The organism is Vibrio sp. Scap24, assembly GCF_013394185.1.
GTDB classification, from domain to species: Bacteria; Pseudomonadota; Gammaproteobacteria; order Enterobacterales; family Vibrionaceae; genus Vibrio; species Vibrio pomeroyi.
Map to the genome: position 1 here is coordinate 1,038,089 of NZ_CP041333.1, position 57,671 is coordinate 1,095,759.

At 43.3% G+C, this 57,671-nt stretch carries 47 protein-coding genes (1 of these 47 cut by a window edge); 19 read left to right on the top strand and 28 right to left on the bottom strand.

Annotated features, from left to right (window positions below; all coding sequences use genetic code 11):
- Both FLM53_RS20045 and FLM53_RS20050 read left to right on the top strand, forming a co-directional pair.
- Positions 1 to 1,978, top strand: partial view of an ABC transporter permease gene (locus tag FLM53_RS20045; RefSeq protein WP_176679690.1) — the 3' portion only. It extends 461 nt beyond the left edge of the window; the window shows 1,978 of its 2,439 coding nt (coding positions 462-2,439); its start codon lies off the left edge, out of view; its stop codon occupies positions 1,976 to 1,978.
- A gap of 533 nt (positions 1,979 to 2,511) precedes the next feature.
- Positions 2,512 to 3,966 (top strand): FAD-dependent oxidoreductase, encoded by a 1,455-nt coding sequence (locus tag FLM53_RS20050; RefSeq protein WP_176679689.1) that lies wholly within the window; start codon positions 2,512 to 2,514, stop codon positions 3,964 to 3,966.
- Between the two features lie 143 nt (positions 3,967 to 4,109).
- Here FLM53_RS20050 and FLM53_RS20055 read toward each other — a convergent pair whose 3' ends face one another.
- The 3 genes from FLM53_RS20055 to FLM53_RS20065 all read right to left on the bottom strand — a co-directional run bounded on the left by FLM53_RS20055 (position 4,110) and on the right by FLM53_RS20065 (position 6,686).
- On the bottom strand, positions 4,110 to 5,060 hold the full coding sequence (locus FLM53_RS20055) for a biotin-dependent carboxyltransferase family protein (RefSeq protein ID WP_176679688.1): 951 nt from the start codon (positions 5,058 to 5,060) through the stop codon (positions 4,110 to 4,112).
- Positions 5,053 to 5,814 carry an allophanate hydrolase subunit 1 gene (locus FLM53_RS20060; RefSeq protein WP_176679687.1) on the bottom strand — a complete coding sequence of 254 codons (762 nt, stop codon included), beginning with the start codon at positions 5,812 to 5,814 and terminating at the stop codon, positions 5,053 to 5,055. Before FLM53_RS20060 ends, FLM53_RS20055 begins: the two co-directional genes overlap by 8 nt.
- 128 nt (positions 5,815 to 5,942) lie before the next feature.
- Positions 5,943 to 6,686, bottom strand: coding sequence for a 5-oxoprolinase subunit PxpA (locus FLM53_RS20065; RefSeq protein ID WP_176679686.1), 744 nt, complete (start codon positions 6,684 to 6,686; stop codon positions 5,943 to 5,945).
- 252 nt (positions 6,687 to 6,938) lie between these two features.
- Here FLM53_RS20065 and FLM53_RS20070 point away from each other — a divergent pair, with 252 nt between their 5' ends.
- The 4 genes from FLM53_RS20070 to galE all read left to right on the top strand — a co-directional run bounded on the left by FLM53_RS20070 (position 6,939) and on the right by galE (position 12,506).
- Positions 6,939 to 8,918, top strand: a complete 1,980-nt coding sequence (locus FLM53_RS20070; protein ID WP_256099327.1) for a TonB-dependent siderophore receptor — start codon at positions 6,939 to 6,941, stop codon at positions 8,916 to 8,918.
- A complete protein-coding gene (locus FLM53_RS20075) occupies positions 8,908 to 9,435 on the top strand; it encodes a YfiR family protein (RefSeq protein WP_176679684.1) in 528 nt (175 codons plus the stop codon). Before FLM53_RS20070 ends, FLM53_RS20075 begins: the two co-directional genes overlap by 11 nt.
- On the top strand, positions 9,435 to 11,411 hold the full coding sequence (locus tag FLM53_RS20080) for a diguanylate cyclase (protein ID WP_176679683.1): 1,977 nt from the start codon (positions 9,435 to 9,437) through the stop codon (positions 11,409 to 11,411). The genes FLM53_RS20075 and FLM53_RS20080 overlap by 1 nt, the downstream gene beginning before the upstream one ends.
- An 81-nt stretch (positions 11,412 to 11,492) precedes the next feature.
- A complete protein-coding gene (gene galE / locus FLM53_RS20085; RefSeq protein WP_176679682.1) occupies positions 11,493 to 12,506 on the top strand; it encodes a UDP-glucose 4-epimerase GalE in 1,014 nt (337 codons plus the stop codon).
- Between the two features lie 340 nt (positions 12,507 to 12,846).
- Here galE and FLM53_RS20090 read toward each other — a convergent pair whose 3' ends face one another.
- On the bottom strand, positions 12,847 to 14,994 hold the full coding sequence (locus tag FLM53_RS20090) for a TonB-dependent hemoglobin/transferrin/lactoferrin family receptor (protein ID WP_176679681.1): 2,148 nt from the start codon (positions 14,992 to 14,994) through the stop codon (positions 12,847 to 12,849).
- 226 nt (positions 14,995 to 15,220) lie between these two features.
- On the opposite strand from FLM53_RS20090, the gene FLM53_RS20095 reads away from it, so the two are divergent.
- A complete protein-coding gene (locus FLM53_RS20095; RefSeq protein WP_176679680.1) occupies positions 15,221 to 16,108 on the top strand; it encodes a LysR family transcriptional regulator in 888 nt (295 codons plus the stop codon).
- On the opposite strand, the gene FLM53_RS20100 is transcribed toward FLM53_RS20095, so the two are convergent.
- Positions 16,097 to 18,781: a bifunctional acetate--CoA ligase family protein/GNAT family N-acetyltransferase gene (locus FLM53_RS20100; protein WP_176679679.1), complete on the bottom strand. Its 2,685-nt coding sequence runs from the start codon at positions 18,779 to 18,781 to the stop codon at positions 16,097 to 16,099. The genes FLM53_RS20095 and FLM53_RS20100 overlap by 12 nt on opposite strands.
- Positions 18,782 to 18,997: 216 nt before the next feature.
- Between FLM53_RS20100 and FLM53_RS20105 the strand changes: the two genes are divergently transcribed.
- Positions 18,998 to 19,561: an SPOR domain-containing protein gene (locus tag FLM53_RS20105; RefSeq protein WP_017632853.1), complete on the top strand. Its 564-nt coding sequence runs from the start codon at positions 18,998 to 19,000 to the stop codon at positions 19,559 to 19,561.
- Positions 19,562 to 19,741: 180 nt separating this feature from the next.
- Positions 19,742 to 20,737: a D-alanine--D-alanine ligase gene (locus tag FLM53_RS20110; RefSeq protein ID WP_176679678.1), complete on the top strand. Its 996-nt coding sequence runs from the start codon at positions 19,742 to 19,744 to the stop codon at positions 20,735 to 20,737.
- A 152-nt stretch (positions 20,738 to 20,889) separates the two neighbouring features.
- On the opposite strand, the gene FLM53_RS20115 is transcribed toward FLM53_RS20110, so the two are convergent.
- Entirely contained in the window at positions 20,890 to 21,858 is a 969-nt protein-coding gene (locus FLM53_RS20115) for a tyrosine-type recombinase/integrase (protein ID WP_176679677.1), read from the bottom strand.
- A 100-nt stretch (positions 21,859 to 21,958) separates the two neighbouring features.
- Here FLM53_RS20115 and FLM53_RS20120 point away from each other — a divergent pair, with 100 nt between their 5' ends.
- Together FLM53_RS20120 and yciH are read left to right on the top strand one after the other, a co-directional pair.
- Positions 21,959 to 22,327, top strand: a complete 369-nt coding sequence (locus tag FLM53_RS20120; protein ID WP_102383143.1) for a DUF3319 domain-containing protein — start codon at positions 21,959 to 21,961, stop codon at positions 22,325 to 22,327.
- A 3-nt stretch (positions 22,328 to 22,330) separates the two neighbouring features.
- Positions 22,331 to 22,642 carry a stress response translation initiation inhibitor YciH gene (gene yciH / locus FLM53_RS20125; RefSeq protein ID WP_008221404.1) on the top strand — a complete coding sequence of 104 codons (312 nt, stop codon included), beginning with the start codon at positions 22,331 to 22,333 and terminating at the stop codon, positions 22,640 to 22,642.
- Between the two features lie 546 nt (positions 22,643 to 23,188).
- Here the strand turns inward: yciH and FLM53_RS20130 are convergent.
- Positions 23,189 to 23,704, bottom strand: a complete 516-nt coding sequence (locus FLM53_RS20130) for a hypothetical protein (RefSeq protein WP_256099326.1) — start codon at positions 23,702 to 23,704, stop codon at positions 23,189 to 23,191.
- Positions 23,705 to 24,146: 442 nt separating this feature from the next.
- On the opposite strand from FLM53_RS20130, the gene FLM53_RS20135 reads away from it, so the two are divergent.
- Positions 24,147 to 25,415 carry a GGDEF domain-containing protein gene (locus FLM53_RS20135; protein ID WP_176679676.1) on the top strand — a complete coding sequence of 423 codons (1,269 nt, stop codon included), beginning with the start codon at positions 24,147 to 24,149 and terminating at the stop codon, positions 25,413 to 25,415.
- A gap of 751 nt (positions 25,416 to 26,166) precedes the next feature.
- Here FLM53_RS20135 and FLM53_RS20140 read toward each other — a convergent pair.
- From FLM53_RS20140 to FLM53_RS20180, 9 genes are all read right to left on the bottom strand, one after another.
- A complete protein-coding gene (locus FLM53_RS20140; RefSeq protein ID WP_004731009.1) occupies positions 26,167 to 26,319 on the bottom strand; it encodes a YoaH family protein in 153 nt (50 codons plus the stop codon).
- A gap of 41 nt (positions 26,320 to 26,360) precedes the next feature.
- Positions 26,361 to 27,509 (bottom strand): conjugal transfer protein TraF, encoded by a 1,149-nt coding sequence (locus FLM53_RS20145; RefSeq protein WP_176679675.1) that lies wholly within the window; start codon positions 27,507 to 27,509, stop codon positions 26,361 to 26,363.
- Positions 27,510 to 27,559: 50 nt separating this feature from the next.
- Complete coding sequence (locus tag FLM53_RS20150) at positions 27,560 to 28,447, bottom strand: DUF2861 family protein (protein WP_176679674.1); 888 nt, start codon at positions 28,445 to 28,447, stop codon at positions 27,560 to 27,562.
- Positions 28,447 to 29,106 carry a response regulator transcription factor VxrB gene (gene vxrB, locus FLM53_RS20155; RefSeq protein ID WP_017632827.1) on the bottom strand — a complete coding sequence of 220 codons (660 nt, stop codon included), beginning with the start codon at positions 29,104 to 29,106 and terminating at the stop codon, positions 28,447 to 28,449. The genes FLM53_RS20150 and vxrB overlap by 1 nt, the downstream gene beginning before the upstream one ends.
- Positions 29,081 to 30,553: a sensor histidine kinase VxrA gene (gene vxrA / locus FLM53_RS20160; protein ID WP_176679673.1), complete on the bottom strand. Its 1,473-nt coding sequence runs from the start codon at positions 30,551 to 30,553 to the stop codon at positions 29,081 to 29,083. The genes vxrB and vxrA overlap by 26 nt, the downstream gene beginning before the upstream one ends.
- A gap of 282 nt (positions 30,554 to 30,835) precedes the next feature.
- Positions 30,836 to 32,233, bottom strand: coding sequence for a Re/Si-specific NAD(P)(+) transhydrogenase subunit beta (gene pntB / locus FLM53_RS20165; RefSeq protein ID WP_176679672.1), 1,398 nt, complete (start codon positions 32,231 to 32,233; stop codon positions 30,836 to 30,838).
- Positions 32,234 to 32,243: 10 nt separating this feature from the next.
- Positions 32,244 to 33,794, bottom strand: a complete 1,551-nt coding sequence (gene pntA, locus FLM53_RS20170; protein ID WP_176679671.1) for a Re/Si-specific NAD(P)(+) transhydrogenase subunit alpha — start codon at positions 33,792 to 33,794, stop codon at positions 32,244 to 32,246.
- A gap of 391 nt (positions 33,795 to 34,185) precedes the next feature.
- The gene (locus FLM53_RS20175) at positions 34,186 to 34,467 is read right to left on the bottom strand and encodes an HlyU family transcriptional regulator (protein WP_176679670.1); all 282 of its coding nucleotides are present in this window, start codon (positions 34,465 to 34,467) and stop codon (positions 34,186 to 34,188) included.
- Between the two features lie 39 nt (positions 34,468 to 34,506).
- Entirely contained in the window at positions 34,507 to 34,875 is a 369-nt protein-coding gene (locus tag FLM53_RS20180; protein WP_176679669.1) for a late competence development ComFB family protein, read from the bottom strand.
- Between the two features lie 394 nt (positions 34,876 to 35,269).
- Between FLM53_RS20180 and FLM53_RS20185 the strand changes: the two genes are divergently transcribed.
- On the top strand, positions 35,270 to 36,511 hold the full coding sequence (locus FLM53_RS20185; RefSeq protein WP_176679668.1) for a GGDEF domain-containing protein: 1,242 nt from the start codon (positions 35,270 to 35,272) through the stop codon (positions 36,509 to 36,511).
- Between the two features lie 93 nt (positions 36,512 to 36,604).
- Here FLM53_RS20185 and FLM53_RS20190 read toward each other — a convergent pair whose 3' ends face one another.
- Together FLM53_RS20190 and FLM53_RS20195 are read right to left on the bottom strand one after the other, a co-directional pair.
- Entirely contained in the window at positions 36,605 to 37,615 is a 1,011-nt protein-coding gene (locus FLM53_RS20190) for a Solitary outer membrane autotransporter beta-barrel domain (protein WP_176679667.1), read from the bottom strand.
- Between the two features lie 77 nt (positions 37,616 to 37,692).
- Positions 37,693 to 38,643 carry a diguanylate cyclase gene (locus tag FLM53_RS20195; RefSeq protein WP_017632819.1) on the bottom strand — a complete coding sequence of 317 codons (951 nt, stop codon included), beginning with the start codon at positions 38,641 to 38,643 and terminating at the stop codon, positions 37,693 to 37,695.
- Between the two features lie 152 nt (positions 38,644 to 38,795).
- Between FLM53_RS20195 and FLM53_RS20200 the strand changes: the two genes are divergently transcribed.
- Positions 38,796 to 39,233, top strand: a complete 438-nt coding sequence (locus FLM53_RS20200) for a DUF3069 domain-containing protein (protein WP_017632818.1) — start codon at positions 38,796 to 38,798, stop codon at positions 39,231 to 39,233.
- A 312-nt stretch (positions 39,234 to 39,545) separates the two neighbouring features.
- Here FLM53_RS20200 and modC read toward each other — a convergent pair whose 3' ends face one another.
- Genes modC through FLM53_RS20220 form a run of 4 tightly spaced genes read right to left on the bottom strand, consistent with a single transcriptional unit; the run spans position 39,546 to position 43,629 of the window.
- Positions 39,546 to 40,652 carry a molybdenum ABC transporter ATP-binding protein ModC gene (gene modC, locus FLM53_RS20205; RefSeq protein ID WP_176679665.1) on the bottom strand — a complete coding sequence of 369 codons (1,107 nt, stop codon included), beginning with the start codon at positions 40,650 to 40,652 and terminating at the stop codon, positions 39,546 to 39,548.
- Complete coding sequence (modB, locus tag FLM53_RS20210; RefSeq protein WP_176679664.1) at positions 40,649 to 41,347, bottom strand: molybdate ABC transporter permease subunit; 699 nt, start codon at positions 41,345 to 41,347, stop codon at positions 40,649 to 40,651. The genes modC and modB overlap by 4 nt, the downstream gene beginning before the upstream one ends.
- Complete coding sequence (gene modA, locus FLM53_RS20215) at positions 41,348 to 42,106, bottom strand: molybdate ABC transporter substrate-binding protein (RefSeq protein ID WP_176679663.1); 759 nt, start codon at positions 42,104 to 42,106, stop codon at positions 41,348 to 41,350.
- 56 nt (positions 42,107 to 42,162) lie between these two features.
- Positions 42,163 to 43,629, bottom strand: a complete 1,467-nt coding sequence (locus tag FLM53_RS20220) for a cobyric acid synthase (RefSeq protein ID WP_176679662.1) — start codon at positions 43,627 to 43,629, stop codon at positions 42,163 to 42,165.
- A gap of 275 nt (positions 43,630 to 43,904) precedes the next feature.
- Between FLM53_RS20220 and FLM53_RS20225 the strand changes: the two genes are divergently transcribed.
- From FLM53_RS20225 to FLM53_RS20235, 3 genes are all read left to right on the top strand, one after another.
- On the top strand, positions 43,905 to 44,300 hold the full coding sequence (locus tag FLM53_RS20225) for a YgiW/YdeI family stress tolerance OB fold protein (protein WP_176679661.1): 396 nt from the start codon (positions 43,905 to 43,907) through the stop codon (positions 44,298 to 44,300).
- Positions 44,301 to 44,410: 110 nt separating this feature from the next.
- Positions 44,411 to 44,935 (top strand): hypothetical protein, encoded by a 525-nt coding sequence (locus FLM53_RS20230; protein WP_176679660.1) that lies wholly within the window; start codon positions 44,411 to 44,413, stop codon positions 44,933 to 44,935.
- Positions 44,936 to 45,244: 309 nt separating this feature from the next.
- Positions 45,245 to 47,131, top strand: a complete 1,887-nt coding sequence (locus FLM53_RS20235) for a methyl-accepting chemotaxis protein (RefSeq protein ID WP_176679659.1) — start codon at positions 45,245 to 45,247, stop codon at positions 47,129 to 47,131.
- A gap of 91 nt (positions 47,132 to 47,222) precedes the next feature.
- Here FLM53_RS20235 and FLM53_RS20240 read toward each other — a convergent pair whose 3' ends face one another.
- The 4 genes from FLM53_RS20240 to FLM53_RS20255 all read right to left on the bottom strand — a co-directional run bounded on the left by FLM53_RS20240 (position 47,223) and on the right by FLM53_RS20255 (position 52,084).
- Positions 47,223 to 48,830, bottom strand: a complete 1,608-nt coding sequence (locus FLM53_RS20240) for an ABC-F family ATPase (protein WP_080967416.1) — start codon at positions 48,828 to 48,830, stop codon at positions 47,223 to 47,225.
- A 288-nt stretch (positions 48,831 to 49,118) separates the two neighbouring features.
- The gene (locus tag FLM53_RS20245) at positions 49,119 to 49,805 is read right to left on the bottom strand and encodes an ATP-dependent zinc protease (RefSeq protein ID WP_048660146.1); all 687 of its coding nucleotides are present in this window, start codon (positions 49,803 to 49,805) and stop codon (positions 49,119 to 49,121) included.
- A gap of 11 nt (positions 49,806 to 49,816) precedes the next feature.
- The gene (locus tag FLM53_RS20250; protein ID WP_176679658.1) at positions 49,817 to 51,001 is read right to left on the bottom strand and encodes an amino acid aminotransferase; all 1,185 of its coding nucleotides are present in this window, start codon (positions 50,999 to 51,001) and stop codon (positions 49,817 to 49,819) included.
- A 243-nt stretch (positions 51,002 to 51,244) separates the two neighbouring features.
- Positions 51,245 to 52,084, bottom strand: coding sequence for an AraC family transcriptional regulator (locus FLM53_RS20255; protein WP_176679657.1), 840 nt, complete (start codon positions 52,082 to 52,084; stop codon positions 51,245 to 51,247).
- Positions 52,085 to 52,216: 132 nt separating this feature from the next.
- Between FLM53_RS20255 and FLM53_RS20260 the strand changes: the two genes are divergently transcribed.
- Complete coding sequence (locus FLM53_RS20260; protein ID WP_176679656.1) at positions 52,217 to 53,602, top strand: MATE family efflux transporter; 1,386 nt, start codon at positions 52,217 to 52,219, stop codon at positions 53,600 to 53,602.
- Positions 53,603 to 53,716: 114 nt separating this feature from the next.
- On the opposite strand, the gene nrdG is transcribed toward FLM53_RS20260, so the two are convergent.
- Entirely contained in the window at positions 53,717 to 54,187 is a 471-nt protein-coding gene (gene nrdG / locus FLM53_RS20265) for an anaerobic ribonucleoside-triphosphate reductase-activating protein (RefSeq protein WP_012600613.1), read from the bottom strand.
- Positions 54,188 to 54,341: 154 nt separating this feature from the next.
- The gene (gene nrdD / locus FLM53_RS20270) at positions 54,342 to 56,462 is read right to left on the bottom strand and encodes an anaerobic ribonucleoside-triphosphate reductase (RefSeq protein ID WP_176679655.1); all 2,121 of its coding nucleotides are present in this window, start codon (positions 56,460 to 56,462) and stop codon (positions 54,342 to 54,344) included.
- Positions 56,463 to 56,765: 303 nt separating this feature from the next.
- Here nrdD and FLM53_RS20275 point away from each other — a divergent pair, with 303 nt between their 5' ends.
- On the top strand, positions 56,766 to 57,641 hold the full coding sequence (locus FLM53_RS20275; RefSeq protein WP_176679654.1) for an endonuclease/exonuclease/phosphatase family protein: 876 nt from the start codon (positions 56,766 to 56,768) through the stop codon (positions 57,639 to 57,641).
- Positions 57,642 to 57,671: the final 30 nt, after the last annotated feature.

The following is a 57,671-nucleotide window of genomic DNA, read 5'->3' on the forward strand; positions in this document are numbered from 1 at the left end:
TGACAATGTCACTATTGGTGATGCCGATTTAACAATAACAGGGCGCATCACGCAAGAGCCGGGGTTGAGCTTTAATCCGTTCCAGCAAATGCCTGCTGTATTAATACACAAAAGTGATATTGACGCGACGGGTGCTATTCAGCCGGGAAGCCGTGTGAGCTTCAGGCTGTTCTTGAACGGTGATGATGCAAAGCTCAAAGCGGCACAAGACAGTATCGAGCTAACACCAAGTGATCGCTGGCGTACACAAGATTCAGCAAGTCGTACTAATGATATGTTCGAAAGCACGACTCAATACTTATCGTTAACTGTTGCTATCGTTGTGATAATGGCGGCGACGACCCTTGTACTCACGTGCCAACACTATGTGGCAAGCCGTCGTAAAACCATCGCCATGCTGAAAAGTTTGGGCGCAAGCAAACAGTGGATCATTAAGTGGCTGTCTGTTCAGGTATCTCTATTAGTCGTTATTGGTGCTGTGCTAGGTATCGCGATTGGTATTGGCTTAGAATTTTTGCTTCGAATCCCACTGGGTGACTTGTTGCCTTCGCCACTTCCAAGCTATGGCATTGAGCCCGCTATTTTGGCGATTTTATCGAGCATTCTGATTGGTGTACCTGCCTTAGGGATTCCATTGATCGGCTTAGTTAATACATCGGCCATCAGCGTGATTCAATCAAGTCATAAATCACACGACAGCTATAAAAAGTTCGCGTTGTTACTAGTACCTATTATCCCGATGATGCTGATGTACGGTGATAACCTATTGGTATGGATTGTTCTAGCCGGTATTGCATGTCTGTTCTTGGTGTTAGCTGCTGTGAGCACGATTGTTCTGCGCTTGTTCGGTAAGTTACCGACGTCGACATCAATGCGCTTGGCGCTAAGCCGAATCAATCGTACTCCACTAGCAACAGGTATTCAGTTTGGTTCTTTAGCTCTTTCGTTGATGTTGTTGTCGATTATCTGGTTGGTGAGAAGTGATCTGCTATCCGATTGGCAGCAAACCTTGCCAGAGAACGCACCGAATGCGTTTGCGCTAAACATTGCGAGTTACGAGAAAGACAGTTACTTAGCAACCATCGACTCTAACGAAGTGGAGCGCACTCAAGCATTCCCAATCATCCGAGGAAGACTGACGACCATTAACGGCGTAGAAGCGGCTGAATACAGTGACACATCTGAACAAAATGACGCATTGAGCCGTGAAATCAACTTCACATGGGGTGATCAGTTACCTGAGTACAATGAAGTGCTTGAAGGCAGTTGGACGCAAGAGCAGGGCGTGTCTGTTGAATCGGAAGTCGCTGAACAACTTGGTTTGAAAATTGGTGATGAGCTTTCATTCACTATTAACAGCCAAAATGTTGCAGCTAAAGTTAATAGCATCCGAAAAGTAGAGTGGCGTGAGATGAAGCCAAACTTCTACTTCATCTTTACTCCAGATGTATTGAGTTCGATTCCATCAACTTGGTTGGTGAGTTTCAGACTCGAAGACAAACACGATCAAATGCTCAATGAGCTCTCTCGAAATCACCCAACCGTGAGTTTGATGGATATCCGCGTGATGGGCAGCAAGATCCAAGAACTGCTTAAGCAGATTGTTTGGTCAATAACAGTGCTCGCTGCGCTTGGTGTTGTTGCTGGACTGTTGCTTATCTTCACGCTGCTACGTCTTAGCTTGTCTCAAAGGCAACAAGAGATTCGCTTGTATCGCACGCTAGGAGCGAGTAAGAAGCGCATCCTCAATACCATTTGGTGTGAATATGGGTTGATGGCGCTTGTGGCAGGTTCGATTGCGGCGCTGGGTTCTGAGCTCAGTGTTGCAGGAGTAATGAACTTTGGTTTTGAGCTAGAACCATCACTTCACCCGGTGCTTTGGATAACATTACCAGTGCTGACGTTTATGACTTTAGCTGCCGTCGTAAACAGCTTGATCAAACGCTTATTGGCGCCAGTAAACAAGGATTTCGGTTAACTAACCACTAGAACGTCAATTCACTGAGTAAAACGGCCTAATCGCGAATATTTTATGGGTAGTAGCAAGCTATTTATAAAACCAACCGATAGGCCGTTTTTTATTTGACCAACTGGTAGCATAAGTAAGAGATATCACACCTTAATTTCATCTGTTTTCAGCATAATTTAAAACTCATTGTTCAATAATGCCGATTTAATGAACAGCGGTTAGTCCCTGTAAACAAAGGGTTTGCGCAACTTAGCAAGAACGTTATCAACAGTTATCCACAAAAACGGTGGATAACTTTAGGGATAAGTTAACATCTGTGTTTTAAGAGTATTGAGACAGCCTTTATGTGGCGTCACTTAGGACAAATTTGACTGTTAGAATAACCTTTAAAACTTCATATCGAGTTATTGAGTCAAGAGATTATTTATGTTTTTTACATAGATATTAATTAGCACCAAGCTAAGACCTTGATAAAAATGTGTTTTAATTCGTCGCCGAACAAAAGTAGAATAGCGTTAGTTAATCTTATTCTACAGAACACGATGAACCACAACAAAACGGATACAAATCAACCTTCTATTGCCATTGTTGGTGGTGGTATTGCCGGAACCACAAGCGCGATTCACTTTAGTGAGTTGGGTTTTAAGGTCACTATCTTGGAAAAAGGGCCGAGTTTGGTTAATGGTCCACCAATTTGCCACCTGCACGCTGGCGGCAATTTGTATCGAGATATTTCTGTAGAGCAGTGTCTTCAGTTGCTCACACAGTCAATTGATACCGTCCGCTTGTTCCCTCATACCATCAACATTCGCCCGACAATCATCGCTGTGCCGCACAGTGATGGAGGTGAACCTATGGATCTGCTTCCTCGTCTCAAGATAATCAAAAGCGCTTACGCTGAGCTTGTTAAACAAGATAAAAGCAACCAAGTGCTTGGTGACCCTGAAGAGTATTACAAGCTCTACAGCAAAGAAGACTTATTAGAGATAGCAGAACGAGCTCAGCCCCTAAAACCCATGTCACTCGATGATTGGTGTATTCCTTTTGCTAAGCACACAGATTTAGACACGCTTAAATATCCTGTTGCGATGGTTCAAGAGTATGGTTGGAGTGTGTTCCGACTCTCTGCTACGGCACAACTGTCTCTGGGTCAGCAATCGAATTGCACCGTGCTAACCAACAGCCGTTTACAGTCTGTTGAATCGACAGGCGAAGGCTGGTCTTTGACTTACACCGATAGTGAAAACCAAAGCTGCAATCTAACAACTGATTACCTAATCAATGCCAGTGGCTTCGAAACGGGCATTGTTGATGACTTTGTAGGTTCAAAGCAGCAACGACTAGTCGAATTTAAAGCCGCGTATGTGACAGAGTGGCCATTCTCGCAAGATTGTAAGGAAGAGTGGCCAGAGGTTATCTTTCATGGTCCTAGAGGCACACCACAAGGCATGGCTCAATTAACGCCATACGCTGATGGTGTATTCCAGCTTCATGGCATGACAGAAGGGATAACTCTCTTTGAAGGCGGTCTTGTTTCATCGTCAACGGATTCATCACAACCTCAGCTGCCATCCAAACTTCTTAAGAAGATCGTATCAGGTTGGAGCGAAGAGCAACTTGAGCTAAGAACTCGCGCCGCCATTACGCACATGTCTCAGTTCATTCCAAGTTTTCGTTCTGCACAGGTTGGTGGCAAACCTCTATTCGGTGCGCAACAAATCCCAGGAACCGACCCTAGTTTAAGGGCTTCTGACGTGTCTTTCTGTGGTGAGCGTTATGCTCGACTTGAAGTAGTTAAAGCGTCTTCAACGCTAGAAGCAGCACAAAAAGTGGCTGAACAATGGTTTGATATTGCTGAAGCGGTTTCTATTGAAGATACTCACTCAGTGACAATGTCACTTAATTTGAATGATATTGAAAACAGAGCGATAGGTTTAACTCAGGAGCGCGGCTACCCAGATGCGCTTGCTAAGGTATCAGGCCAAGAACACGGTTAAAACTACGCTTATACGTTTAGCGTTTAAATAATGATTGGCTCACCAAAAACAAAATCCAGCTTGCTGAAATAGTAAGCTGGATTTTTAGTTTATACGTCTTGGCTTGTGATTTTAACTGACTGATATTTATCTACAGGGCCACATCAATAACCGAAAAATTGTGCCCACTGACACCACACATCTTGTAAGCCCAATCGGTCGCCTTTACTAAACGATATTTCGTGACCAGGTTTAGCTTGTGCTAAGCGCGGTAAGTCGATTCTCGCAACACAGCCAATCTTTGGATAACCACCAATGGTTTGTCGGTCGTTGAGTAACACAATAGGCTGCCCATCTTGTGGGATTTGAATCGCCCCAAGCGCAATGCCTTCCGATAGTAACGAAATATTTGGAGACTCAACCACATCGCCGTTGAGTCGGTAGCCCATTCGATTCGAGTTTTGGTCAACGGTGTATTGAGAGTTGTAGAAGGTCTTTTTTGCTGACTCAGAGAATAGCTCGCTCTGATAGCCTTCGATCACGCGTAAGTTAACTGGTAGGTTGTAATCGGGTTTGTATCGGAAAGTGACACTCAGAGCCTTAAAAGGTTTAGATAGGCCATGTTGAGTAAAACTTATCTTTTGGCCTTTTTGACAAGGTTGCCCGTCTTGCGTGAGGCCTCCAATTTTTTCTCGCGTCACAGTCGAGCTGCTATTGAGAGTATTGGCAACGTTGAAGCCCCCTTTAATCGCCAGATACGCTCGCAACCCATTCTTAGGCAATCCAAATGAAAGAACTTGTCCTTTAAAAGCTTGGAAGGTACTCCAATTATCTAATAGCTTTCCATCTAACGAGGCTTGAAGATCACCGCCACACAAAGCCATCTCGCAATCTGAGTCGACCTTTAGAGCACATTGTCCAAGAGTGATCTCTAATGCTGCTTGATTGACTGGGTTTCCAAGTAAATGGTTCGCCCAACTATAAGAATAGTCATCAACAGGGCCACCTTGTGTAAGCCCGAGGTGAGCAACGCCAAAACGGCCAAAGTCTTGAATCAAACTCAATGGTCCGGGTTTGATGACGGTGAGGGTCGGATGAGCCTTTAACTTAACCATGATTGTCACCTCCACTAATCTCCACAGACCTAAGCTCCATAAACTCGTGTTTTGATATCGATCTGAAACGCACACTGTCGCCGACATTAAGCAGCGATAATGGACCTTGTGTGATATCTGCTTTACTCAATTGGCTATGGTCAAACAGCGATAAAGGGCAGCTACCAATAATGTTCCAACCACCGGGTGAATCAGATGGGTAAACCGCAGTTTTCGAGTCGGCAATCGCGATGCTACCTTTTGGAACACTTAAACGTGGCGTTGAATGACGAGGTAAAGCTAGTTCACTGACGACATCCGACATAAAAGCAAAACCGGGAATGAACCCTATCGCGCTGACACTGTATGTCTCTGAGGTGTGATGTTGGATGATATCGTCCAGCGATAAACCTTTCTCTTGATATCTATCTAAATCGAGCGCTGTTTCAGGTGAATAATAGGCGGGAAGTTCAATAATGTTCGCCTTATCGGTGGTATTTGAAAATGAAGACAGAGCCTGAGTTAACAGCGAGTTTAGCTGTGTAATAAACTGCTGTTCTGAAATTCTATAAGGTAGGTAGTCAACCAATATGGTGTGGTAGGCTGGTGTCACATTCATTAAGACTGACGCTAGGTCTTGGCGAATAGCGTTTGAAAAATGCGCCATATACTGCGCATCGATAGCACTAGAGTGAAGCTTTGAAGGCATTAGCGTAACCAGAACGCTGCATTCAGCGACCGGTTCTATATTGAATTCAACCTGATTTTTGGTCATTTCCTTTCCATACATTTATTTCAACTTCCATGTTGAGCGCAGTATCAGCTTGCAAAGTGTTCTTAGCCAACGAGCAGAGTCGCACTTGTATAAATTGAAAGCATTGATATTAATTAAAAGCATTGATATCAATTAAAAGCGTTAAGGTCTTGTCGGATTTTTCTAATTAATGCGATGGATTGAGGGTTGTCTCCGTGAACACAAATAGTGTCAGCTTCAATAGGTAGCCGTTCGCCCTCAATGGTTGTGACAGAGCCATAGTTAATGATTTGCATGACTTGGTTGTAGATATCGTCTTGATTGACGTACACCGAGCCTTTTTGTGTACGTGGTGCTAGATGACCAGTGTTTAAATAGGCTCTGTCGGCGAAGGCTTCAAACAAGAGCGGTAAATCATGATCGTCAGCAATATCCAGATACTGTTGATTGTCAGACGATGACAGGATCATCAGCGGAATATTGAACTCAGCTACAGCTTGAGCAACAGCGTTAAATACATCCGTGTTCGCCATCATATCGTTGTAAAGAGCCCCATGAGGCTTCACATATCCAACCGTAGTGTGGTGATAACGACAAAGGGCTTGTAGTGCACCAATCTGATAACAGACTAACTCACTGATCTCGTCCATGGTGTGGGGGATTGAGCGACGTCCAAACCCAATAAGATCTTGATAACCCGGGTGAGCCCCAATTTGAGTGTTGTAGTGCTGCGCAAGCTTTATGGTCTTGGACATGACGTGAGGATCGGACGCATGAAAACCACAAGCGATGTTAGCCATATCGACCCATTCCATGACAGATTCATCATCTCCCATCTTCCAGTTGCCGAAACTTTCTCCCATGTCGCAATTAAGCAAAATCTTCGTTGTCACTTGGTGCTAATCCTTTACGTTGTGGTATCTAAAGACGTTCGTATAAATGACAGAATTAAACAGTGACCCAATTCAAAGTTTTGTTATTGATAATTTATTAGTACGCCATTTCATATATAGTTCGCATATCAAAAAAGAATACTATTTATCTGTAGATTAGGTGAGCGCATGATTTCCCGACCAGTTTGCTTAGGATTGGCATTAACCACACCGGCTTGTGTAATGGCTCAGGAAAACTCCTTAGATCAGCTCATGTCTATGAGCCTGGAAGAGCTGTCAATGCTCGATGTTGAAATGGAAACGGCATCTAAGGTCACACAAAAACTGACAGATATTCCGTCATCTGTGTACGTACTTTCTAATGAGAGAATCCAACGCAGCGGCGCGAAAAGCATTGCCGAAGTTTTGATGTTGGTGCCGGGGCTAAAAGTCACCAAGTTCAACGAAACGTCATGGTTTGTGTCTACTCGCGGTTTTCACGACGGTTTATACAATAGAATGCTCGTCATGATGGATGGACGTAGCTTGTTCAGCCCTGTATATGGTGGCACTTATTGGAGCGACGTTGATTATATTCTTGCTGATATTGAACGAATCGAAGTCCTTAAAGGGCCGGGCGGCACAATTTGGGGCGGTAACGCCGTCAATGGTGTGGTCAACATCATCACGAAATCCGCTAGCGACACTCAAGGCACTTATATTTCAGGTTTAGCGTCTAATACTGATAACTATGAAATCAGCGTCAGGCAAGGCTTAAGCTTAAATGCAGATGTGAATGCGCGTGCGTTCTACAAATACCGCGAAGAACCTTCTTACCGCTCTAATGAATCTGAAAAGTTGAAAGCACAATCTGCTGGAATGGTATTTCAGCCAAGTGATGCAGAACAGCATTGGTCTTTAAGGATTGGTGGAGAAAAGAGCTTTTACGAATCTGAGTTGTATTCGGTTCAATACGATACCTCTGGTACTCTCGTTGATTACCAAGCTAATGATTTTGATAACGAAAGCCACTCTTTTTACCTACATTTTAATAACGCTCAAAACATCAGTGACAACTCGACGCTCTCATACTCGTTATGGGGAGAATACAATGAAGACAATGCGCCCGACGCCCCGGGAAGTTATACCACTGTTGATTTTGACTCGACGTTGATCAATCAGTTATCACCAAGCCATCAGGTAACATTAGGCGGTGGACTGCGATACATGCACCTCGATTTCTCATCCAATCAGTTAAGTGACGTCGATTGGTATAACCCTAGCTCTTACGGGCGTGCCTACAACATACAAACGGCCAACGATTACATCGCCAATGCGTTCGTTCAATCACAAATGCAATGGACAGAAGCTCTGTCAATCACGATTGGCGCAAAATTAGAGCATTTCACTCAAAACCATTCTTCTGAGATTTCGCCTCAAATTCGCGGATTATATAAGCTCAATCTTCGTCACTCTATTTGGGCAGGTGTCAGTAAAGCGGTAGTTGCACCTTCCTATATGGATAGTAACTCAGCGTATTACTTTAATAGTTACTATCCGGACTCTGGAGCGGGCTACTTAGATGTCTATAAATCGAATTCCAACCTTGATAACGAAAATGTTGTGACTGTTGAAGTGGGTTATCGCTACACCAACGATTCAGATTTTGAGCTAGATGCGACTATCTATTTAAGTGAACACGATAACCTTCGTTTCCATAGTTATGATCCTAATGACATTCCGGCTAACCACGTTTATGTCGGTGCATTGTCTGATGATTACCAAGCTCAAACCTATGGCTTAGAACTCGGTGCGACTTACAAACTGACGAAAGACGTTACCAGCTATTTTAGTTACGCCTACTCGACGTTAGAGGGTGAAAGCAAAGGAAACGACCCTAAGTCAAATCCACAGAATAGCGTGTACTATGACATCGATAATGAACACTTAGCGACGGCGCAGTTGATGTGGAACATTACTGATAGTTGGCAATTTGATGTCATTGGACAATACATCAATGTGAATTACCCTGATTACTGGGTCGCTGAAGATGGAACTCAATATGAATGGCAATCTTACCCTCATGAGGTGACCTTTGATGCTCGATTAGCTTGGAAGAAATCACAAGCTGCTCCTTTAATTGAATTGGTCGTCGAGAACATTGGTAAAGCTAATGGCTATCAGGCTGAAATGACTTCCGATAAAAGCGTCAATCAAGAGTCTGTCTATGTAAGGGTATCTCATGAGTTTTAGACGGTTAGTAAGCCGACTTATTTATTGCATAATTTTTGCAATAACGTTCTCGCCGACTGTTAGCGCCGAGGGCTTTAAATCTTATGAAGTTAAAGCGGTTTACCTGTTTAGGATTGCCAATTTTATTCAATGGCATGATGAAAGTTCGATGGACTCTGTTCAGTTCTGCGTGATGGGGAATCAGAAAGTCGCCGATACTTTAATTTCTATCACGAATGGTAAGTCGATTCGCTCATTGCCGATTCACGTTCAACAAACCATTTCTCCGGAATGTAACATCACTTATCTATCTGATGTCGAACGCGGTTCGATTGAGACTGAATTCAATAGCAATGACGTATCGCCCAATATGGTTACCATTAGCGATACATTAAATTTTAGTGAGCTAGGGGGAGTCATAGAGCTCACTCGCATCAACAATAAAATCAAGCCTAAGATCAACTTAACCAACGCTAAAAGAGGCACCTACATTATCGGCTCAAACCTTTTACGCATCTCAATTGTGGAGGGTAAGTAATGTTGGCCTTCATCAATAATATATCTATTAAGAACAAGCTTATTCTGCCGATCATTCTGTTTATCTCGGTTGCGTTTATTACGATTCAATCAATAAATTACACTGTCACTTTTGAGCGAGAAAAAGATAACCTAATACAACGAGTGAAAGTCTTGGCGCAGGGCGTTGCTTATAACTTGCAAGCAGCCATATTATTTGAAGATAAAACGTCAGCTAACGAGATTCTATCGGCATTCGTAGCTGATGGAGACATTGTTCGAGTCAAACTGTTTGATAAGCAAGGCGAGCTATTCGCGAGCTATCAAGTCAGCGATATCGAACTTCCAAGGCCTACTACCGAGGAGCGCAAAGATATTGGCTCCCAACAATTTGCGATTTCAGAGAACTATATCTATCTGTTGGTACCCGTGATTCTCGATAATGAAAACATCGCAAATCTACGTGTGACCATTTCTAAACAAACCTTTGCCAAGATCTTCACCAATATCTTTAAAGTCGCAGGGATCTACCTTGTGCTTTTGGTCGTGCTAGGAGGTGTGTTAGTCACGCTTATTCAACGTTTTATCATTGAACCGATGTTCGAACTTAACGAAGCAATGCAGGCGTTTGTAGAACGTCGCGCTGAGCAACCTAGACTGATCACGTCTAACAATGACGAGATAGGCGAATTGGTTCGTGCTTTCAACACCATGTTAGAGCGTTTAAAGCATCGCGACAGCCAAATCAATTTCACGCTTGATAAGCTACAAGAAGAGAAAGCTTTTGCGAATGAAGTAATCGAGACTGTTCAGCACTCACTCCTCGTTGTCGATAATAAGGGCGTGATTGTACATGCCAACATGGCCACACGTGACATATTCAAATGCACGGAGGCGTTTCTTGAAAACCTAACTATTCAAGAGTTAATCCAAACTAAGCAGGCCAGCTTCTTACAAGGAATCATCGACTCTAATATTGAGCTAAACGATGAGTTAATCGAAGCTACTGATCTCTTTCAAAATAAACAGTGGCTTCAGGTGAGCAGCCGATCGCTATCCAAAAACGGGAATACTTTGTTTGCTATACAAGACGTAACCGATATAGAAACCGCCATGAGCCGTCAACGTATTGCGGCCGGTGTTTTTGAGAACAGTAAAGATGGATTGATCGTGCTGAACTCGTCAAACGTGATCACCATGGTTAACCCAGCAATCACACAGCTACTTGGCTATCACGCAGATCTGCTGGTGGGCAAAACACCTTTTGAAGTCTTCTCTTGGCAGCAGTTTTCATCGTTAATGCCAACAATTCGAAGCTCATTGGAAAATTATGGTCAATGGCAAGGGGAGGTGTGGGAGAAAAATGTATCCGGCACCGTGGTTCCGATGTTCGTCAAAGTGAACCGAGTTCTATCTGACAATAAAAAAGGTGAGTTTGATATGGTTCTGACTTTATCTGACTTATCTAATGTCAAAGAGATGGAGAGGCTTGAACATTTAGCCCATCACGACGCATTAACGGGCTTAGCCAATAGGGCACAACTGTACAAGTTTTTAGATGATGTTGTCACGTCTAGCCATTATTCAAATCAACACTTTGCTGTGATTTACTTAGATCTAGATGGTTTCAAGCACGTCAATGACACCTATGGTCATGATGCAGGCGATGAAATACTCAAAGAAGTCTCTAGTCGCCTCTTATCCCAGGTGCGAGCCGGTGATTTAGTGGCTCGTTTGTCGGGCGACGAATTTGTTCTTATTATTAAACAGACAAACAAGACCTTGTTAGCTCGGTTAGCTGAACGTTTGTTGGGGCTTATCGAGCAAGAAGTGAGTTATAAGCAGCGCTCACTGCATGTTGGAGCAAGCCTAGGCATCCATTTGGTTGACGGGGTAGAACGAGACCTTGATGGGATATTGAAACTTGCCGATGAGGCGATGTATCAAGCGAAACATAAAGGAAAAGGTCAGTTTGTGTTCTCTGATGAGAGCGAATAACTCCATAGGTTTGTGACCAGCACCTAAGTTGTTGTATCATAAGTGATAGGTTGAGTATTTTAAATTTAAGGTCTACTAAACATGAATGTGTTAGTTACAGGTGGCATGGGTTACATTGGCAGCCATACAAGTATCCAGATGATTCACGCAGGCATGACACCTGTTCTTTTCGATAACTTGTACAACAGTAAGCCAAGCGTTCTTGATCGTATCGAGAAGGTGTCTGGTGTTCGCCCTATTTTCATTGAAGGCGATATTCGCGATAAGGCACTCTTAGCTGAAACAATGAAGCAACATAATATCGAAGCGGTTATCCACTTTGCAGGACTAAAGGCTGTAGGAGAGTCCGTTGAGAAGCCTCTTGAATACTACGACAACAATGTGAACGGCACTTTGGTCCTGGTTGATGCGATGCGCGAAACTGGTGTAAAAACACTGGTATTCAGCTCATCAGCAACAGTATATGGCGATCCTGCTAGTGTTCCTATTACAGAAGACTTCCCAACAAGCGCGACTAACCCATACGGGCGCAGTAAGTTAATGGTTGAAGAGTGTCTTACTGACTTCCAAAAAGCGAATCCAGACTGGAGCATCACGCTACTTCGCTACTTTAACCCTGTTGGTTCACATCCAAGTGGTGAGCTAGGTGAAGATCCACAAGGCATCCCAAACAACCTAATGCCGTTTGTTTCTCAAGTAGCCGTAGGCCGCCGTGAATTCTTATCGGTATTTGGTAGCGATTATCCTACTAAAGATGGGACCGGTGTTCGTGATTACATCCACGTTATGGATCTGTCTGACGGCCACATCGCGGCACTTGAGAAAGTAGGGCGCAAAGATGGTCTTCATATCTATAACCTTGGTACAGGCAATGGTTCAAGTGTTTTAGACATGGTTAAGGCGTTTGAACAAGCAAGTGGTAAGGAAATCCCTTATAAACTTGTTGAGCGACGCGCTGGTGACATCGCAGAATGCTGGGCAGATCCGGCTAAAGCTCAGAAGGAGCTTGGGTGGAACGCGACACGTACACTGACAGAAATGACCGAAGATACATGGCGCTGGCAGTCAACTAACCCTGATGGTTTCCCTAGTTAATCTAGTTGTTTCATGAATGATTAACTTATAAAAAGATGCTTTAGGGCATCTTTTTTGATCTAAATCGAATAAAAAGTAAATTAGAGGTTAAAAAGTATCATTCTGTATTCGTTGTGTTACTATGCACGCGAATTATATGTTTAATGTTAATTTTCTTTGGAGTTAATCATGGAACTAGGCCTAATCATCACTTTCATCGTTGCTGCTGCAGTAATGGTTAAGAAAGAAATGGCAGAGAAGTAATTTCACTTTATACCTTTTTTATACAATTTTTAGTGAAATAGAAAAAAGCCAGCTTATAGCTGGCTTTTTAGTATCTGTAATTCAGGTTTGTAACGAATTAGAATTCGTACTTAGCTGAAATACCGTAGTTTCTTTCTGCTTGAGTGTTCTCTTTGTACAGTTCGTCGTCGCCGCGAACGTCATTCCAACGGTAGTACTCTTCGTTAGTTAAGTTGAAAACACCACCACGAATAGTCAGATCTTTCATCGGTTTGTAGTATGCTGTTAAGTCAACAACAGTTGCACTTGGTAGCTCTGCTTGACCAGCATTACCGCCATTTTCATCATCGAAGTTAATGTCTGAACCAGATTTGCTAGCCGTATAGTTCAGCTTAAGGCTAGTACCCCAGTTTTGGCTTGGAGCATCATAGTTTAGACCTAAAACAGCATTCCAAGGGTTCACGCTGTTCAATGCGTTGCCGTTGCCGTCTTCACCTTCAGTGTACGAAGCAACAAAGTGTGTTGAAATACCTTCAGGCGCACCAACTAACACATCCCACAATAGTGTATTTGAGAACTCCACACCCTTAATCGTCGCTGAATCTAAGTTAACGTTAGAGTAGTGTGTCATACCGTTTTCTTTCTTCGTGATTACAGTTTCGATGAAATCATCGTAATCACTGTAGTACGCTGCAATCTCAGACGAAGAAGCTTGAGTATTATGACGGTACCCTAGCTCGTAAGAGATACTTGTTTCTGATTTTAGGTCTGGGTTTGGATCATTTACGTAACCATGACCTGGGTTGTCATATGTGTAATACAGTTCATCAAACGAGGGGGCTCTAAAACCTTGACTGATTTGGCCAAACACAGTGCCTGTATCAGTTAGTTTATATGTTGTACCTAAACGACCTGTAACTGCAGAATCTGAGAAATCCGTTAAAGATTCGCCAGTATTTTTACCAGGATCTGTAGAGAAATAATCAAAACGAACACCAGGAGTGACGATAAGCTTGTCGTTGACTAGGCTAATCTCATCCTGAATAAACAGACCAAACTTTTGCTCTTTAGCATCTGGGGTATAAACATACAGTTGGTCATCTGTATCTGGATCAGAGTTATACTCCATATTGGTGTTACTAATATCGCTATGCGTATACGTCGCACCATAAACTAAGTAATGATTGTTAATCTGTTTGTCTAACTGCGTCTCGATTTCAACTTTATCTTCGGTGTAATCGTAATCTTTGGTTTGAAGATTGTCGTTATTAGCAGGTACGTAAGGAGGGAACCCTGGGCCTGCTGGTTTAAAGCGCTTCGTTACACCATTTTCTTCTTTAGAAATGTACGATACTTTGCTCGTTACAGTGTCAGCGATCGAGCCATCAGCAAACCAAATATGCTTAATTGCGAATCGGTTTTGTTTAGTGTCATCTTCACCAGTGTAGCTATCATAGCTTGAATGGTAAATGTCAGAGTCTGAAGTGTCTTTAATTAGCTCCGCTAGAAATTCAATACGGTGGCTTTCATTCAATTGGTATTGCAGTTTTACCAATAGGTTATCTGATGATGTATCTTGATTTTCTACCGCGTAGTTCTCTAGATCACTGGAATTACGGAAGTTTTGAAGTTCTTCACCATCACGACGAGTATAAGCAACCAATGTTTCTAAATCGCCAAATCGATTAGCTAATGCAACATGCTCACTAAACGAGTTGTCTTCAGAAGAGTAAGACAGCTTAGCCTGACCGCCGAAGTCTTTACCATCTTTCAAGAAGTCAGAAGGATCTTTAGTTTCAAAGGCAACTACGCCACCAATAGCATCACTACCGTGCAAACTTGAAGCTGCTCCCTTGATAATTTCAACGCTTTTTAGCATATCTGGATCGATTGAAATACCGCTAGAGTTGATAAATGCGTAAGGACCACCATCAAATGAACCAGGTTGCGATGAACCATCAACTAGAATCTTGACGCGTTTGCCTTCCATACCGCGAATATTGATAGTTTGTGCACCTTGGCGTGAACTCGAGTTCATCGTTACACCTGGCGTGTATTCAAAGATCTCATTTACGTCTTTTGCCATGTTCTCTTCAATTTCCTTATCAGAGATGACTGTGACAGAAGCCGCTGTGTTGATAAGTGTTTGATTCGTACGAGTTGAAGATACAACAACCTCGTCAAATAGGGCATAATCTTCAGCAAAGGCTGATGTTGATGAAAGCGCTAAAACGATTGAAGCAGAGAGTAGGGATTGCTTATACATCTGATAGTTACCTTAATTCCATAGTATTATCTTGATTTCGCGAAAGATAATATTGGATCTAAATGATAATTACTATTATTTGCATTTCAATTTATTTGTACTTTTATCATTAAAAGCATGCTTAAACCGTATAACTCATTGTATTAAAAGACCTTTAATGGTTCCATTTATCTGGTGAATGCTTCCATTTTTGTGATTAACCTCTCATTTATAAAGTAGGAAACTGATGCATAGCCCAATAACACTTGAAGCGTTACACATCCTAGATGCCATTGATCGACGTGGAAGTTTCGCCGCTGCGGCCAATGAAATGGATAGAGCACCCTCATCACTTAGCTATCAAATTCAAAAGCTCGAGCAAGACCTAGATATCATGATTTTTGACCGTTCAGGCCACCGTGCAAACTTTACGGAAGCAGGGCAATTGATACTTGAGCAAGGCAGAGTAATTCTTGGTGCGACAGAGAGATTGGTAAACGAAGCGAGCATTCTAGCCAATGGTTGGGAGCTGGATTTGACCATCGCCTTTGATGGCATCATCCCAATTGCCAACTTCTTTCCACTTGTCGATGAACTAGGAAAAATCAGTAAGACACGTGTTCGATTGCAAGAAGAGATCCTAGCAGGTTGTTGGGAGTCACTGACCGATGGCCGCGCAGATTTACTGGTGTGCCCGAAGGTCGAAACGATTCCAAACGATATGAAAAGTGACGTAATTGGTAAAATGGAAATGGTTTGGGTTGCGGCATCAAGCCACTATGTACACAAACGTTCTGGCGAGTTTGACCAAGCAGCAAGGGAAAGTTACAGGGTAATAGCCATTGCGGATACAGCCCGCGATCAACCTGCTTTAAGTCGTAATATTCTAGAGAAGCAGCCGCGGTTAACAGTAACAAGCTTCTCCGCAAAAGTAGAAGCGTTAACGACTGGACTAGGTATAGGAACCTTGCCTTGTAGTGTTGCTAAGCCTTTGATCGAATCTGGTGTTTTAACACAGATTGCCGGTACCGAGCCGCAGCCGATCGACATAGTGATGGCTTGGCGACGCAACAAAATGGGCGACGCCAAGTCTTGGTGTATTCAACACCTCAAAAAGACGTGGTCACTCAAGTAACGGTAACACCATATCTGCCGTACCATCTTCAAAACTGATATCTAGCTTAAAACCGAGTTTTTGAGCTAGTGTCAGCATTCCTCTATTAGTTGGCATCGTCATTCCAGACATCTGCTTGGTCTGTTTCGCACGGCAGTAATCAATAACCTTAGTCATCAGGATTCGACCTAAACCAACACCTTTCAGATCTGAACGAATCAGTATCGCAAATTCAGCGTCAGTGTTCTCTGGGTTAATCAGCGCTCGGGACACGCCAATGATCGCCGGAACGCCTTGTTCCTTGCGCACCACAACAAAAGCGATCTCTCTATCAAAATCGATTTGAGTAAAGTTGGCTAATGCTTCGTGATTGAACTCACCAACATCACTAAAGAAGCGTTTATAGAGATCCTCTTTTGATACACGGTTAATAAAGTCAGCATGAAGCGGTTCGTCTTCAGGAAGAATAGGACGTAGCAGAACCTCAGTACCGTCTTTCAACTGTATCGTTTCTTCAAGTTCGACTGGATACGGGCGAATTGCGAGTCGCTCCTGGGGATCGCCTTCATACGCTTTCAAGATGATATCGGCATCCAATATCGTGAATTTGTCTCCATTGGCAAGTACTGGATGGATATCCAAATCGTGTATCTCAGGGCAATCAACCACCATTTGAGATATACGAACCAACAATTCAGAAAGCCCCTCGATATCGATCGGGTTAGGTAATTTCTGCAAACGGATCTTGCCACTCTTTATCGCTCTAATAATCAAGTAACGAGCTAGTGTCATGTTGAGCGGTGGAAATGCGGCTGCCGCGTCGATCGATTCGTCCCATTCAGAGCCTCCTTGGCCGAGTAGGATGATCGGCCCGAAGGTTTCATCGGTTGTTACTTTAACTCTAAGTTCTTGGCCGCCTGCAAGCTTAGCCATGCCTTGTATCAACAAACCATGAATATGAGCGGTAGGGAATGACAATTGCGATCGGTCTAGAATCGCTTGAGCAGCGTTAGCAACCTCGCTGCTATTTCTTAAATTAAGCATCACACCTTGTACATCTGACTTATGCGCGATGTCTGGAGAACGGAGTTTTACCGCAACGGGATAACCAATCGTTTCAGCAATATGTACCGCCTCGCTTGGGTCAGAAGCGATCCAAGTCGGTAGAACATCCAAGTTGAAGTGTTTGAAAAACTGGCTGTTTTGGTGGGTATCAAGACTCACTGTCTCTTTATCCAGTAGTTGGCGTTCAATCCAACTTTTCGCATCCGCCAAGTCTTCAATGTGTACTTTCTCAGCCGTGGTTGGCGTTTCCATTAACTGGCGTTGGTTACGTCGGTATTCGACCAAGTGCATGAAAGCAACCACCGAACTTTCAGGTGTTCGATAGGTTGGAATTCCCACTTCAGTAAATAGCTTTCTCGCAGGCCTTGCGGTGAGCTCACCAGACCAATTGGTTAAGATATTGAATCGTTTATGGCGAGGGTGTTTCTTAATCGCTTCGATGATTCGTTCAGCGGTTTGAGCTGAATGCGCGACAGCCGAAGGGCTATGCATGATAAGAATGGCATCGGCTTCATCACCATCAAGCAGAGTATTAATGGTATCGATGTAACGCTGATCGCCAGCATCACCAACAATGTCGATAGGGTTGCTGTGAGACCAGCTGGATGGCAAGACCCTGCTGAGCTTATCAAGTGTCTGATCTGAGAGTTCTGCTAATTTACCACCACGATCAAACAGTGTGTCCACCGCCATAATTGCAGGGCCACCGCCATTAGTGACAATGGCAAGACGTTCACCACGCAGTGGTACAGAATGAGTTAGGGTTTCTACCGCAGCAAACAGCTCATGTAAATTCTTAACTCGCAACATGCCACTGCGTCGGATTGCGGAGTCATAGATAATATCTAAAGTGTCAGCGCCGCCAGTGTGCGCCATAGCAGCAGCTCGTCCTTTCGCCGTGCGGCCGCCTTTTAATACGAGGATTCGTCGGTTACGTGATGCTGCTCGAGCTGCAGAGATAAAACGCCTCGCATCAGTAATACTATCGACATAGAGCAAGATTGCTTCGGTGTGAGAGTCGGTACTCAAGTAATCCAACAATTCCGAAAATTCGATGTCACTGCCATTACCGATTGATATAAACGCAGAGAAGCCAATTTCTTTGTCATTGGCCCAATCGAGTATGGTTGTGCAAACTGCTGCTGACTGAGAAACAAACGCAATTTTTCCGGGAAGTGCTGTAACAGGAGAGAAAGAGGCATTTAGGTTTAGCCAAGGGACAATAACCCCTAAGCTATTTGAACCCAGCACGCGAATATTGTGTTTTTTGGCGATCGCTAGGCACCTTTCATCAAACGTCTCACCATTATCGCTGAGCTGTTGCATGTCCGAAGAAAGGACAATAACAGACGCAATGCCTTTCTCGGCTAGCTCTTCAAAAATGGCAACATTACGTGTCGCGTTAGTACATAAGATGGCAAGATCGGGAACGATAGGCAGTGACAAGATGTTCTTATAAGAGAGTACACCCGCCACAGAATCGTATTTCGGTGTAACCGGCATCACCGCACCTTTAAAATCCCCGTGCAACAAATTATTCATAACGATATAACCCGCGCGCGTTTCTCGTTGCGAAGCGCCAACAACAGCGATAGAGCGGGGTTTGAGTAGGGGATCAAGATGATTCATAGACATATCCTAGCAATGCACGTAAGTTCATCGTAACTTACTTTTCGATGACAGGTTGATGGCAAATTCACCGAATTAAGATGAATAAGCAAACACTGCATAAAGTTTGTGAAATAGGTCACCCACTAATGGTGTATAATCTCAAAGTTAACTTGATTCTAAACCGACGTATCGGCATGATTTATAGTAATTATTATTAAGGACATAGAGCTTTCCATGAAAAAAATTGCAATTGCGACTTTGCCTCTGCTCTTGGCTGCATGTGTATCTGAAAACTACATCACGGATGTGACTTCAGACAGTTATCAAGAAGAGTACAAAACTGCCAAAGTTGAAGCTCCAGTTGTATCTCAATCTGAGCAAACAGGCGTTGTTGAAGAGAACGTCGTTAACGTGATCAAAACTGAACCTGTTGAACAGAAAGTCACTCAAACAACTAGGGCTAAACCAGTTGCAACCGTGACAGGCCCGACTAAGAAACAGCAGGACATGAACCAGCGCTTTGGTTACACGGTTCAAGTTGTTGCTGTTGGCAGCCAAAGTAAAGTCGACTCTTTCGTGAAAATGCTACCAACAACTTCTCAACCAGTTTGGGAAAACTACAAAATGGTAAACGGCACGAAGTGGTTCACAGTACTTTACGGTGACTACGCAACACGCTTAGAAGCGAAAAAGGCGATTTCAACACTGCCAACCACTTTCCAAAACTTGAAGCCGTTCGTTAAGAGTATTGATGACATCAAGAACTCTGAATACCCAACGCTTAACAAGTTAAACTAAGTTTTGATTCATAAAAGAGGGAGCAAATGCTCCTTCTTTTGTTTTAAGACTCGTTGTTTTGTTTAATAGTTAATCGCTCAATCTTTCGAACGCAATTTTGACAATCAAAACACTGTACCTATCTCGACTTTTGTTTATCATTGAAGTCAGTATTCCTAGTTTCAAGGACCGATTTTACCCATGAACACCACAAACATTCTTCTACTTTGCGGCGGTGGATCTTCAGAGCATGAAGTGTCTTTAGTTTCAGCCAATTACCTTTTTGAACAACTCAATAGCGTTGCCGATTTCAACGTTGTAAGAGTTGAGATAAAGAACGAAGGCTGGTGTCTTGATTCGGGTGAATTGGTTTACCTTGATATTAACGATCAGACCCTACGTGGCGACAATCTAGAATCGAAAGTCGATTTCATCGTACCTTGTATTCACGGTTTCCCAGGTGAAACGGGTGATATCCAATCACTGTTCGAAATGGCTAAAATTCCATACCTAGGCTGTGGTTCTGAAGCGAGTAACAACAGCTTCAATAAAATTACATCAAAGCTATGGTATGACGCACTGGGTATTCCAAATACACCATACCTGTTCCTATCAGACAACACCGAACAAGCTCACTCACAAGCAACTCAAGCCTTTGAAACTTGGGGCAAAGTGTTCGTGAAGGCTGCACGTCAAGGCTCTTCGGTTGGTTGTTACCAAGTCAACAAAATCGAAGATTTAAGCGAAGCGATCAACAAAGCATTCACCTTCTCAGATCAAGTACTTGTTGAGAAATCAGTGGTACCAAGAGAGCTAGAAGTTGCAGCATATGAAATCGATGGCGAGCTACACATTAGTAAGCCGGGCGAGGTGATTGCACCGAATGGCGCGTTTTACTCTTATGAAGAGAAGTACAGTGCAGACAGCCACTCAATCACTGAAGTTGAAGCAAGTAACCTGACTGACGAACAGCGTGATTTGATCGCAGACAGCGCGCGTAAAGTGTTTACACAGATGAAGCTTCGCCACTTGTCTCGCATCGATTTCTTCTTAACACAAGACAACGAGATCTACCTAAACGAAGTAAACACCTTCCCAGGTATGACGCCAATTTCAATGTTCCCTAAAATGGTGGAACATGATGGTCACAAATTCAGTCAGTTCCTAGAGAACTGCGTTAGAACGAGCATTGCTTAGTTCATCTAACGAATCTTCGCTTACCTGAACCCAACAACATAATGCCTTGAGCTTTCCGCCAAGGCATTATTAGTTTTAAGAGGCCAATTTTTTAACGGCGATGATGCTGTTCGTAATTCCCTAGAGGAGTTTAGTGACCTGACGACCAAAGCTTATTGCCAAGGTATTAGCGCTTTGAATTTCATTTTCTCATTCTCAGCAGTCCCAGAATAACCCACATATTGCGCTGGCATAGCAGGGCTGAGCCAACGACCAAAATCCTGAATTTCTTTTACCTTAAGACCTTGTTTCGAGAGCTCTTGTGCAGCACCAACACGAATCGAGTTACCTGAAAAGTGGTGGTTTTCTGCGAGCTGAAGTAAATCACTCGCTCTGCGTAAAATTCGATAGATAGACGAATCATCCAAAGGTTGAATCCCGATGTTTTCATGCTTATCTATTGCACGGAACACGGGCAAACCCTCTTGCGTTCCAATATACGAAAGCCAACGACCTAGAGCGAAACTCGCGACTTGTGAAAGCTGGTACTTAGAGTCCTTAATCGTGATTTGATAATCGCTATCGGTACTCTCGATGTCATTCGTCGATAACAACTTAAGCTCTGAACGCTTCAAAGCGCACTCGAACATCACATTATAAATAGCGATGTCACGAATCTCTTTTAAGTTGGCCTTGTCATGCGAGAGCAATGTGTTCAACTCAGTGAGATGTGAAGATGTCATAGCGTTAGTTTGCTTTGAATCGCCCGCCATTCGAGCTTGCAAATGGAGCAAGGTAAAGCGAACTTGTCGATGTTTGATAGGGTTAGCGAAGCCAAGCACAGTGTGCAACAAACTAAGCGTTGCAGTGTAACGTTTTAATGATGCATATTTTCTGTCGTTAGACTCAGTCTCAAGGAAACGACGAATAGCGGTCACAGATGCAGGGAGTGTATTGATACGGTTTTTATTACAGAACGCGTGGTAGCGATTCCAATCACTGTAGATGCCTAACAGTGAGTTGCGAGAATACTGGTATCCTGTTAACTCATCTATAATTTCAATTGACGCAGTGCTGTTCAATTTTTCAACAAATGAATTAATTATCACAGAGTCAGATAAAATAGGGACTTTTTTTCTCAAATTACCGTACCTTAGCAGGTGTTTTTGCCATATTATGCTTGATATCATTAAAAGTATACTTATGATTAATGCAGCGAAAACAAAAAGATGATCAATAGATATGGCTAATTCAATTTACCGAAGCATCCATCTTCAATCGACGGATGCAACTAACACGGTTTGGCGTGCGAAGTTAAAAAATAATGTTATTCAAGGCAACCTAGCTGCCGTTAAGAAGAGTATTGATTGGTGGATTGAAACCGCATCTATTATTGATCCAAAAGAATTCACTGCGTTAAATAAGTCGAGAGGAACTGGTGGTTCGACAGAAAACTTCAACGGCTACCAAATCAAGAATGACACCGGTGAGCCTAATGCGTGGTATTGCATGTTTAACGGTCGCCTAATTAAAGGCGGCAAGATTGCTATCCAACGTCATATAGAAGCTTACTTACTCGCAAAACAAAAAGCAGAGCAACAAAAGAAGTAAATTATGAGCCTAGTATATTCAACAGAAACAGGTCGTATTAAACCTGAAGAAGAGAAAGTCCAACGTCCTAAAGGCGATGGGATTGTTCGAATCCAAAAAGAAACCAAAGGCCGCAAAGGCAAAGGCGTTTCTGTCGTAACTGGCTTAGACTTAGATGACGCACCATTAAAACTCATGGCAGCAGAACTTAAGAAAGTTTGTGGTTGTGGCGGCTCAGTAAAAGATGGCAACATCGAAATTCAAGGCGACGCGCGCGACAAGATCAAAGCGCATCTTGAAAAGAAAGGCTACAAAGTTAAATTTGCTGGCGGTTAATCTCTAACTAATACCAGGGTTAAAATCGAAGATTATTATCACTGGATATTAGGTATTTTATGGTAAATAACCATTATGGTTAAATACACAGTATAAATCAGAGAATATCGACAACAAATAAAGGCAGGGCATCACACAAAGATACCTGCCTTATAAACACCAAAATCAATTTAACATAACGTACATAATGCGCAGTGACGGACATTAAAATCTGAGCGGTTTCAGCACCTTAGTCCTTGCGGATTTTGCACACAACGCCGGATTAAGTCCTTCATGTTGTGGATTTTATGAGTTTTGTTTGTCGATTTAAACGCGTTGACGTGACCAACGTCTGCATCGTTCTAAACAACAACTTTAATAACGAGAACTTTTGTTCTGCCTAATCCAACTTATCACGACTTATGCTTACACCAATTATTCACGGTACTGTGTGTCAATCCTGTGTGTATCGCTGTTCGTTTCGCTTCAGATTTCACACACACGAGCGTGTTTTTAATCAACTCCACACGCTGAATTCTATTTGAATTATCTGCCAATTCAGACTCGTTAAGAATTTCGTGCGCTTACAAAGTTCTCGAGAAAACTCTCATCATCCAGCAAGTACAATAAATCTTGAGCTGCATTTTGGAAAACTTCTTGGATTACACCTTCAATACCATATTCATAAAAAGACCTCGATTTATCCAAATAAATTGTGCTATCAGAAAAATCGACACCTCCAGCAGCGGCTAATCCTGCCAAGTTAAATGCCTCATCAAAAGTTATTCGAGTGCCAAGCTTATGCGACAATCGATTTCTAATGTAATTCACACCGCGTAGAAATTCTGCGGTGTTCTGGTTGATGATTCCTCTGTTTTCTGAGGCATCAACCTTCCGACGAAAACTCCATTCAAAATACCTTCCGTTATCAGCGTCTGTAGAATTAGATTCAAGCATCTGGACAAGAATTGATTCAAGTACCAGATGTCCTGACATAAACGCCCCCAATACGGAATTCTCGAATAATTCAGTTACATGCTCTATTCCATGCAATGATCTTCCTTCCCAAAGATCTTTATTCATAAATTGGCTCCCAAAGCCTTGATAAAGGTTTCTACAACGTCAACTTGAGTACAGTTAACAACAATTAGCTATTTATAACAATGGGTTAAGTCAGTACCTGTAACAATTTAAGTTCTTCTAGACTTCAACTACTAGTCACAACTATATCAAAGTGACACTGCAACAAAAAATGCCCTTTTAATTTAACTGTATATTTATACAGTTAAATTATTCTCCCCGTAAAAACCGCACTTATTGTTTGAATTTTAAAAAAAAATAACAAAATACGAGGGCAGTTTGATCTCATTATGAGTTTAAGAAGTCTGTTTCCTGTATAAGAGTCGGCTGTTTGTTCGTTTTTGGATGCTACGATTCCACCACTCTGCTATTCAAAACTAATCTTTAGTTGCGCCAGAGTAAGGCATCGCTCATAATCAAATGGTCATGCGTACGGATTAATATTATGAGCGATAAAGCTTTCAGACAACTCAACATATTCCTTTCTATTTTTTGCCTGGCAGTAACCCTATTGTCGTTGATCTCTTTTCGTACGATCATGGATAAGAACTACATCATCACACCAGGCAGATACCCGACCCTCGTTAACACTGACAGAGACCATGATGGCGGCACGATAGGTTTACTACACAACTCAAAAGATGGAATTGAGTTACAGTGTGACTTTAAGCGAACATATAGCGCTCCATTCTGTGAGATTGAATTCGTAATATCGACAGAAGGCAAAGGGCTCGATCTCTCTACCTATGATTCAGTCACTATCAACATGGATTACCAAGGCCAAGAGAACCCAAGATTTCGCTTCTACATTCGTAACTACGATGAGAACTACAGCGTTCAAGGCGACGCAATGTCTAACAAGTTCAATCGCTTAGATTTCTCGTTACCCGATATAGGCAACATCGACTTAGATTACTTCAATGTTCCGCTTTGGTGGATTGACTATTACAACCACCCTATTACGAATAGCGCGGTGGATATTACCAATGCCGTTTCTGTTGAGCTTGGACTTGGCGCTAGCACGCTTGACGGCCACCATAAACTCACGGTGAAAAGTATTGTATTCCATGGCAAGACGATGGACCGTGTTGTGCTAGGAAAGATGTTGATTGGATTATGGGTGATGTACGCGCTCTACTACATATCTTGTGCTTTATACATCGCCAAGCGAGCGAAAAACGTTGCGGCAGAACAAAGGCATTTGTTAACCCAAGAGATCGAAGAGTTAAAGGTAAAGGCAACAACCGACCCTTTAACTGGCTGCAGAAACAGAACAGAAGCGTTGGATACCTTCTATGATTTTGAACGTCTTGCGCAACAAGGTAAGTCGATTCATATCGCTCTATTCGACCTAGACCATTTCAAGCAAGTAAACGACCAATACGGCCATGAAGTGGGTGATCAGGTTCTGATTCAGTTTGTGTCTACAGCAACCGATAGCCTCGGAGAGCACTACTTATTGTATCGTTGGGGTGGTGAGGAGTTTTTACTAGTCTGCATCGATCAAAGTACGCTACAGTGTTACGAAAGTATCACTAGTCTCTATGATGCTCTTGAGCAAACCGATTGGCCATTTAAACTTGCGATCACTGTATCTGCTGGATTTACACAACTGACACAGAATGAATCAATTCGTTCTGCCATTAAACGCGCAGATCAGGCGCTCTATCAAGCCAAGGACAACGGACGAAACCAAGTCGTTACGTCTTATTAAGGTTCATGAGACTACAGCTAAAGCTATACAACACTCAATTAACGCTCTGTCGCTATCTGTATCGTATAGTAGCCAATAGATTCTCAACAGCTGATTAAACTAAGTCATAAATAAGCTTTGCTGACTCGACATAGCTACTCCAATCGACTCACACCTTTAAGCTCCCTCTTCTTACCCGGAATAACGCGGCAGTAGGACTCTCAGGGTGATTGTATCCTCCCAAATAATAGCCCTATAAAGAGCTTCTTTACGTCTCTATGTTCCTAAATATCGATTCTGAAATTCGCATATTTGACCAACTAAGATTGGATTAAGCCGAGTTTAATCGATCCCACTATCGGTATTGAGCAGTTCGGTTACTACTTATTCAGATCTGTTCTTAGTTCAAATGCCCAATCATTTATTTACGTACATTCTCCTGATCATATGCTTTCAAAATAGAAGTCACAGCGTCACCAGACTGATAAAACGCCATATTTTTAACCACTTAGACATGGTGACATAAATACTGACACCTAAAATGATAGTTGTTTTACTTTCAGATTTATTTGTAATTAAATTACAAATAGTAAGCAAGAAAAACCAACAAAGTGGATTACTCTGACGTAACTAACTGAATAAGCTCAATTTAAGTGTTTGGATAGGTCGGGACTTAGGATGGATAAAGTATTGGTATGAACGAGATAATATACCAGAGGGTAATATATTTAGTTATAGTGCTTTAGGTGGGTAAAAAAGAAGGGCTGATGCCCTACTCTTCTTTATTACTCATTTCTTCACGAATTTGCTCAGCAACGATTTTGATAGCTTGTGCTGTACTGATGCCCTGAGTCATCATTTCTTGAATTCGTTCAACAGCTTTCTGTTGTTCTTCGTGAGAAAGGGTTGGTAAGTCGTTTAGCATGCTCTGCTCCTTTGTTTAGGACCAGAACTATATAAGGACTGTTAGTAACTAGCAAGGAAATTGATTGAAGCACCCATCGCATTTTCATTCGTGTAATTAGCACTTAGATCTAACTGGAACAAGTTGAGTGGCGAGATACCAATACCGGCTGTGACTGTTCCTTCCGAATCTGAATAAGCCAGGTTCTTGTAATACCCTCCCCTTAGCTTAAGCTGACGTAGCAGGTCGACTTCAGTACCCACACGAATCATCTGCTCGTTATCATCAAAGGACGTGAACTTTTCTGTCTCATTCAAATCGTAATCGACACTTAACGTAAAGTAGTCAGACACGATACCTGCACCAACTGTGTAAACCGGCTCAAGTTGGTAAGTGTATTTACCGCCAACTTGGTGTGTCGCAGTACTTGTGCTGCTGTTCAGCGTTCTCGTCGTATCTTTGGTTTCGATATCTCGAGAGATTAAGTTGGTTGCCGCAACACCGACTCGGAATGGGCCGAAGAACCAAAGTGCACCAGCGTCCATGTTGAAGGCTGTTTCACCATCACTGTTTTCTCTAACATCAGATAAATCGTAATCATTAACTGAAGCGACATAGTTATATGTGTAGATACGTTGGATTTTAGGTGTGATACCAAATGAGATGTGTTGGCCCATAAAAGTTTGGTATTTTGCTAAAGAAAGACCGACTTCTGCTACACCGATAGAAACAGCTTCAACAGTAGACAGTTCCACTTTGTCTTCATCTGAACCTGCTGTGTAAACATTTGGTGTCGCAAATGATTCTGTGTAGGCTTTCGCGAAAAGGTTTGCAGCAACAAACTGGTTAGGAAGTGCGAATGCAACAACACCACCGAGTTCAACGTTAGCTTGGTTGCCATCTAGTTTATTCAGTGCGGCGTCTAAGTCTGCAGTGTTTGAAGCATCAACAACACTATCGATGTTCGACTTCATGTCATCGGGGTCATTATAGCTACCACCAAAACTTGGCGTAATCATGCCCATGTCATCGTTACGACGGTAGATTGCAACCAATGCTGGGTTATAGAATGGAGCAGTTAGGAAGTTTGCAGAAACAACACCAACACCACCCATCGCATCACCACGCGCTTCAATGGCGTAGTTTGCTGCTGAAAGAGGAAGACTGGCGAATGCAATTGACGCTGCGAGTAGTTTAGTAGTTTTTTTCATGCCGTTTATCTTTGTTAGATCCCTTACATAGTTAACGGCACAATTTTAAATTACTTTAACTCTTCTTCGCTAGAAATATCATAAGTTTTACTGATAGTTTGTGCTTGTTCTATCGCTATGTCGCCTTGCCAACGCGAATGCACCATTGAAACGGCAAGTACGTAGCGATCATTGGGCAGATCTTCACCCGTAAGATTCATCGGGTAATCAGATTCATAACTCTTTCCCCAGACCTCTTCATAGTGTTCGTCGACATAATCGTACAAACCAACTTCAAGTTTAGGAAGTGGACAATAAGGGTTAAGCAGTTCTTTCTTATCGATACGCCACGTGTCTTTAGATGCCCAGCGAACTTGCTGACGCATGGCAACTTCACCAAGAATAACCCAAGTGCTCCAAGAGTTACCGCCATCGCCTTTCACGTTTAAACGATACAGACCTGAGTCAAGCTGAGATGCTAAGTTATAGCGCTTGCGATACAAGTTGACTGAGGCGTTGTTGACGACTTCGTTCTCTTTGGTGAATTCGCTATCAGACGAGACAACTTTATCGACCCATTTTTCGAAGGTGATATCTTGAATATTGTTATCAGATTCAACCTCAATCGCAACACGGAATGTATCTCGCCCCGGGCTTTGAATGACGTGTCTTTTCACGACCACCGAACTGACCCAATCCGGTAATGTCTTTTTGGTGAGGGTTTTACCACAATCTTTATTCAACGCTTGGTCAAACAGTTCATTGAGGTGATCTTCTCGAGACTGAGAAGCATTGATCTGCCAAACTTCCACTAATGAATCAAACATCTGGGACAAGTCATTATCCAGTAGATGTTTGTGCACTTGGGTTAGAGCATCGCTGTTCTTAAACCAATCAGCTGCGTGCGCGGTATTGAACGCGCCAGACAGCAATAATAGTGGAAGTAAGGCTTTCTTCATTACGCTTTCATCTTGTAGCCAACGCCACGTAGCGTTTCGATTTCTAGACCCGGCAATTTCTGTCTAAGTTGCAGAACATGTGTGTCTACTGTACGTGTTGTTGGGAAGTGGTTGTAACCCCATACGTGATCAAGCAGCTCGTCACGAGTGAAAACGCGACCAAGGTTGCTTGCCAAGAACAATAGTAAGTCAAACTCTGTGCGTGTTAGCGTTACTTCTTGTTCGTTGAAAAACACTTCACGAGTTGCTTTATCGATAACAAGATTTTGAGCGATGACTTTTGATGCATCTTGTTCTTCAGCATCTGGTAAGCGAAGTTGAGCACGAATACGAGCAAACAGCTCTGCTTCTGCAAATGGCTTAGTTAGGTAGTCATTTGCACCTGAATCTAGGCCCGCTACTTTGTCTTTTACTGTAACTAATGCTGTTAGCAAAATTACAGGGATATCTTTCTTTTTCTTCCAACCAGGAAGTGAATCTACTGAGTCACCATCAGGAAGTTGACGGTCTAGGATAACCAGATCCGCTTGTTCCCAATAGCCTTCAACTTCAGAGATCAGCTCAGCATGCAAACATTCATATCCAGCTTGCTCAAGGCTAACTAATAAACCGTCAGCTAAATTTTTATCATCTTCAACGAGAAGCAATGTCTGTTTCACAAGGTATCTCCAAAATAAATGTTGTTGGGGGGCCGATAAGCGTCATGTGACCGCCCATTTTTCCGACCATAGATTCCACTATCGTCAGACCTAAACCGAGTCCACTCTTACTAACGAATGGCTTTCTTAGTTGCCCCCAATCTTTGCGGGACAAGTCTCCATTATCTATAACTTTGAATGTCAGCTTCTTGTCAGAAGTATTCAGTTCTAGTATCACTGGTGCGACACCGTATTTAACAGCGTTTCTGATCAGGTTATCGATACACGTCCCTAACCAATATACGTTTACTTTTGCAGCAATATCTTTGTTAACGCGCAGTTCAATTCCCGGCGCGAAATCTTCTTCAACTTTGTACTGAAGCCACTCTTCGACACTCGGCACCCACTCTGTCGCGAGTGGCTGATTGTCTGACTGCAAATAGTCTTTACTTGCCTCAGCTAACTGTCTTAAACGACGAGTATCTTCACACAATCTACGGAACTCATCATATACCGATTCTGGTAAGTGTTCGAACTCGCGTCTGAACCCTTCAACCGTCAATGACAAGCTCGCAATAGGCGTTCTTAGTTCGTGCGTTAGAATTTGAAGAACCAGCATACGGCTCTTCATCTCTTGTTTCTTACTGTTCCAACGATAAACGGCCCAACCAAGCACTAGCATGATATTGGCGATCACCAAGATAAACATGGCAACTTGCAGCAGCTCAGAATGATCTTCTATTTCCCAACAGACGTTACCGCGTTGGACAAAACAGCTATTGCCTTCTGAAGACAAACTGAACGACAACCCCGCGAGCGTTGCGTTTTCGTTCCAGACTGATTCTTTATACAGGTAATATCTGTCGCCGCGTTTTACCCACATTTCGTCCAATTCAACAAACATGCTCGCGCCAGCTAACAGTGCAGTAATAGCTTCGTTATCCATCTGCTGCAAACGTGATAACAATTCGTCATGTTCAGCGTTTGGTCGCTCTTGAATGTGCATATAACGCTTCAAAGAATCGAACTTTTCTGGGTATTTCTCAACGTAACGAGCAGCGTAAGAGCCACCACCAGGGTGAATCAAACCACTACGACTAAACCAACGGTCTGAAAGCTTGGTGCCTTTACACATAGCACGAGTAAAGACCAAAGGCTCCGTGATCAAAGGGCTTAACGGTAACTTTCCGCTACACGTTTTTGATAACTGGTATAAGCGTTGGATGTCTTTTAACGGATACTCTGCCGTTTGTGGCAGCATTGAAGACGGCATGATCAAGCGAGTTGGATAATCAGCTTGAAGCAATCGAATATCATAAGATTCAACTGCCGTTTCATGATCAAAGAGTTTGGTGAAGTTATCGATACGCTCAGGCAAAGAGTCAGCAAACACATTTACTGACACTGACAATGTAGCGATAAGAAGCGTAAATTTTCTTTTGATGATCACAAACCAGCGCAAATTCATATAGATCAATCAAATATATACCATTCGCTATCAAAGATAAATTTTTAACCGCATGAAAAACAGTGAGAATGACGACTATCAGCGGTTAATTCCATGATAATGCGGCAGTGCTGTGCATGCGTACTAGTTCGTTGACTTAATAACACGTCAATCCAAGGGCGGATGTTTCTTGATGATATCTTTGCGATTATATGTGAATGATTATCAAAGAATGACTTTCCGCTGTTCAAAAAAAGGAGCTCAAATGAGCTCCTTCGTTTACAAGTGTTTTTAGAACAAGCCTTATAGGTGCTCTAAAATACCTAGACAACTCTGTTTCGCATCGCCAAATAGCATTTGTGTGTTCTCTTTAAAGAACAGTGGGTTTTGGACACCGGCGTAACCTGTGTTCATAGAACGTTTGAACACGATAACATTTTGAGCGTTCCACACTTCCAGAACTGGCATGCCAGCAATTGGGCTGTTTGGATCTTCCAGTGCTGCAGGGTTCACGGTGTCGTTCGCACCAATAACCAATACAGTATCTGTCTCATCGAAGTCATCGTTGATTTCGTCCATTTCAAGAACGATATCGTAAGGTACTTTTGCTTCAGCAAGCAGTACGTTCATGTGACCCGGTAACCTACCCGCAACTGGGTGGATGCCAAATCGAACATTTACGCCCTGAGCTCTTAGCTTCTCAGTGATTTCGTGCACTGGGTACTGAGCTTGAGCTACTGCCATGCCGTATCCCGGTGTGATGATGACTGACTTAGAGTTCTTAAGCATGTCAGCCACATCTTCAGCTGAAGTTTCACGGTGTTCACCTTGCTCTTCATCGCCATCAGATACTGTGACTTCTTGACCAAAGCCACCAGCAATAACACTAATGAACGAGCGGTTCATCGCCTTACACATAATGTACGACAGAATTGCACCTGACGAACCAACGAGTGCACCGGTTACGATAAGCAGGTCGTTTGCAAGCATGAAACCTGCTGCCGCTGCTGCCCAACCTGAGTACGAGTTCAGCATAGAAACAACCACTGGCATATCTGCGCCACCAATCGATGCCACTAGATGGTAACCGAATGCGAACGCGATAAGTGTCATCACTATCAGCGCGAACATGCTGCCGTCTGCTTTCACGAACATGATCATAAGCAGTGTAGAAACAACGATAGCCGCTAGGTTCCATTTGTGCTTGTGAGGAATGTTCAGTGCAGATGAAGAGATAACGCCGCGAAGCTTACCAAACGCAACAATCGAACCTGTGAACGTCACAGCACCGATAAACACGCCAAGGAACACTTCCACTAGGTGGATCACGTGCTCTGCATGAATATCAGCAGGGTTAAGTGACACTGCCGCCGGTGGATCGATGTAGCTGTTGTAACCCACAAGTACCGCTGCCATACCTACGAAGCTGTGCAGAATTGCCACCAGCTCAGGCATTTCAGTCATTTCTACTTTTCTTGCGTAGTGGATACCAATACCACCACCGATCACCATTGCAATGATGATCCACACAATACCCGCTGAGTGAGGGCCAAAGATCGTCGCGATCAACGCGATTGCCATACCCGTGATACCGTAATAGTTACCTGCACGTGCAGATTCCTGTTTCGATAATCCAGCCAAGCTCATAATAAAGAATACAGCAGCAACAATATAAGCTGCTTGTACTAATCCTTCAGACATCTGTTACTCCTTAGTCTTTACGGAACATTTCAAGCATACGTTTGGTCACAGTAAAGCCACCAAAGATATTGATACTTGCAATTAAAACGGCAATGAAAGATAGGAAAGTCACGACGCCGCTTCCTTGTCCAATCTGTAATAGCGCACCTACCACAATGATCCCTGAAATCGCATTCGTTACAGACATCAAAGGCGTATGAAGAGAATGGCTAACATTCCAAACTACGTAATAACCCACCACACAAGCGAGAACAAAAACGGTAAAGTGAGACAAGAACGCAGCAGGAGCAACCGACGCTATCCAAGCGAATGCACCAACAGCAACCGCCATGCCCGCCGCTTTCTTAATTGGAGAAACAGGTTCTTCAACTTTAGGCTCGGGTTTCGCTGCTTTTGGTTTCGCTTGTTGCTGAGGTTGAGCAGAAACTTGAATTGGTGGCGCTGGCCAAGTGACTTCGCCCTCTTTAACCACTGTAACACCGCGCAGCACAACATCTTCAAAGTCGATATTGATATTGCCGTCTTTCTCTTTGCAAAGCAGTTTCAGTAAGTTAACAAGGTTAGTCGCGTACAGCTGAGAAGATTGAGTCGGCAAACGACCAACCATATCAGTGTAGCCAACAACTTTTACGCCATTCGCAGTAGTGATGACTTGATCCGCAACCGTGTATTCACAGTTACCGCCATTCGCAGCCGCCAGATCCACAATCACACTACCCGCACTCATGCTATCTACCATCTCTTTGGTAATCAGCTTAGGTGCAGGACGACCTGGAATCAGTGCTGTTGTAATGATGATATCAACGTCTTTTGCTTGAGCCGCATAGAGTTCTTCCGCTTTCTTGTTGAATGCTTCAGACATCTCTTTCGCATAACCATCACCAGCGCCAGTGTCTTCTTGGAAGTCAACTTCCAAGAATTCAGCGCCCATCGACTCTACTTGCTCTTTTACTTCAGGACGAACATCGAATGAACGAACAATCGCACCTAAGCTACCTGCTGCACCAATTGCCGCTAGGCCAGCAACACCCGCACCTGCAACCAGTACTTTCGCTGGTGGAACTTTACCTGCCGCTGTAATTTGACCGGTGAAGAATCGGCCAAATTCATGTGCCGCTTCAACAACCGCACGATAACCCGCGATGTTTGCCATAGAACTTAGCGCATCGAGTGCTTGAGCTCTTGAAATACGAGGCACAGAATCCATCGCCATCACGTTGATGTTACGACTGGACAATTGTTCCATTAATTCTGGGTTTTGAGCAGGCCAAATAAAGCTGACCAATGTTGCGCCATCTTTAAGAAGATCGATTTCATTTTTAGATTCGTCAACGATCGGGGCGTTAACTTTAAAGATAATATCGGATTTCCAAGCTTCATCTGCGCTTACAACTTTTGCACCAGCTTGTTCATAAGCTGAATCTTCAAAACTTGCTAGCGCACCTGCTTGTGATTCAACACAAACTTCAAATCCTAACTTTAGAAGCTGTTCGACCGATTTCGGCGATGCAGCGACTCGCGTTTCACCAGCGAGCGTTTCTCTTGGTACACCTATCAACAAATTAGACTCCTTGTGTATCAATTTGTGATTATTATTCTTACCAAAGACAAATTAAAGAGGTCGTAAGCGCACTTGGCTACACCAATTTGCATAGCGACACTTCAACTATTGGCACAATGACTTATTCGTTTGTATCTAACGACAACTAATACTTCAAGCGTTTTGTTCAAAGAACAGAAAAAGTTATTACTTATAACGATTTGGATAGAATTTGAGCGCTTAATTTCGATAAATGAAGGCTCTCTCGAATAAAGAGGTCAAACCACTTGCCAATAATCCTTTTAATAACAACCGACTAGCTGTTCTTTATCCCTAAAACTAAAAAGAGCTTTCAGCATATACACTGAAAGCTCTGTAAATTATGACCAACATCAATTCTAACCCTAATTGGTTAGCTAAATATGTTGTCGCCCATTTGGTCAATGAACATCTGCGATTTCTTGAGCATCAGTTCGTTGGCGTCTTCTTTGTTTGAAACAACATCTGAACGAATAAAACGATGAGTTTTAATTTCACCGTCAACTTCTTTCTCGATTCGCCCGGCAACACGGTATTGACCAGATTCAGCAATGGCATCTTGATAGATATTGAAGCCTTTATATTCGACCGGCTCAATCTCTACTTTTTGTTCGGTTTTTTCTTTGCCACCAAATAATCTAGAAAAGAATCCCACGTTTTTTACTCCTTAAATGACCGTACTGACACTAAACTATCATGACTGTTTACGGTTCAACAATGGCTTTTCATACCATTGCAATTCTACGTCATCATCAAAATTGTGTTGACTAAATATAACGGGCACATTGTCGTTACGTTCGCGTCTTCGATCGTCAATTATCATACTTTCTGCATTTTTGACCGCGATCTCACTATTACGTTTGTAGAGCACCAATTTGTCTTCCGGCAACGCTGAAAGAAAATCGATATCGAAACGAATGTAGATCGGTTTAAGCTGACCTAAAGCCAGACACGCAAGATCAGCCAACTGTTCGTTGGTATAACTAGACACATATTCCTCGGTAGCCAACACGTGGCCCACCAGAGTTTCCATATAATTGTGTACATCCACACTTATTTGCATACTACACCTCCATTTGTAGCGGTTGTTTATGACCTAGTACTGAACAATGAACAACCTAATCGCAAAACTCACTGTAACTTCGTTATAAACCTTACTCGAACTTCATTACAGGTTTACATTTCTTGCTTGTTGCTCATCATGTAACCATTAAGTACAAACCACCTAGGTTTTGTTAAGTATCTATAACGACTAATTAATTTCTCATATATACTGTGTAGCTCGTTCTATGGTTAATAGCAACTCAAGTACATATAAAAATGGTTGCACCAATAGCGACCTATGGCTATGTTTTTACTCTCATTTAAGCAAAATGCTTGGCAATCGCTTGTTTAACCGTATCCTACGTATAGTATTAATTAATAAGATCATCATTATAGTTAGGCTCACCACATAAATGGCATCATCTTTTGTAACGTCGAGCATGTTTCGATTTTGCTTCCCTTTACTCCTTCTAGCAATTTTACTTGCAGGTATGAACAACGTCATTCTCGTGACGGATTCAAACTTAGGGTTTGCTAGCAACCTCCCATATATTTTATTGAGCGTTGCAGTTTTACTGTGCCACACATTTAAACAAGGTCGAATGGCTATGGTGTCTGTCACCATGCTTCTCGCTTACCTGATCATCCAAGTTCGCTTACAAACGCCTCTCAATACTGGCACAACACTATTAGAGCTCTCCTTGCTTGCAGCTCTAGTACCTGTCACTTGTTTACTGGTCTACGCCTTCCCTGATAACGGCGTTAACTCAAAGTCGATGTTTCTATATGCCTTGGTTCTTGTTCTATTTATGGTTTGGGCGCAACTGATAGTGTCTCACTTCCATGCCGGAGGTTTTGAATCATGGAGCGAAGGGATTCTGTTCATTGTTAGGGATTTCTCAAAACTGCCCTTTGTATTGGTTCTCTATAGCCTATGCTTGCTCGGTTTAACTTCGATTTTGGTTCTGGTGTACAACCGAGCGATCGATGTGGTGGTCTACAGCGCTATTTTACTCGCGTCATGTACATTCATCTTTTTTGACGTGCAGTACATCTCAAGCACTATGTTTTCTCTGTCAGGAACCTTGATTATCATCTACGTGATGTCTGCAAGCCACGACATGGCCTTTAATGACCAACTGACTAACATCCCTGGCCGTCATGCTCTAGAAGTGGACATGAAGCACTTAGGGCGTAAGTACTCAATGGCGATGGTCGATATCGATCACTTCAAGAAATTTAACGATACCTACGGACACGACATTGGCGACGATGTATTGAAGCTAGTCGCTCGCATATTGAGAGAAACAACTGGCGGTGCAAAAGCTTATCGCTATGGTGGTGAAGAGTTCACGATCATTTTCAAGGGTAAGCACACCGATCAAGTAAAAGAGCATCTGCAAGTTTTGATTTCTGAGATTCAGAATTACGACATGATAATTCGTAATACAAACGACCGCCCTGATGACCATGAAGTAGGAATGAAAAAACGTGGCAAGAATGGCAAGCCAAATGAAGTGGTGAATGTGACTGTCAGTATTGGCCTGTCTGATAGTACAACCACCAGACATCCTGAAGAAGTGTTAAAACTAGCCGACAACGCGCTCTACAAAGCGAAAGAAACTGGCCGAAACAAACTGTGCGTTAATAGTTAACGTTACACCTAAACGATCGAGTCACTATAACGCCAAACTTTTCATTGTAAGGCAGCTTACGCTTGGTGGAAGTTGGTGGCACTTGGTCAGTGTTTAATCTTGGTTAAAGAAGATCACCAAGCTCCCGCCTTTCAAACTGCTTCCGTAATTGATCGTGAAGCCAATGCCCACATTATCGACCCATTCGTTAAATAGGTTTGGGTTAAGCAGCCAGCCTACACTGCCCTCGTAATACGACGTTGTACCCATAGGCACGACGGTATCACCACCTATATCAATTCTCTTGATGCTCGAATACATGGACGTAATGTTCTTATCCCAACGAACTAAGTCATAAAAGATCTTCGCTTCATTGGCGATGTACCAACCTTCTGGGTGGCCGACATTACCGTTATTAGCGTCTCCCCAACCGACACCGTTGAAATAATGCCAACTCGTACTGAGTTTATATTTGCCCCAGTTATTCTTGTCTTCATAGATCAATTTAATCTTAGGCTCTACGATGTAAGCCCAAGCGTCAGTATTAAGATAAACCCCATCAATCGCATCAACCAAAGGCTGGGGTACATTACCGCGATAATCGTATTCATTGCGATAATATGAGATGTGATTGCCAATACCAGAATGAAAGCTCCAGTATTCGTCTAATTGGGCGACATTCGAAAACTCAACATACCCCGAAATGACGGTCTCTTTTTGGAAATCAGACACGGACGCTGATGAATAATTGACTTCATTCTCTGTGCGCAATGCAGACAAACGCAGCGTCACCTCTTGGTGGTTATCTTCAATAGTGGCGGGGAATTTGAAAGTATAAGGTAGGCTGAGAGAGGCCATATTTTGTCTTCTGCTTACCGAATCACTCGAACCAATGTCCTCATTGTCTAAGCGAAATACTTCGTTTGGGTCAAAGTTATTGATACCAAAGGTAAATACATCGGTGTCGTTAAGAAGCACGCTGGTTGCAAAATTTCGCTCAATCTCCTTGCGAATGAGATCAGATATCTCATTTGCAGAAGCAATACTGGGGACAGATAAATAGATTACAGGGACAACCAGTGTCCAACATGAATGAGCCAAAGAAAATGGCTTTGAATGTGGCATTTCTCTTATCACTAAAGTACTTCCTAGCTCAAACGCTAATAGAAGTATAAATTCAAATTTCTAAAAGAGCTCGCTAACTAACGAGCAAGCTCCAAAATGTTGCGTTGTATGAAGGTGTTTCTGCCACTTTGCTTTGCTTGGTAAAGCGCTTGGTCGACCTTTTCATATATAGAAGCAATGGACTCATCACCTTCCGGCACAAATGAGAGTACACCTTGTGACGCTGTCACTCTATCTGATACGGTTGAGTGATCATGAGCATAGTTCATTTCATGCAACGCTTCTTTTACTCGAGTCGCGTGTAATTTAGCGGCTTCGCTGTCCGTGTCGCTTAAGATCAAAACAAATTCTTCACCACCGTAGCGTCCAACAAACTCTCCCGCACGAACGAACAGTTGTTTCAAGGTATTGGCAAGCCCTTGTAAGCACTTATCCCCTTGAATGTGGCCGTAATTATCGTTGTAGGGTTTAAAGAAGTCTACATCTAGAAGTATGACAGTCATAGATATATTACGTCTTCCGTGCCACGCAATGCTCTCTTCAAGCTTAGTATCCATATATCGACGGTTGTATAATTTGGTTAAGCCGTCCTCGTTGGCTTGTTGTTGCAGGAGGATATTGAGTTCTTCGAGTTTCGCGGTACTTTGTTTTAACTCTCGCCTCATGTGCGCGATACGTTGCATCGCAATCAATTTAGAATTGAGAACCACTTTGTTTACCGGCTTGATAAGGTAATCATCACCACCAGCATCAATCGCTTTGGCGATCATTTCTGGCTCTTCATGACCACTCAAGAAGATGATAGGCACCCACTCTGGGAACTGTCGTCGAACCTCGTTAGCGACCTCAAAACCGTCCATGTCTGGCATGCTAATATCCAGCAAAACAAGTTCAGGATCAAAATCAGAATAGACGTTTAGGGCTTCTTTTCCGCTACCGACAGCTTCCACAATATGACCCAGTTGCTTGAGTCGAATAGCAAGTTGCATCCTGTCTAGTTGAACATCATCAACCAGCAATATGCGCATCGAAGATCCCTTTTCTATCATCACATCACCTTTATCTAGTGTTGAATATTCAAAGTAGCTCAAATTTGGGCTTAAATCATGCCCTAATCTCTATATTATATTGACTTTTTTACAGATCTTTTTAGCATTGTTTCTTTTTAAAGAGAAATACTATGTCAGACGCTACAAACAACGAAGTACAAGAAATCGATTTAACCACTATCTCGCCAGAGCTTCGCCAAGTTATCGAATTTGATGAAGTGCCTAAAGAGATGCACAACATGGTTACTTCAATTCATGAGGTGTCTGAAGAAGCAGTGCGTGAAACTTGGAGCAGCCTTCCAGCAAGCGCACAAAATGTTTTGGACAACTTCGAGCAATTCCACGCTCTAATCTCTGTTAGCCAAGCTTTTGCTGGCGTAAACATGATGGAAGAGTTCCCTACTCTTAAACTTCCAGAAGGCATGACTGACGAAGAAAAAGAAGAGTACCGAGCTCAACTGCTAGACCAAATTTTACATAACTGTGTAAAAGACATGGCTAAGCAAATCAAGAAAGCTCGTCGTGATGCTATCTTGAAGCGTGATTTTAAAGAAGTTTTTACTAAGTAAGCCGCCAAGCACCTAACTTTAGGCTAGCGCCAACAGTAATACTGATGACTAAGCCGCATGTTGCTTCAACAAGCGGCTTTTTTGTACCTATTGCTTTCTCTGTTCTTGTCACTTATCTGTTTTCTCGTCGATGTGTCATCTCGTTAGTCATTACACAAATAATATGACTTTGCACTCATACAGTGTGGCTCAAAACTGGCAGTTATACCGTATAAAAATGACGCATGTCTCCATTCATGGAATCAAGATCGTATTTTCAGAGCCTAGAGCCGGAAACATCACGACAATATGGAAAAGCTGAGCTAGTCAGATTTAATGTGTCACCGCGATATCTCGTTGAGCAACACTCACACCTTTGATCTGCGCATAAACGCGTTGGCCAATTTCTAGATTAAGTTCATCTAATGCCCACAAGGTGATGGTTGCCCATAAGTAGCATCCAGGCTCCAACTCTAACTCAACCGCCACACTCTGCTTGTTTGTGCCTTGCTGATGCGTCTCTACGCTTTTAATGGTCACAGGAAGGATGTTACGTATAGATGTGCCTTGCGACTGTTCTAGCGCGATGGAGACATCATTTGCCCTAACCTGCAGCCTAACTGTCGCACCTATTTCACTCGATACCTTCTGAACCCATAATGACGTCAATTTTCCAAGCGTTAATCGAGACAGCGCATAATCATCATTGTGGTCTGCGAGAGTCGCTTCAAACAACGAGCTTTGTTCAGAGAAGGATTGCCAAGGCTGCATGGCTCTTGATGCCCATACTTCTTCCGTGACACCCGAAGAAATCACTTTGCCTTGATCGATAATGACCAAGTGATTCGCCAAACGTAAGATCTCGTTGAGACTGTGTGTGACATAGATAATTGGGATTTGCACCGTTTCGGATAAGTTCTCCAAAAACGGCATCACTTCACGCTTACGAGGCAAGTCGAGAGAGGCTAAAGGCTCATCCATCAACAGAATACTCGGCTTAGACAACAAAGCACGGCCAATCGCCACACGTTGCTTCTCTCCACCCGACAAACGAGCCGGATAACGATCAAGTAATGAGCCCAAAGATAACAATGACACGATTTGCTCAAAGTGCGCCTTATCAACGCCTTTGATTCCGTATTTGAGGTTCGCTGACACCTTCATGTGTGGAAACAATCGCGACTCTTGGAACACATAACCCACGTTGCGTTTATAAGTCGGCAAGTTAATGCCCTTGTCACTATTAAATAAGGTTTTCCCCGACACGCTGATCAGTCCCTTATCTGGTTGTTTAAGGCCACTAATCGCATTAATAAGTGATGTTTTACCCGCACCAGAACGACCAAAAATAGCCGTGATGCCACTACTTGGTAGTTCTAAGTCAATATCGAAGAAAGTTTCGCCAAGCTGTTGTTGGTATTGGAGGATCAAAGCACTCATGCATTACCTCCTAGTCGTTGTGCCGACTTCTTATTGAGCCATTCAGAAAGCATCAATGAACCCAGCGCTATCACAATAGAAATCACACACAAACGTGCTGCTTCCATCTCTGCACCAGGAGTTTCAATAAAGGTGTACATAGCCAAAGGAATGGTTTGAGTTTCACCGGGGATATTTGAAACGAAACTGATTGTCGCGCCAAACTCACCTAAGCTTCTTGCGAAAGAAAGCATGGTGCCAGTAATGATCCCGGGGATCATAAGAGGCAATGTAATGGTGAAGAATACGCGAATAGGTGACGCGCCCAATGTTGCTGCCGCTTCTTCCAGTTTGCTGTCGACTGTTTCTAAGCTAAGTCGAATAGAGCGAACCATTAATGGCAACGCGACAACAACACACGCCAATGCCGCTCCCTTCCAACTGAAGCTGAATACAATACCAAACATCTCATTAAGCCAAGAACCAATGATGCCTTGTCTCCCCATCATCACCAGCAGCAAATAGCCAATGACCACTGGAGGGAGAACCAAAGGCAGATGCACGATGCTCTCTACAATGCTTTTGCCAACAAATTGTTTCTTAGCAAGCAGCCACGCTAAGCCAATGCCGATAGGAATCAACCATAAGATGGCAAAACCAGCGACTTTCAAGCTCAGCATTAAGGCTTGGTATTCGTATTCCGATAAGTAACTCATTTAACGCACTTCAAATCCAAAACTGTTCAAGATGTCCTTCGCTTTTTCTGTTTCTAGGAAAGTATAGAACTCTTCTGCAATCACTTTGTCGCTCATTTTCGCTACAGGGTAACGTATTGGGGTATGCAAATCAGACGGGAACGTCTCTACTAAATTCACTTCTTTAGAGAGCAGCGCGTCGGTTTTGTAGACAATACCGAGTTTGGCTTCACTGCGTTCGACTAAAGCCAATGCCATACGAACATTGTTACTTGGTGCCAATCGAGTGCTCACCTCGTCCCATACACCTAACGTTTCTAATGCTTCTTTCGCATAGATACCCGCAGGAACCGACATTGTGTTGCCTACTGCAAGTCTTTCATTCGTCAGTAGTTTAATCCATTGGTCACCCTGTGAGAGATCCAACGATACCGAAGAATCTTTAGGGGCAATCAGCACAAGTTCGTTCTCACACAAATTAGTGACATTGTCACTAGAAACGTATTTTCGATCGACTAAATGCGTCATCCATTTTTCATTGGCTGAGATAAAAATATCTGCTGGTGCCCCTCTTTCAATCTGTCTCACCAAAGATGATGTGCTGGCATACACAGGAATAACATCAGCCGTATGGTTCTTTTCAAACTCTTCAACCAATAGGTTAACCGCGTTGGTCATAGACGATGCAGCGTAAACTCGTAGCTTTTCTGCCGCTAGAAGATGAGTCGAACTCAACGAAGTCGTTAATGCTAAGGTGACAAGGGTGACTAGCTTTTTCATTGTTCTCACTTATCTATTGTTCGTTTGATTTCTTAACCGATATTTCCAGTTCAAACCTAGGCTTTAAGCTCAGGCCAAAGCAAATCAAGATTTAAGTGCTCTTCGATAGCATCAGCGATTCGATTAATACCCAACTCTTTAAGTTGTTCATGGTCAATCGCGGTTACATCACTGGCTCCTGCCCATTCGCAGATCAAAGATAACGCATCACTGTTATCAAATACGCCATGCAGGTAAGTACCAAAAATCGAGTTGTCTTGATTTACCGCGCCATCAAGGCTGCCTGATTCTAACTGAACCGGTAAAGCCGTTTCATTGACATCAGTCCTACCTACGTGAATTTCGTAACCTTTTACTTGCGCTGTTCTTCCATCTAGCGTCATGGTACCGCGCACGTTAGTTAAGGTTTTCTGTTGTGTTAAGGTCGTTTCAGTATCAAGATACCCTAACCCTTCACTGCTGCCAGGTTCGCCCTCGACACCATCGGGATCGTGGATGATGTTTCCTAGCATTTGGTAACCACCACAAATGCCCATCACTTTGCCACCTAAGCGTAAGTGACGTTGAATGTCTTTATCCCAGCCTTGCTCTTTTAGGTAATCCAAATCGGCTCTTACTGACTTTGTACCCGGTAAGATGATCAAATCCGCGTTGTTAACACGCTCGCCTTTGCCCACGTAACGTAAATCAATTGAAGGATTGAGCCTTAGCGCATCAAAGTCCGTGTGATTGCTGATTCTGGTTAACACCGGAACCACGACCTTAAGCTTAGCTTCTCCGTCAGACTCTTGAGCAGACGTAATGGCATCTTCCGCTTCTAAGTTAAAACCGTGTAGGTACGGCAATACACCAATCACAGGTTTGCCAGTTTTCTCTTCTAACCAATCTAGACCTGATTGAAGCAACGCGATATCGCCTCTAAAACGATTTATGACAAAGCCTTTAACGCGAGCTTGTTCAGATTCAGATAACAAAGCTAATGTGCCGTAGAGATGCGCGAACACGCCGCCACGGTCAATATCAGCCACGATGATGACTGGGATATCCGCCTTCTCAGCAAAACCCATGTTGGCAATATCATTTTCACGTAGATTGATTTCAGCGGGGCTGCCCGCGCCTTCAATCATCACGCTTTCGTATTCAGCAGAAAGTCGGTCGAATGAATCGATCACCGTATTCATCGCGACTTTCTTGTAATCGTGATAACCCGTAGCTTCCATATTACTCAGCGCACGGCCTTGCAGGATCACTTGTGCACCCGTGTCTGAATTTGGTTTGAGCAATACAGGGTTCATGTGAACCGACGGTTCGATATTACAAGCTTGCGCCTGAACCGCTTGCGCGCGACCAATTTCACCACCATCTTTTGTCACTGCACTGTTTAGAGCCATGTTTTGTGGCTTAAACGGTGCCACTTTAATGCCTTTTCTGGCCAATACACGGCATAAACCTGCCACCAAAACACTTTTTCCGGCATCTGACGTTGTCCCTTGAACCATAAGGGCGCTTAATGGTGCTCGCATTCGTACTTCAATCCTTAATGTTTTATTCAATTTATAGCGATAGGCAATCTTTCACTTCCACCATCTTAACGCCATTGCCGAGTAGATGCTCAATAAAATGAATGGAAAATGAATACCTTACTCACTCTGGATTCAACCCTAGTGTTGTTTAATAGCTCCATCGAAACGCAGCTTACAAACGAAAATAAGCGCATCAACAAAAAACTTACTAACGAAAAGAAATGTTTCAAATTCAGAACAACATTTCTAACAAAAACAACATTAAGGGATTCGTCATGAAAAAAACTGTATTAGCTATCGCAACCACTATTATTCTTGCTCCTACTTTCGCAATGGCTGGTGACCACCATAACAACACAAACAGTAACAGCAACAAACACGAGAGCCCTATTGCTTACACAGGACCAATTGAAACCGTATCTGTTGCAACACTGCTTGCAGACACAAGCATGTTCTCAGAGCAGGACGCGATTGTAGACGGCAAAATCGTTCGTCAGCTTAAGAATGACACGTTTATCTTCTCTGACGGCCAGAGCGAAATTCAAATTGAGCTGGATGACGATATCCACTTAGCACAACCGCTAACGGCAGATACTAAAGTTCGTATCTTCGGTGAGTACGAAGGTGGTAAAACACCAGAGATCGAAGTTGACCACATTCAAGTGTTGTAAGCTTCAAAACTCAAAGATCTCGCTTTAAATAACGAGCTCCAATAAATTGGCCTGCATATTGCAGGCTTTTTTGTATATACTGCCGAAAATACAATTTATATGGAGTCACCATGCTAGGTCGCACAAACAAGACTGTCCTTCTGGGGTTAGCTGCACTGTGTTCATTCTCTGCGTCTGCAAACAACTTTAACTACAACACATTCGAGCTACGCATGGGTACAAGCCCGAGTACTTTCGGTGGTGAAGTGACGACAATGTTCACCCAGAACTCTCACTTCGTTGCACGTATCGATTCTGAGTTTGAGAGCGATTGGGATGCGGCTGTCGGTATGGGATTTAACGGTCCAATTAGTCAATTTGCTGACGTTACAGGCCAAATGCTGTTACACAACATTGAGCGTAATGACGACAACCACATTAAAACTGAAATCAACATCGGTTTAAGAGCTTGGTTAATGGCGAACGTAGAAGTTAACGCACGTCTAGGTCAGCTGATCGACAACGACGATACGCGTTCAATTGTTGGTGTTGGTGCGCGTTTCCACTCTACTGATCAACTTTCTGTTGGCCTAGATATGCGAAACAATGGTACTTACGGTCACCAAATCCTAATGTCAGCTCGATTCGGTTTCTAGAACCAATACACAGCTCAAACATGGTAAGTAACTAATTTTGTTAAGATTAAATTACTGTGCCAAGCTTCAAGGCTAATCGATTTTCATACTGATTAGCCTTAATTACCCTCTTATTATCTCCTGCTTTGTTTCGATCTTTTTGGTGCAAAAACCTAAAATCCTTTCGATCCTTCTCCGCACTAAATCTTTGTTTTAAAGTTATTTTTGTATAACAAATTTATTAATAAAAGGTAATTGATAAAACCACTTTACGGTAGTACGACGTACTGATACTCTCTTCCGAAATTCAAACAGAGTGAAGTACTGTAAATGGGTTTTAGCAACATTTCAATCAAGAACAAATTAACATTGATGTTTGTCATCGTTATTTTCGCGATGACAATGATTCAGACGTATATAACAGGGAAGCAACTTCTTAACGAAACCTACCGCTCTATTCAGCAGTATTCGACAACCCTAACCAATGCCAATGTATCGGGTATCGAAAAATGGGTTGCAGGACGCATCAACGTGGTTAACGCAGCCAAAGATGCGTTCAAATACACCGATGACCCAACCAGTTACTTCACGCAGAGCACCAACGCAGGTCAATTCCAAATCGCTTATGCTGGCCTTTCTGATGGTCGCTTTCTACAAGGTGTAGACCTGCCGGTTCCTCAAGGTTATGACCCTCGTACCCGTGATTGGTACAAAAAACCAATGGCAACGGGGCAAACCGTAGTCACCGAACCCTACATTGATGTGGCAACCAATGACCTTGTGGTAACCATCGCTAGCCCATTTAACACTAACGGTTACTCCGGCGTTATTGGCGCAGACCTTAATCTCAACACTTTGATCAAAGATGTAGTAAGCATCGAGCAGCCTGGTGTTTACGCGTTTCTTGTCGATGGCGAAGGTAATATCGTTGCCCATAGGGATCGCAATCTAACGCTTAAATCGGTTTCAAACATTTCAAGCAACCTATCGTCTCAAAAGATTCAATCACTCGCTCGCGACCCAGAATTTGTAGAACTGACAATCGATGGCGCTGAATCTCTACTCTCGGCAAAGAAAGTCCCACACACCGATTGGTATTTCACGGTTGTTATCGATAAAACCAAATCTTTTGCCTCTTACCGTTCATTACTTCGTCAATCGGCGATCTTTGGCCTTATACAACTTGCCGTTATCGCATTTGTGGCAATGTTTATCATCAAGAAAGCTCTTGCGCCATTAACGACGCTAAGCTCGGCAATGGAAGCACTGTCTAAAGGTGATGGTGACTTAACACAGCGTATTACGGTAAACAGCAAAGACGAAATCGGCACGTTAGCGCATCACGTCAACGCCTTCATCGCTAAGCTTCAAGAGATCGTGCGTGATATTGCAGATTCCTCTCATCAGCTTAACCAGCAATCTGAAGTCAGTACCAATGTTGCGCGCCAAACCAGTGAAGGCTTGTCAGTACAACTTCATGAGATTTCACAAATTGCCACAGCGGTACATGAGATGTCGGCAACGGCAGAAGAAGTGGCAAACAACGCTCAAATGACGGCAGATTCCGCGATCGGTTCTACGGAAAACTGCGAACAAGGCAAGCAAGTGATCATTCGTAACCAAGATTCGATCACCAACCTCGCCCAACAAGTAGAAAATGCATCAGGGATCATTCAAGAAGTTGAGAAAAATGCACTGGATATCAATGCGATATTGGCAACGATTTCAGACATTGCAGAGCAAACCAACCTACTCGCTTTGAATGCAGCTATTGAAGCGGCACGTGCCGGTGAACAAGGTCGTGGCTTTGCGGTAGTAGCAGACGAAGTTCGTGTTCTTTCTCAGCGTACTCACAGTTCAACTGACGAGATTCGTGAAATGATTGAGACTCTGCAGAAGAACAGCGTGAGTGCCGTGGAGTCAATGCAGCGCAGCCAAGACTTGGCACAATCCAGTGTCGATGATGCGAACAATGCCACCACAGCGCTTGAAGAGATCGCGACGTCGATCCAACAGATCTCGGATATGGCTTCACACATTTCAAACGCGGCGTCTGAACAAAGAACCGTAACTGGCGAAGTGAGCAAGAATATTCAGTTAGTTAATGACGTGTCAGACAACATGTCGACTGAGACAGATAACTCTCGTCAGCTTTCTGAAGAGCTACGCGGCATCGCCCAACAGTTGAATACCCAAGTACAGTTGTTCAAATACTAGTTAGGTATTTAGATATAACCGAAACAAAAGCCCCCGACCACTTATGTGCTCGGGGGCTTTTTATCTTCTCATGTCGATGAAGCGTTAACTATTATAGGTTAACCATCAACATCTTTTTCTGGTGATCTAGGTACTCTTCGTAAGTACCTTGGAAGCTCACTAACTGTTGGTCTTTCACATCAATGATGTGCGTTGCCAATGAAGAGACAAACTCACGGTCATGGCTCACGAAGATAAGCGTGCCAGTGTAAACCTTAAGTGCATCGTTTAGGGCTTGGATTGCTTCCATGTCCATGTGGTTGGTTGGCTCGTCCATCACAAGTACGTTGATGTCTTGCATCATTAGCTTGCCGAATAACAGACGGTTCTTCTCACCACCAGAACAGTTACGAGCTTTCTTGTTCGCATCGTCAGCCGTAAACAGTAGACGACCAAGAATACCACGTACCATCAGGTCATCGTGCTTCGCTGTACGCCATTGTGAGATCCAATCGAAGATGCTCAGGTCGTTATCAAAATCCTTAGTGCTGTCTTGTGGGCAGTAACCTACAGAAGCATTTTCAGACCATTTAACGATACCTTCGTTCTGTTCTAGCTCTTGAACTAGACAACGTAGCAGCGTGGTTTTACCCACACCGTTCTCACCGATAACAGCAAGGCGAGTACCCGCTTCAAGCAGTAAATTACCACCAGCAAACAGTGTTTCGCCATCGAAGCCATGACCAAGTTCTTGAAGTTCAAGCGCTTGACGGTGCAGTTTCTTGCCTTCACCAAAATCAATTGATGGGCTCATACGGCTCGATGATTTCACTTCATCAAGTGTGATTTTGTCCATTTTCTTAGCACGTGAACTTGCTTGCTTCGCTTTAGATGCGTTAGCACCAAAACGGTTTACGAAGTCTTGAAGCTCGCTGATTTCAGCCGCTTTCTTAGCATTGCTTGCTAGAAGTTGTTCACGAATCAAACCAGATGCTTCTAGGAAGTACTCGTAGTTACCAGGGTAAATACGCAGTTCACCGTAGTCGATGTCCGCCATGTGCGTACATACAGAGTTCAGGAAGTGTCTATCATGCGAGATGATGATCATTGTACATTTACGTTGGTTTAGCTCTTCAGCCAGCCAGTTGATCGTGTGAATGTCCAAGTTGTTGGTTGGTTCATCAAGTAGCAAGATATCTGGGTTTGCAAACAGCGCTTGTGCCAATAGCACACGCAGTTTCCAACCCGGAGCAACTTGCTGCATCAGACCGAAGTGGAACTCTTCCTCGATACCCGCTTGAATCAGGATGTCACCCGCACGGCTTTCTGCTGTGTAGCCGTCCATTTCTGCGAATTCACTTTCAAGCTCAGCGACTTTCATACCATCGTCTTCGCTCATTTCAGGCAAAGAGTAAATACGGTCACGTTCTTGTTTTACTTCCCACAGCTTTCTGTCGCCCATGATTACAACGTCGATAACGCTGTACTGCTCGAATGCGAACTGATCTTGGCTCAAAACACCCAGCTTTTCTCCTGGAGTGATAGACACGTTGCCCGAACTTGGCGTTAGTGCGCCACTTAGGATTTTCATGAACGTTGATTTGCCGCAACCATTAGCGCCGATCAAACCATAGCGGTTGCCGTTACCAAATTTAGCAGAGATGTTTTCAAACAGCGGCTCTGCGCCAAATTGCATTGTGATGTTCGCGGTAGATATCAAAGAACTAATTCCTAAGCGTGTACTGACAGATAATTATTAGGCAGAAAGACGTGCCTAAATAAGAAGTACGAAAGTATGGATTAAACATAAAACGAAGCGCGGATTATATAGAGATCAGGATCACATTGTCGAGGTTAAACAGTGAACGGATAGCGAACAATGCACAATTAAATGCATTTCGTCGGTTATTACGCCATAAATAGAAAAAATCCCCGCTAATTCCATTAGCAGGGATTCAATTTATCAAAACAGAAACGTCAGATTGAGTCATAACTCATAGACTTAAATCTATTTAGTGATTTTCTTCTGAACGTATTTTTTGCTCACGTCGACAACCGCAACATCTCTAAAGAAGCTTCTACCCAACAGAAGTGGGAAAGAAAGATGCGTTCGGTCGGCCAGCGTAAATTCAGTTTTGTCTTTTAGATCGCCAATTTGAATTGAAGCCACAACCACAGCGCGTCGTTGTGTACCTTCTGCACTTGATTGCTTGATCTTAACCCAGCGTTCTACTGGTAAGCTGATCTCTTCAGTTGTAATGCCGTCGTGTTCAATCTTGAACTTAACCCAGTCTTTGCCGTCACGTTCAAAATCAACAATATCAACTGCACTGATTGAAGAGGTTGTTGCGCCTGTATCGACACGTGCTTTAAACGCTTCTTTTAAACCAGGAACAAACACCCACTCTTCTTCACCAAGAATCAGTTTGCCGTCACTTGTTTTTCTAACCTTCTCTACTGGTTTTTCAACAGGTGCAGGTTTCACTTCTGGCTCAGTTGGTTTTACTTCTTCAGGCTTCTCAGTAGGTTCCGTTACTTTCTCGCCTTCTGTTGCGTCAGTTTTTGAAGAGTCATCTACAACAGGTTGTTCGATTTGAGGCTTTTGCTCTGGCTCGACAGGAACTTGAGTCGTCGTCGAACAAGCAAACAAGCCGCCACTTAACATTAGGGTAATAATCGCTTTCCAATTATACATTCAGTCACCTTCTATTTTGATACGTTGGCTATCGCTTTTGCTACATAAGGAATATGGGATTCAGAAAGACCTGCAATATTGATGCGTCCATCACCAACACCGTAGATGCCATATTCTTCACGTAATTGATTCATTTGAGTTTCTTTAAAGCCTAGTACAGTAAACATACCTTTATGGCTTTCAATGAAATCAAATTGTGACGTGTTATAAGTATTTCGCAATTCATCACATAAACTTTGGCGCAGATTTAACAGACGTTGCTGCATTTCACTCAATTCTTGCTTCCAAATCGTTGTTAACTCTTGATTCTGAAGAATTGTTTTGACCAAAGCCGCACCGTGATCTGGTGGCATAGTGTAAGTTGAACGCGCAAGCGTCAGTAGCTTACCTTTTGCGTTGCCAACGTGTTCGCTGTTTTTGCCAATCACAATCGCAGCGCCCGTTCTTTCACGGTACAAACCGAAGTTCTTTGAGCAAGAGGTAGTAATTAACATCTCTTCCACGTTGTTCGCCATATGTTGAAGACCTTTCGCGTCTTCTTCTAGGCCATCACCAAAGCCTTGGTAAGCAATATCAACGAACGGTAAGAAACCATTCTTTTGCGATAACTTAGTGATTTCCTGCCATGCTTCAAAGTCGATATCAGCACCCGTTGGGTTATGACAGCAACCGTGCAGTAGTACCACGTCTGATGGACCCGCTTTTGAAAGGTCATCCAACATTTTTGCAGTATCAACTTGCTTCGTTTCAGGACTGAAGTAATTGTAGTAGCGAACTTTTAAGCCTGCCGCTTCCATCACCGGTTTGTGGTTAACGTAGCTCGGGTTTGAAATCCAAACTGTGGTGTCTGGCTGAGAAACTTTCATTAAGTCACCCAACATACGAAGCGCACCACTTGCACCCGGAGTTTGAATCGCAGCTACGCGATCCATTGCAGAAGTCCCTTTAAGCAGCAGATCAACCATGCTCTGGTTAAACTCTTCACAGCCTGCTAGGCCAACGTAAGCTTTGGTTTTCTGAGTATCAACAACGATATCTTGAGCCTTAGACACGGCTTTCATGATCGGAGTTTCGCCTTGGTCGTTTTTATAAACGCCAATGCCTAAATCGACTTTATCAGTACGAGTATCGCCGCGGTAAGCAACAGAAAGAGATAGAATTGGATCTAAAGTTGGTTTTGGTAGATGTGAAAACATGAAAGTCACAACCCTTTGAAATTCAAGTAATGGATTTCACGTTAACATTTTCGTACTAAAATCAGAAACATTTTTTAATAGAAGCGCTTAGTTACCATAAGTAATCAGAGATAGGTCGTTTCAGACGGATAAATAGTGCAAATTTCAAACACCTAATAACCCATTGCACAATTCAAAGTGCTTTATTTCTATGTGTCTTATATTTCTATATATCTTTTGTTGCCATGTGCCCAATTAAGATTGTTATTGAGCACTCTGTTTGAATTGTCTTGGTGTCATTCCTGACCACGCCTTAAACCGAGTGCTAAAGTTAGCGGCATTGGGATATCCAACTATCTCGCCAATGTGTTGAATCGACCAATCACTCGACCTAAGCAGTCTTGCAGCGTATTCCATTCTCATACGCATAATATGCGTCATCGGGCTATGAGAATAATAACGTTGGCACAAGCGATGGAAGTGCGGCTCTGAACACGGGAATAGGTTTGCTAGCTCATGTACATTCCACTCTTTATGAAGCTGTTTCTGCACGCTGTCGAACACGCGTCTTAAGCGAATTAAATTTCGTGATTGTTGTTGCGGAACCGGCGCATTAATCATGAATTCTATTTGGGCTACGCTATGTATGGCAATCGCTCCACCGAGATCGATGGGCAAGGCAATGCTTCTCAATAGAGTATGAATGCACGACGAGACGACTTCTGCTGCCGGAGACAGCGTATAACTCACCTCGTCACTGACGACATTCTCCCATTGCTTATCAGGCGAGAGAAAGATCCACGCTATCTGCCATGTTTCTTCTTCAATACCAAAACCGTTCTCAACGCCTGCAGGCACAGTAATGCACGACCCCGGCTCTAGAATGTATCGACATCCTTCGCTTTCGAGCCACCCTTTGCCTCTCACGGTGTACAGCAGCATATGTTTTTGTTGGTTCTTTCGATAGACAGAAAAGAAATCACGGCACGATGCTGTCCCACATTGAACGATACCGAGCTCTTCGAATGCCAATACATGGCTTTGATCGACAAACTCTTGATGCGTCTTTTCAGAGATCTCGTACCGTTCTTGTTTCTCGCTCATACCGTCGCTAGCTCGTTCATGTTGCCAAACCACCAAAGTGGATAGTTTGACAAAAGTTTGTGATGAACCTGAACAATACAGCTAAAACAAATGCCGATAAACTTCTCGCATATTCACTAGAGGGGAAATGCGATGCTCTCGACATATCGTCATTTAGACAAAGAATTTTGGCAAAAGCTATTACACATCGGTTTACCTGTATCACTGCAAACCATGTTGTTTTCATTGCTCGGCGTGGTCGATATTTTCATGGTCAATCAGCTTGGTGATGCGGCAACCGCAGCAGTTGGTGTTGGCAACCGTATCTTCTTCTTTAACTTAATCATGGTGTCTGGAATTAGCGGCGCAGTCAGTGTGCTAGCTTCGCAATATTTTGGTGCAGGCGATTTCAATGGCATTCGACGTGTCTTGTCGCAATCTTGGGCTTTGTCTATCTTTGCCATCATCCCTTTTGTTTTGATTTACACATTGGTTCCTGAATCAGTCGTGTCTATGGTGGCCTCAGACCCTGATTACGTCCGCTTGGCAACGGATTACCTTTGGATAACAGGAGCCAGCCTTATTGGTACCGCGATCGTAGTTCCGCTAGAAAGCGCATTGCGATCGGTCGGTGAAGCTAAATTGCCCACCAAGATAAGTATTTGGGCAATCATCGTTAATGCGATTCTCAATGCCCTGCTGATCTTTGGACTGCTCGGTTTCCCAGAACTCGGCGTGGTTGGCGCAGCGATTGGCACCACAGTATCTCGATTCTTTCAGACGATTGCATTACTTGTTATAGCGAGAAAATACTATGCACATTTGTTCCCTACAATCAGCAGTTGGCGTGATGCGATCTTACCTAAGCACAGGAAGAAGTACTTTAAGATTGCTATTCCTATGTTAGTTCACGATACGGCATGGGCTGGTGGAATACTGATTTACAACGTTATTGTTGGGCAGATTGGGGTTGGTGAACTTGCGATCATCTCACTGTTATCGCCAGTGGAAAGCATCTTAATTTCAGCCTTCTTAGGCTTTGCCGTTGCCGCTTCAATCATTCTAGGCAATGAGATTGGTGCGAAGAATTATCAACGTGTTGAAAACACAGCTTGGGGCTATGTACTTGTGAGTTGTGCGCTTGCAACTTTGGTTGCAGTGCTGTGCTTTATCGCCAAGCCAGCCATTGTTCAATTAATCGATTTAACGCACTTGGAGCTCAAAGATACAGCGGTCAACGTCGCCTTGGTGATGGCTGCTGGGATGATATTGAGAGTATTCAACATGGTTGGCATCGGAGGTGTATTAAAAAGTGGTGGAGACATCAACTACAGTATCTTCATCGACATATTCGGCCAGTGGGCAATTGGCATTCCCCTCGCCTATTTCACCGCTTTAGTGCTTGGCTGGTCTTTAGAATGGGTGTTGATGATTGTGTTACTGGAGGAGTTAGCGAAGATAGCTTTAACTAGCCAGCGAATTCACTCTAAGAAATGGATCAACAACCTAATAGAAGAGCCGGATCAGGTCGCTGCTTGAATGGCAGTTTGAGCGAATAAACGAAAAGAACTCACACCCAAGGGCCGATTGGTTGCATTGCGCTAACCATGACGCCCTTTTTCGTTTTACGAGTGTGCGAAGTCACGACAACTGTTATATGTCAGTAAATCGATGGATGATTTGATTTGAACTGCCACGCCAATCCAACATCGGGTCCGCTTTGTCTTGCTCAAAGCGACCGTCAATCAAAGTATCGACGTATTCCAGTACTTGCTTCTGCTTTTCGTCTAACTCATCGAGTTCATAACCCGTCCACATCCAGATATCTTTGCCTTCACATTCCGCTTTTACACGCTGAACTAGCTTAAGCACTTCAGACACATTCGCAGGATGAAGAGGATCACCACCTGAAAGCGATAAACCACGACGCTTAATTCGCGGATCATTCAGATCAGCAATAATGTGATCTTGAAGTTCTTGAGTGAACAAATGCCCAGAATCCAGCCTTTGCGTCGATTGGTTATAACACCCACGGCACTGGTGTACACAACCTGACACAAACAAGGTGCAGCGTGTTCCTGGGCCATTTACAACGTCGATTGGATGGTATTGATGATAATTCATAAGGCAGTATTGAAAACTCTTTATGGCTTAATAGTTTGAAGTGAAATGCTGTCACAGCTTAAGCGAGGAATTGGTATCGACATAGCGCCGATACCAATCTTATTTCTTTAAACGTAGCTCTTCTAAGTAAGCTAGCTAATGATCTTAGAGCTTACTAAAGATGCTTCACGCGGCGTTTAACTTCTTCTTGCTTACCGAAGTTAAATGGTCGCGCATCTGGGCTGCCAAGGTAACCACAAACACGACGTGTTACCGATACTTTGGTTGAGTCATGGTTGCCACACTTAGGACACGTAAAGCCCTTGCTTGTACAATCAAATTCACCGTTGTAACCACACTCGTAGCACTCATCAATCGGTGTATTCGTACCGTAGTAAGGAACACGCGTGTAGCTGTAATCCCATACGTTTTCTAGTGCTTCGATGTTCTTCTGCATGTTCGGGAACTCACCGTAACAGATAAAACCGCCGCTAGAGATTTCAGGATAAGGCATCTCGAAATCGATCTTGTCGTATGGGTTCACTTTCTTCTGCACGTCTAAGTGGAAGCTGTTGGTGTAGTAGCCACGGTCTGTTACGCCATCAATCACACCAAACTCTTTGGTATCGATGCTGCAGAAACGGCTACATAGGTTTTCACTTGGTGTGCCGTACAGGCTGAACGCGTAACCAGTCTCTTTGGTCCAAGATTCCACTTCACGCTTCATGTACTCCACCAGCTCAAGCGCTTTAGCACGCATTTCGCCATCGTCGTACAAGTGAACGTCGGTACCGTAAAGAGCTGTCATCGCTTCGTGGATACCGATGTAACCAAGAGAAACAGAAGCACGGCCGTTCTTGAAGATATCAGCAATTGAATCGTCTGCTTTCAAACGAACGCCACATGCACCTTCCATGTATAGGATTGGAGCAACACGTGCTTTCACGTTTTCTAGACGAGAAATACGGGTTTCTAATGCACGACGAGCAAGCTTGAGTTTTTCATCAAGCAGTTCGTAGAACTTAGCCATATCTTGCTTCGCGTTAATCGCGATACGTGGCAAGTTCAGGCTAACAACACCTAAGTTGTTACGGCCTTCATGAATCAACTCACCATTTTCTTCGTATGTATTCAAGAAACTACGGCAGCCCATAGGCGTTTTGAATGACCCTGTTACTTCTACTACCTTGTCGTAGTTAAGAATGTCTGGGTACATACGCTTAGACGCACACTCAAGCGCTAGTTGCTTGATGTCGTAGTTCGGATCTTGCTTCTGGTGGTTCAAACCATCTTTGATTGCAAAAACCAGTTTAGGGAATACCGCTGTTTTACGGTTCTTACCCAAACCTGCAATGCGGTTTTTCAAGATAGATTGCTGGATAAGTTTTGAACCCCAGCTTTCGCCTAGACCAAAACCAAACGTTACGAATGGTGTTTGACCGTTAGCTGTGTGCAACGTGTTTACCTCGTACTCCAGAGATTGGAACGCGTCGTAACACTCTTTCTCTGTACGAGAGATAGCAAAAGCTTCTGGGCTATGAATGTCCCACTCTTTCGCTAACGATAAATGCTTCTCGTAGCTCGTCATTACGTAAGGTTCTAGAACCTCATCGATACGGTTAATCGTAGTACCGCCGTAAATGTGGCTCGCTACTTGTGCGATGATCTGTGCTGTTACCGCAGTCGCCGTAGAAATAGACTTAGGAGTGTCGATTTCAGCGTTACCCATCTTGAAGCCATGCGTTAACATGCCTTTCAGATCGATAAGCATACAGTTAAACATTGGGAAGAACGGTGCGTAGTCTAGATCGTGGTAATGAATGTCACCACACTCATGAGCTTGTACGATGTCACGCGGCAAAATGTGAGTTTTCGCATAGTGTTTAGCCACGATACCCGCTAGCAGGTCACGCTGAGTTGGGATAACTTTGCCGTCTTTGTTGGCATTCTCATTGATCAGATCAACATTGCTTTCTTCGATCAAACCTTCGATCTCACGAGTTAAAGCGCTTTGCTTTTCACGTGCGATGTCACGGTCATGACGATATTCAATGTAGGCACGAGCCAGAGACTTATAAGGTCCCTGCATTAGCTCGTTCTCGACCATAGTTTGAATTTCAGAGATATGAACTTCATCGTAGTCTTCGAGCTTCAACTCAACTGCTAATGCCACATTCAGTGCATAAATAGCAATTTCCTTATCGGCTTTGTCTGATGCTGCTTCCACTGCAGCTTGGATGCGATCTCTACTGAATGGAGCCCTTGAGCCATCACGCTTGATTACGATTGATTTCACCACTTCTCCTTACTCATGAGGTATTCACAGACTTATCCACAAACACACTATATAGAGCGATTTATCGTTTAACTAACACTAGATATTGTGGCGTATTTAACGAGAACCACCAACTTTGAGTATTGATTTGGATCAATAAAAAGAGAACGCTGACTAAGATCAATTCAATATTATTACGCTAGTTCTCAAGTCGAAAAGAAACAATGTAACAATAAAAAAACTGCTAAAAAGAGTTGAATTTTTGGTAAGTGTTGTAGGATAACGGCTCATCAATATTGGAAGACAAAATTAGGGATATTTGGCATGAAACGACTTCGAAACTGGATAATGTTGGGTTGCTTACTCAGTAGCCACGCATTTGCTGAACCTTTGACCATATCCAGTTGGAATATCGAATGGTTATCAACCAACGAGGCTGTGAATAAGTTTTCCTCCCAACGTGATCAAGCTGATTTCGATAAACTCAAACAGTACTTCCAATCTTTAGACGCAGATGTGGTCGCCTTTCAAGAAGTCGATGACATAAATGCCATTCAGCGTGTGGCTGGTGATCAATACAAGATATTGATGTCTGACCGAGCATTACCAGAAAACAGTAACCGCCAGTTCAAAGAAGTGAACCAATACACAGGTTTCGCAGTTCGTAAAGGAATCACACTCACCGACTACGCTGACTTTCCTCTGGAATCGAGTTCTAACAGCAAGCTTAGGTTTGCCAGCTATGTCGTCGTTGAAACAGACTCAAAACCAATTCACATGTTGTCTGTACATTTAAAGGCAGGCTGCAGCGGCGCGTATAAGTCTAACCGCGATTGCTCACGCCTAAAAGACCAAGCTCAGCAACTGAACAAGTGGATAAAGCAAAGAGAGCGCAATAACGAAGACTACGCCATTCTTGGCGACTTCAACCATAACCTATCCTACTCAAGAGATTGGATGTGGAAGGATTTAACTGAAAACACGGATGCTCGTTTGGCGACAAGAAAGACCCGTGCGGATTGTAAGGTTCGCTCAAATCGTAATAACCACCGCACACACCAATTCCGCTCTGTGATTGATCACATTGTGGTTAGCGACTCATTGAGTGCGTCACCTGCGAAACAGAAGGTATTTGAAACGCAAGATGTGCTGGATTACAAACTCAGCGACCACTGCCCAGTATCAACGACCATCAAATAGTAGATAGAGATGTAAAAAGAGGCTGACTAG

Coding starts and splice junctions, on each gene's coding strand:
- FLM53_RS20075 (WP_176679684.1), top strand. CDS start 8,908: ATGAGTTTTAGACGGTTAGTAAGCCGACTTATTTATTGCATAATTTTT.
- FLM53_RS20180 (WP_176679669.1), bottom strand. CDS start 34,875: ATGCAAATAAGTGTGGATGTACACAATTATATGGAAACTCTGGTGGGC.
- FLM53_RS20150 (WP_176679674.1), bottom strand. CDS start 28,447: ATGAAGAAAGCCTTACTTCCACTATTATTGCTGTCTGGCGCGTTCAAT.
- FLM53_RS20230 (WP_176679660.1), top strand. CDS start 44,411: ATGCTAGGTCGCACAAACAAGACTGTCCTTCTGGGGTTAGCTGCACTG.
- FLM53_RS20050 (WP_176679689.1), top strand. CDS start 2,512: ATGAACCACAACAAAACGGATACAAATCAACCTTCTATTGCCATTGTT.
- FLM53_RS20255 (WP_176679657.1), bottom strand. CDS start 52,084: ATGAGCGAGAAACAAGAACGGTACGAGATCTCTGAAAAGACGCATCAA.
- FLM53_RS20145 (WP_176679675.1), bottom strand. CDS start 27,509: ATGAAAAAAACTACTAAACTACTCGCAGCGTCAATTGCATTCGCCAGT.
- FLM53_RS20130 (WP_256099326.1), bottom strand. CDS start 23,704: ATGAATAAAGATCTTTGGGAAGGAAGATCATTGCATGGAATAGAGCAT.
- FLM53_RS20225 (WP_176679661.1), top strand. CDS start 43,905: ATGAAAAAAACTGTATTAGCTATCGCAACCACTATTATTCTTGCTCCT.
- FLM53_RS20275 (WP_176679654.1), top strand. CDS start 56,766: ATGAAACGACTTCGAAACTGGATAATGTTGGGTTGCTTACTCAGTAGC.
- galE (WP_176679682.1), top strand. CDS start 11,493: ATGAATGTGTTAGTTACAGGTGGCATGGGTTACATTGGCAGCCATACA.
- nrdG (WP_012600613.1), bottom strand. CDS start 54,187: ATGAATTATCATCAATACCATCCAATCGACGTTGTAAATGGCCCAGGA.
- FLM53_RS20135 (WP_176679676.1), top strand. CDS start 24,147: ATGAGCGATAAAGCTTTCAGACAACTCAACATATTCCTTTCTATTTTT.
- FLM53_RS20260 (WP_176679656.1), top strand. CDS start 52,217: ATGCTCTCGACATATCGTCATTTAGACAAAGAATTTTGGCAAAAGCTA.
- FLM53_RS20250 (WP_176679658.1), bottom strand. CDS start 51,001: ATGTTTTCACATCTACCAAAACCAACTTTAGATCCAATTCTATCTCTT.
- FLM53_RS20070 (WP_256099327.1), top strand. CDS start 6,939: ATGTCTATGAGCCTGGAAGAGCTGTCAATGCTCGATGTTGAAATGGAA.
- FLM53_RS20235 (WP_176679659.1), top strand. CDS start 45,245: ATGGGTTTTAGCAACATTTCAATCAAGAACAAATTAACATTGATGTTT.
- FLM53_RS20190 (WP_176679667.1), bottom strand. CDS start 37,615: ATGCCACATTCAAAGCCATTTTCTTTGGCTCATTCATGTTGGACACTG.
- FLM53_RS20195 (WP_017632819.1), bottom strand. CDS start 38,643: ATGCGCATATTGCTGGTTGATGATGTTCAACTAGACAGGATGCAACTT.
- FLM53_RS20185 (WP_176679668.1), top strand. CDS start 35,270: ATGGCATCATCTTTTGTAACGTCGAGCATGTTTCGATTTTGCTTCCCT.
- FLM53_RS20055 (WP_176679688.1), bottom strand. CDS start 5,060: ATGGTTAAGTTAAAGGCTCATCCGACCCTCACCGTCATCAAACCCGGA.
- modB (WP_176679664.1), bottom strand. CDS start 41,347: ATGAGTTACTTATCGGAATACGAATACCAAGCCTTAATGCTGAGCTTG.
- FLM53_RS20200 (WP_017632818.1), top strand. CDS start 38,796: ATGTCAGACGCTACAAACAACGAAGTACAAGAAATCGATTTAACCACT.
- pntB (WP_176679672.1), bottom strand. CDS start 32,233: ATGTCTGAAGGATTAGTACAAGCAGCTTATATTGTTGCTGCTGTATTC.
- FLM53_RS20080 (WP_176679683.1), top strand. CDS start 9,435: ATGTTGGCCTTCATCAATAATATATCTATTAAGAACAAGCTTATTCTG.
- FLM53_RS20120 (WP_102383143.1), top strand. CDS start 21,959: ATGGCTAATTCAATTTACCGAAGCATCCATCTTCAATCGACGGATGCA.
- FLM53_RS20060 (WP_176679687.1), bottom strand. CDS start 5,814: ATGACCAAAAATCAGGTTGAATTCAATATAGAACCGGTCGCTGAATGC.
- FLM53_RS20220 (WP_176679662.1), bottom strand. CDS start 43,629: ATGCGAGCACCATTAAGCGCCCTTATGGTTCAAGGGACAACGTCAGAT.
- FLM53_RS20105 (WP_017632853.1), top strand. CDS start 18,998: ATGAAAAAAATTGCAATTGCGACTTTGCCTCTGCTCTTGGCTGCATGT.
- FLM53_RS20100 (WP_176679679.1), bottom strand. CDS start 18,781: ATGAATCATCTTGATCCCCTACTCAAACCCCGCTCTATCGCTGTTGTT.
- modA (WP_176679663.1), bottom strand. CDS start 42,106: ATGAAAAAGCTAGTCACCCTTGTCACCTTAGCATTAACGACTTCGTTG.
- FLM53_RS20140 (WP_004731009.1), bottom strand. CDS start 26,319: ATGCTAAACGACTTACCAACCCTTTCTCACGAAGAACAACAGAAAGCT.
- yciH (WP_008221404.1), top strand. CDS start 22,331: ATGAGCCTAGTATATTCAACAGAAACAGGTCGTATTAAACCTGAAGAA.
- FLM53_RS20090 (WP_176679681.1), bottom strand. CDS start 14,994: ATGTATAAGCAATCCCTACTCTCTGCTTCAATCGTTTTAGCGCTTTCA.
- modC (WP_176679665.1), bottom strand. CDS start 40,652: ATGAGTGCTTTGATCCTCCAATACCAACAACAGCTTGGCGAAACTTTC.
- FLM53_RS20095 (WP_176679680.1), top strand. CDS start 15,221: ATGCATAGCCCAATAACACTTGAAGCGTTACACATCCTAGATGCCATT.
- FLM53_RS20110 (WP_176679678.1), top strand. CDS start 19,742: ATGAACACCACAAACATTCTTCTACTTTGCGGCGGTGGATCTTCAGAG.
- vxrA (WP_176679673.1), bottom strand. CDS start 30,553: ATGAATTTGCGCTGGTTTGTGATCATCAAAAGAAAATTTACGCTTCTT.
- FLM53_RS20245 (WP_048660146.1), bottom strand. CDS start 49,805: ATGTATAATTGGAAAGCGATTATTACCCTAATGTTAAGTGGCGGCTTG.